The following is a 50233-nucleotide window of genomic DNA, read 5'->3' on the forward strand; positions in this document are numbered from 1 at the left end:
TTCGTGCGCAGCAGCACCCAGGAGGCGACCGCGACCAGGATGATCCAGAAGAACACCGTGATCTTCACCTCGACCCCGCCGATGCTGATCGAGGAAGCGAACACCGCGTGGGCCGAATCGAAACCGTCCAGCTTGGAAATCGACGGGGAAGACACCGACCCCCCGATCAGGCGGGTCAGGGCCAGGTTCAGGCCCGTGAGCATCAGGAACGTCGCCAGCGTCACGATGAAGGACGGCAGCTTCGTCTTGACCAGAATCCACCCGTTGATGAAACCGATGCCGAGCGAGACGACGAGGGCCAGCCCAACGCCGACCCAGGCGTTCATGGAGAAATACCAGCTGAACAACGACGCGGTCAGGGCCGAGGAGATCACGGCCACACCCGTGGAGAGGTCGAACTCGCCACCGATCATCAACAACGACACCCCCACCGCCATGATCCCGATCGTCGAGGAACCATACAGGACGGTGGCGAGCGCGTTCGGCTGGGTGAACGTCTGCGACACCGAAGCGAAGAAAATGAAGAGGACGACGGCCCCCACGAGGGCGCCGACTTCGGGCCTCCCCAAAAACTTCTGAACCGGGCTCCGACGTCCGATCCGCTCATCGCCGGGGGCCGAAGCCGGCGCCGGCGGCAGGGTTGCTGTGTTTGCCATAGGAAGAGCTCCTTGTTGCTCAGGCTGCGCGGCGGTCGCCCGCCGCGCAGCCTGAATCCTGGATCTAGCGGACGCCCTGCTGGGCGAATTTGAGGACGTCGGAAGCGTTGGACTTGTCCACGATGGCGGGACCGGTCAGGACGGGCTGGCCGCCACCGAGCTTGAAACCGCCGCGCTTGGCCTGCCAGAGGGAGTCAACGGACATGTAGCCCTGGAGCCACGGCTGCTGGTCCACGGTGAAGATCACGGAACCGTCCACGATCTTCTGGGCAAGGTCCGCGTTCAGGTCGAAGCTGGCAACCTTTGCGGAGCTGCTCGCATCCTTGACCGACTTAAGCAGGGTGAGCGTGAATGGGGCTCCGAGTCCAATGATCACATCAGCATCTTTCGTCGCTTGGAGCTTCGCCGTCGCGGTGGACTGGACCGACGTCATGTCCTGGCCGTTCACATAGAGGATTTCCGTCCCGGGAACCTTTTCCTTCACACCTGCGCACCGTGCTTCAAGGCCGACGTGGCCCTGCTCCTGGATCACACAGATCGGGTGCTTGTACCCATCCTGCGCCAGCTTCGCCCCGACAGTCCGACCAGCGACTTTCTCGTCAGATCCGAAGTAGGTGAAAGCCCCCAGGGCAGCCGAAGCATCAGAGCCGGCATTCAAGCTAACCACCGGGATACCCGCATCCTCTGCCTTCTTGAGGACGTCCTTCATGGCATCGGGCTTAGCCAACGTGACTGCGATCCCGTCGACCTTCTGATCGATGGCCTGCTGCACGAGCTGGGCCTGGCGGCCCGCATCAGCATCGCTAGTGTAAAGGAGTTCGACATTGTCCTTCGCGGACGCTTCCTCCGCACCCTTGCGCACGATGTCCCAGAACGTATCACCCACGACCGCGTGCGTAATGAGCGCCACCTTGATCCGAGGCGTCGAAGCGGCCTGCCCGCCGCCACCGGCGGCGTTGCCGCTGTCAACCGGTTTCCCGCCTTGGCTGGAACAGGCGCTGAGAGCCATCATCGGAACGACGGCCGCCACGAGTGCCGCCTTCCGCCAGGAAAACTTCTTCACGATTTATCTCCTTTGATAGGGGTTGCGGCCCTGCCACTCTGCAGGAGCTCAAAGCCCTCTACACCGATCATGGTGACTGGCCTCACATATGTCAAGACTTTGTCCTGACATTAGGATGTTTTTACGTGAGAGGGTCATATGTTCCCCTGCGAAAACGGTGATATATCGGGGTTACGGGGCCGGCGGGGCCGTGGTACTTCGCACAACCAGGACGGGATCAATCAAGGTGCGCTCGGGCTTGATGGCGGGGTCTTCAATCCTCGCGAGCAGCCTGTGCGCAGCGTCAATGCCGACAAGATCGCTACGGTTGTCGACTGAAGTGATGTCCAAGTACCTCGACTTGGCCAGTGGGGAATTGTCGTAGCCGATCACCGAAATGTCGCCGGGCACGCTCAGCCCGCGCGCCTTAAGCACAGCAAATGCGCCGACGGCCATTGTGTCGTTGGCCGCAAAGATCGCCGTCGTTTCCGGGTGGTGATCCAGCAGCCAGGTAGCTGCGGTGTAGCCATCTTCCTCCCAAGTACCGTCGGACTCCGCGATCAGGAGTTCGACGCCGGCCGCCTGGATTCGCCGGCGGAAACCGGCGCGCCGGTGGGCTGACGCGCCGTCGGACCCTGAGAGATGGCCGATGCGGGTATGACCCAGCCCGAGCAAATGCCCGGCGGCCATGCCGCCCCCGCCGTCGTCGTCGTTGGTGATGAGATCGGCACCGGCCGGCACCCCCTTGCGCCACCCGGCCACGACCGTGGGCACCCACGTCCGGTCGAGCATGGACTCACTCGGTTCCGCCGCGATGACCAGCCCGTCAACATGCATGGCAAGCAGCAACGTCATAGATGGTCGGGCGGCGGGTTTTGGGACTTGTCGCACTCACGGTCCGGAACCTTTCTACTCTGCTATCAAGGGTATGCGCGAAACATTGACAGGACATACTCACATAATTAGGCTTTGAGTCATCAGCGCAGGAATGGCCGGCAAGGCACACGCGGCGGCCGGATCGAAGGTCTCGAGGTAGCGGCAAAGGTCCTGCGCGACGCCGACGCCGCGCTTTCGGCGTCGCTGAACGTGACGGCTTAGCAACGCTCGCTCACACCAGTAAGTCGAGTGGGAGGGCCGGAGGTTCCCGTGCCTCCCACTCGATTTCACACCGGGCGGTCGATTTCCATGAGAGTCAGTGCGCCGATGACGATCATTGCCAGTCCAATCCCTCCGGAACCTACGAAGGTGAATTCTTTACCGCGGGTACCTGGCTTGAGGAGCGTGCTCAGTGAAAGCCCGAGCGCCAAGACCCCAGCGCCTGCTACGGTCATGCTCGCTGAGGCTATTCGAACCGGGTAGCTGTCTGTCCACAGCACAGGCAGCGCAATGGCAAACAGAACAATTAGCATGCCGAGCAATGCCGTAAGTGCCATGATGGGACGGCGCCGTAGCCCACTGATGGAAAAACCGTCCTGTTCGACCATGTGCGGGCATCTCCTCGAGATTCTTCATCGTTCGGATTATTTGCCTTTGGGGGCCACCTACTTGACCGCGACTCTGCCGTGAGGAGGTGAGCGAGCGTCGGTAAAAAAGGCGTCAAAGGTGAGCGAGCGTCCGTCGAAGCAACGCTCGCTCACATATCCGCCTTCAAACAATAACGCTCGCTCACATATCCGGCCTTAAACACCGAAGGGAGGCGCCGAGAAATCGCCGCCTCCCTTCCGCGTCTTCCCCTACTGGACCTTGGCGATGTACTTGCCCATCGTCTCCAGCTGGTAGCGGGACACCTCGTTGGCGTTGTCGTCCTCGGCGAAGACGCTGGACACCATGACGGTGTTGTCCTTGTCCAGGAAGCCGATTTCCTTGAGTCCGCCGAAGAACTCGTCCCAGTTGACGTCGCCGTCGCCGATCTTGAGATGCTGGTGCACGCGGACGGCGTTGCCGGGCGGGTTGGTGATGTAGCGCAGCCCGTGGGAGGCGTGGTGATCCATCGTGTCGGACACGTGGACCAGTCGCAGCTTATCCCCCGCGGCCCGCATGATCTCGAGCGGCTTGTTGCCCATGTGGAACGTGTGCGAGGCAACGTAGACCATGCCGATGTTGGGCGAGTTCACGCCACGGATGACCCGGAGGGCGGCGAGTCCATCCTCGACGAAGTCGTCCGGGTGCGGGTCGATGAGGACGTCCAGGCCTTCGCGCTCGATGATCGGAAGGAGCTCTTCCATGGAGCGGTAGAAGGCCCTTTCGGACTCCTCTGCCTTTTCCGGGCGTCCGCTGAATTCGGTGTTCATGGTCTGCACGCCAAGGTCGACCGTGATCTGGATGGCACGCTTCCAGTAGCGGACAGCCGCCTCGCGGGCGTCTTCGTCCGGTCCGGACCAACGCAGCACAGGAAGCACCGAGGCGATCTCGACGTCGGCATCCTTGCAGGCCTTCTTCAGCTGGCCCACCAGTTCGTCGTCGGCCTTGGGATGGTTGAAGAACGGGATGAAGTCGGCGTGCGGGGTCAGCTGGAGGTATTTGTAGCCGAGATCGGCGGCCAGCCGGGGGAACTCCAGCAGGCTGTGGCTGTGGTGGAACGGGGTCGGGTCAAGGGCAATCCGCATGGCCACTCCTACTTGTACAGCTCAGGCTTGGTGTTCAGCTGTACAGCGACCTTTTCGCCCGACTTCTGGGCTTCAACGCCTGCTTCGCAGCAAGCAGCGGTGGCGTAGCCATCCCAGGCGGTGGGGCCGCCGATTTCGCCGCGGCGGGCGGCGTCCACCCACGCCTGGACCTCGACGTCGTACGCGGCACCGAAGCGCTCTTCGAAACCTGCCGTGACCTTGCCGCCCCAGCGGCCGGCGCTGCGGACGTAAGGACCGCCGTCGCCACCGATGCTGACGATGCCCTCCTCGAAGGACGCCTGGGTGGCGACTTCGTAGCCGAACTTGGCGTTCACATAAATTTCGACGTCGGCCAGGACACCGGATTCGGTCTCGATCAGGACGTGCTGGGGATCATGCTGCCCGTCCGGGGCGTTGCGCGTCGCCTTGCCCAGTCGGACCTGCACGGAGGTGATTTCCTCGCCGGTGAAGAAGCGGATGGCGTCGAATTCGTGGACCACGGAGTCGTTGATGAGCATCTCGTTGGTGAAGCCCGGCGGGGTGGTCGGGTTGCGGTGCTGGTGGTGCAGCATGAGCAGCTCGCCCAGTTCACGGTCGCGGATCACGGAACCCAGGGCGGCGTACTCGGCGTCGAAGCGGCGCATGAAGCCCACCTGGATGCGTTTGTGGCCGAGGGCCGTTTCGGCCTGGACAACCTTCCACGCGCTCTCGGCATCCGGCGTCAGCGGCTTTTCGCAGAGGATCGGAAAGTTCTTCTCGAGCGCCTTGTAAAGGATTTCCTCGTGCAGGAAACCGGGGGTAGCGATCAGCACGGCGTTGACGTCGCCGTTGTTGAGCGCCTCTTCGGCGCTGGCGAGGGCGACGGCGCCGTCGATCCCTGCGATGGCGGCCTGCGCGCGGGCGAGGTCGACGTCGACGACGGCGGCCACCTCGGCGCCGTGGATGCGCGTGCTGAGCCGTTTGATGTGGTCGGCGCCCATGCGGCCCGCTCCGATGACGGCCACGCGGAGAATGTCAGTCAATGTTCTGTCCTTAGTTAGTTGACGGCAGTGCGGGAACCGCACGAGAGCAGGTAGTTGCGGGTGCGCTTGGCGATGGGCATGGGGACGTCGAAGGCCACGGGGTACATGTCCTGTTCCACAATGCCAAAGATCGGGCGGTTGAGTCCTTCGACGGCTTCGATAACTGCACGCAGGTCCGGGAGGCCGTTCGGCGGTTCGGTCATGACGCCGGCCAGGTTGGCTGCCGCCCAGGTCATGTTTTCCTCATTAACCTTCTTCAGGATGTCCGGGTTGATCTGCTTCAAGTGCAGGTACCCGATGCGGTCCGGGTAGTTCTTGATCAGTTCCAGGCTGGACGCTCCGCAGTACTCGGCGTGCCCGGTGTCCAAGCAGAGGTTCAAGTACTGGGGATCGGTCTCGGCGAGCAGGTGCTCGATATCCGCCTGGGCGCCGACGTGGGAATCTGCGTGGGAGTGGAATTGCTGCTTGAGGCCGAAGTCTTCCAGCAGCACCTTGCCCATGCGGTTGTGGCCGGCGAACAGATCATTCCACTGTTCCTGCGACAGCTCCCCGCTCTCCACGGCTTCCCCGGTGACGTCGTCGCGCCACATCGCAGGGATGACCACGATGTGTTCGCCGCCCATGGCGGCCGTGAGCTCGGCTACCTTGCGCGCGGGCTCCCAGGCTTCTTCGTACTGTGCGGCACCGCGGTGGAAGGCCGTGAAGACCGTCCCGGCCGTGACCTTGAGGTCGCGCTGCTTGAGTTCCTCGGCGAGGCGAGCGGGATCGTTGGGCAAGTAGCCGTAGGGGCCAAGTTCGATCCACTTGTAGCCGGACTCGGCCACTTCGTCCAGGAAGCGCTCCCAAGGGGTCTGCTTGGGGTCGTCCGCGAACCAGACGCCCCAGGAGTCCGGGGCTGTGCCGATGATGAGTTTGTTCTCTGTCATTGCGGGCTCCTTAGTTGGAGGGGAAGTTGTAGGAGGCGCCGGAGGCGTGGGTGGGTTCGGGCCAGCGGGAGGTGATGACCTTGCCGCGGGTGTAGAAGGAGACGCCTTCGGGTCCGTAGACGTGCTTGTCGCCGAAGAGCGAGGCTTTCCAGCCGCCGAAGGAGTGGTAGGCCACCGGGACCGGCAGGGGCACGTTGATCCCGACCATGCCCACGGTGACGGCGCGCTGGAACTTGCGGGCGTTCGCGCCGGAGGAGGTGAAGATCGCGGTGCCGTTGCCGTAGGGGTTGGCGTTGATGAGCCTGATGCCTTCGTCTAGGTCCTCGACCCGGACGACGACGAGGACGGGTCCGAAGATTTCCTCGGTGTAGGCGCTCATTCCGGTGTTCACATGGTCGATCACGGTGGGGCCGACCCAGAAGCCGTCCTCATGGCCGGGGACCACGAGGTCGCGGCCGTCCACGACCATGGCCGCGCCGGCGGCTTCGGCTTCGGTGACGATCCGCACGATGCGTTCCTTGGAGGCCGGGGTGATGACCGGCCCCATCTCGGCGTCGGGCTCGGTGCCGTTCTTGACCTTCACGGCCAGGGCGCGTTCCTCGACCTTCTTCACCAGCAGCTCCGCGGCGTCCCCGACGGCGACCGCGACGGAGATGGCCATGCAGCGTTCCCCGGCGGAACCGAACGCGGCCGCGGCCAGGTGGTCGGCGGCGTTGTCCAGGTCGGCGTCGGGCATGATGATCGCGTGGTTCTTCGCCCCGCCCAGGGCCTGGACCCTTTTGCCGTGCCTGGTCGCGGTTTCGTGGACGTACCGGGCGATCGGGGTGGAGCCTACGAAGGAGATGCCGTCCACGTCCGGGTGGGTCAGGAGCCCGTCGACGGTTTCCTTGTCCCCGTGCAGGACCTGGAACACGCCGTCGGGCAGTCCGGCTTGCTTCCACAGCTTCGCCAGCAGCATGGAGGCGGAAGGGTCCCGTTCGGAGGGCTTGAGGATGAACGCGTTGCCCGTGGCGATCGCCATCGGGGCCATCCACAACGGCACCATGACGGGGAAGTTGAACGGGGTGATGCCGGCCACGACGCCCAGCGGCTCGCGGAAGGAGAACACATCGATGCCGGTGGAGACCTGGTCCGAGTAGTCGCCCTTGAGCAGGGTCGGGATGCCGCAGGCGAACTCGATGACCTCCAGGCCGCGGCCGATCTCGCCCTTCGCGTCGGAGATGACCTTGCCGTGCTCGGCGGTGACCAGGGCCGCGAGTTCGTCCACGTGGGAAGCGACGAGCTCGCGGAACGTGAACAGCACCGCGGTGCGCTTGGCCAGGGAAAAATCGCCCCACTTCTCCGCTGCGGCCTTCGCCGCGGAAACGGTGGCGTCCAGATCGGCCCGGTTCGCGAGCCGCAGCGTTGCGGTCACCGCCCCGGTGGCCGGGTTGTAGACCGGCTGGCTGCGGTCGCCTTCGCCGGAAGTTTCAACACCGTTGATGAAATGATTGATGGTGGTCATGGTGGTCGTCGTCGACATGTGCGGACTTCCTTGTCTGTAGCTTGAAGAGAGCTTGAGGGGTCAGCCGAGCAGTTTGCGCTGGCGGTTCTTGTGGTCGGTGTAGGTCTTGTAGGCCTGTTGGGTGGATTCGAGTTCGGAGACCTGCGAGACGGGAACGTCCCACCAGGACTCGGAGCTCGGGGCGTCCAGCAAGGGGTCGGATTCGACGTGGATGACGATCGGCCCCGTCTCTTCCGGTGCCGCTTTCGCGTCGCGGATCGCTTGTTCGAGTTCGGCGATGACTTTCTCGCCCGGTTCGATCCGGATGACCTTCGCGCCGAGGGACTCTGCGTTGAGGGCAAGGTCGATGGGCAGGTGCTCGCCGGCGTCGAAGGAGTGCTGTTCCTTGTCCAGCACGCGGTACTGCGTGCCGAAGCGCTGCGAGCCCAGGGACTCGGAGAGCGAGCCGATGGAGGCGTAGCCGTGGTTCTGGATCAGGACCACGATCAGTTTGATGCGTTCGGCGACGGCGGTGACCAGTTCGGTGTGCATCATCAGGTAGGAGCCGTCCCCCACCATCACGACGACGTCGCGGTCCTTGCCGCCCGCTGCTGCCTCGGCCAATGCGGCGCGCTTGACGCCCAGGCCACCGGGGATTTCGTAGCCCATGCACGAATAGGCATATTCGACGTGGTAGCCGAAGGGATCCCGGACGCGCCACATCTTGTGCAGGTCACCGGGCAAGGAACCGGCGGCGCAGATGACGACGTCCTGCTCGTCCATGGCCCGGTTGGTGGCGCCGATGATCTCGTTCTGCGCAGGCAGCGGGGTGTGGCGGGAGTCGAAGGCCTCGTCCACGATGCCGTCCCAGCGCTTCTTCTCCGCCGCGATCTTCTGCTCCAGGTCCGCGCCTATACGGTAGCCGCCGAGCGCCTGGTTCAGCTTGACGAGGGCCTTGCGGGCGTCGGCGACGATCGGCAGCACGGTGCCGTGCTTGTACGCGTCGATCGCGGCCACGTTGATGTTCACGAACTTCACGTCGGGATTCTGGAAGGCAGTGCGCGACGCCGTCGTGAAGTCCTCGTAACGGGTACCGACGCCGATGATCAGGTCAGCCTCGGCAGCGATGGCGTTCGCCGCCGTCGTGCCCGTGGAGCCGATGGCTCCGAGCGAGAACTGGTGGTCCCACGGAAGGACGCCGACGCCGGCCTGGGTGTTGCCCACCGGGATGCCGGTCAGCTCAGCGAACTTGGCGAGTTCCTCGTTGGCGAAGGCGTAGAGGACGCCGCCGCCCGCGATGATCAATGGCCGCTTCGCGGCACGGATGGCCTCAGCGGCACGGCGGATGTCGTCGTCGTCGGCTTCGGGGCGGCGGATCCGCCACTCACGCTCGGCCAGGAACTCCTCCGGGACATCGAGCGCCTCCGCCTGGACGTCCTGCGGCAGCGAAATGGTCACCGCGCCGGTCTCGGCCGGGTCCGTCAGGACACGCAGGCCGTGGTGGAACGCGGAGAACAACTGCTCCGGCCGGGAGACCCGGTCGAAGAACTTCGAGAGCGGACGGAAGGCGTCGTTGACCGTGATGTCGTAGGCGTAGGGCAGCTCGAGCTGCTGCAGCACCGGGTCCGCCGCGCGGGTGGCGAAGGTGTCGCTCGGCAGCAAGAGGACCGGCAGCCGGTTGGTGGTGGCCAGCGCCGCGCCGGTCAGCAGGTTCGACGAGCCGGGACCGATCGAGGTGCTGATCGCGAACGTCTGGCGGCGGCGCGTATGCCGGGCATAGCCCACGGCCTGGTGGGACTGGGCCTGCTCGTTGCGGCCCTGGTAGTACGGCATGATGCTGGGATCCGCGGCCTGGTACTGCTTGAGGGCCTGGCCCACGCCGGCGACATTGCCGTGTCCGAAGATCCCGAACGTGCCCGGGATCAAGCGCTCCCGGTACTCGCTCCCTCCGACGGTATCAACCGTGTACTGCTTGGACAGGAACTCGACAACCGCTTGGGCGACCGTCATTCTGCGCGTTGCCATTACTCTTACTCCGATACTTTCGCAGGTGTCTTCAGCGGCTCTGTCGTCTTCAAAAGGGAGGCGGCGGTGGCCACGGCCCCGGCAACGTCTCCGTCGGCCGGATACAGAAGCGTCCGTCCCACAGTCAATCCCTGGACTCCCGGCAGTGCAAGCGCTGCCTGCCAGCTGGCAAAGACCTCATCCTGGCCCGCATCCGGATCCCCGCCCAACAAGACAGTGGGCAGCGTAGTGGCGGCCATGACGCGTTCCATCTCCGCCACGACCGGGAGCTTCATCCAGGTGTAGGCGCTCGTGGAACCCAGGCCCTCGGCGATGGCCACGGACTTGATGACGGCGTCCGGGGAAAGATCGTTGCGGACCTTGCCGTTCGCCTCGCGGACGGATAGGAAGGGCTCCACCATGGCGATGAGCTTGCGCGCGGCGAGGGAGTCCACGGCCTTGGCCGTCGCCTCCAGGATCGACGCCGTGTCCGGGTCCCCGAGGCAGATCCGGGTCAGCATCTTCCCGCCATCGGCACCGAGGGCGTCCAGCGCAGCTGCGGTGTGGCCCGTGAAACGGTCGTCGATTTCATTGACCAGCCCGGCGAGGCCGCCGCGGTTCATCGAGCCGAACACGAGCTTGCCCTCGAGGGCGCCGAGCAGGAGCAGATCGTCCATGATGTCCGGCGAGGCCAGGACACCGTCGACGGCGGGATTCGCCAGCGCGATCTGCAGCCGGTCCAAAAGATCCCGGCGGTCGGCCATGGCCACCGGGTCCGAACCGACGCTCAGGGCGCCGCGGGCCGGATGGTCGGCGGCCACGATAAAGTTCTGGGTCCCGTACTTCAGGCCGGGGTGGCGGCGGCGCGCAGCGGCGGCGCGGGCAACGGCGTCGGGATCTTCAAGCCGGATGGCACTGAGGTGCTCGTAACGGCGCGGGTCGTCATTGAGGCTCAACGTGTTGCTCCTTCGGAAACTACTGCGGGGGAAGCTGCTGCTTCGGTGCCGGCGCCGGCCGGGGTCAGGCGGCCGCGCTCGGCGAGCAACGAGGTGACTTCTCCCGGCGTCGGCATCGCGTCGGCGCAGGAGAGACGGGAAGCAACAATCGCGCCCGCGGCATTGGCGTAGTCCAGGATCCGGGCCAAAGGCCAGCCGGAGAGCAGTCCGTGGCAGAAGGCGCCGCCGAAGGAGTCACCTGCCCCCAGTCCGTTGACGGTCTCCACGGGAACCGGAGCCGAGACAACGCGTTCGGTGCGGGTCTTGGCCATGACGCCTTCGGGGCCGAGCTTGACGACGGCGATCTCGACGCCGGCGGCCAGAAGGCGGTCGGCCTGCTCGTCCGGGGTTCCTTCACCGACAGCGACGGCGCATTCCTTGTCATTGCCGATGGCCACCGTGACGTGCGGCAGGATCTTGGCCACCTCAGCCCGGGCCTCGTCCTCGGACGCCCAGAACATGGGGCGGTAGTCCAGATCCAGGATGGTGTATTGGCCCTCGTTCAGGCCGGTGCGCGGCCGGGCCTCGTGGGCCGCGAGGTGGGCGGAACGGCTGGGCTCCTGGCAGAGGCCGGTTACGGTGGACCAGAAGATGCCGGCGTCCTTGATGGCGTCCAGGTCGAGTTCTTCGGCCTTGATCTGCAGGTCCGGTGCCGTGGGGAAACGGCCGTAGAAGTACAAAGGGAAGTCATGCGGGGGCTGGATCGCGCAGAAGGTGGCCGGGGTCTGCAGGCCGGGCACCGGGGTGACGAATGCGTCGTCGACCTTGAACTTGCGCAGCTCGCGGTGCAGGTAGATGCCGAAGGGGTCATCGCCGGTACGGGTAATCACACCGGATCGACGGCCGTGGCGGGCGGCAGCGACGGCCACGTTGGACGGCGAGCCGCCAAGATACTTGCCGAAGGACTGCACGTCCTCCAGTCCCACACCGATGTCGTTCGGGTAGATATCAACGCTGATGCGCCCGATGGTGAGCAGTTCGTGGGTCACGGTGATCGCGGACCTTTCTGTAGTGAACTCTTCTTGCGGGACGGTGAGAGCTCCGGTGCTTTTGCCGGCCCGCAGTGAGCGGGGCCACAACCACTACTTTGCACCAGAATTCATGTCCTGTCAAAGGTTTGTACTGACATATTTACAACGAAACGTAATGGCCTAAACTACGCGGCAGTTCGGGCTTGGATCCGCGCCAGAACGCCGGAATCAGCGTGCGGGAACGGCCAGCTCGCCAGTGACATACTGGGCCCGGCCAAAGCCAAAGGACCAGTCATCGGCACTGTTTTCCACGTACCCCAGGAAAACGTCCTCGCCAGCGATCCCCATCTCACCGAGCCGGGCGGCGATGGCGGCGAACAAGGACTGCTTGGCCTCGCGACTGCGCCCACCCTGGGTGAATATCTGGATCATGACCACGCCGGAACTTCGCTCGAAACCAAGACCGGCGTCCTGCGCGACAATCTGGCCCGCGGGATGCTCGGTGATGATGTGGAAGTAGTCGCGCTCGGGGATGCCGTACTCGGCGAGGATGGCATCGTGGATTCGCTTGCTGAGGTCACCGAGCTGCTCCGGCGTACGGCCTTCGTTGACATCAATGCGGACGAGGGGCATCTGCTCTCCTTTATAGTTTGTCCTGACATACTAACAAATTCTCGATGTGCGCCACAAGACGTCGTGCCCGATGCCCCCTCCAACGCCCGCTCACATATCCGGCCCTAACCGCCAAACGCCCGCTCACAAGATGTGAGCGGGCGTTGGGCCAAAAGCCTTCAGAGGTGAGCGGGCGTTCGTGAAAAGGGCTATATAGGTGAGCGAGCGTGTGTCAAAGCCGAACGCCCGGGTATCCAGCAGTTAAACAACGACGGCGCCCGTCGCCTTCACATGGAAGGTGACGGGCGCCGTCGTGGGCCCTGCTTTGGTGTTTGGGTCCTAGAGGGCTGCGAAGACCTCGCGGAGGAGCTTTGCAGTCTCGGACGGCGTCTTGCCGACCTTCACGCCTGCAGCTTCGAGGGCTTCCTTCTTGGCCTGTGCCGTACCCGCTGAGCCGGAGACGATGGCGCCGGCGTGGCCCATGGTCTTGCCCTCGGGAGCGGTGAAGCCTGCAACGTAGCCGACAACCGGCTTGGTGACGTTGGCCTTGATGAAGTCGGCTGCGCGCTCTTCGGCGTCGCCACCGATTTCGCCGATCATGACGATTGCCTTGGTCTCCGGGTCAGCTTCGAACGCTGCCAGGGCGTCGATGTGGGTGGTGCCGATAACGGGGTCGCCACCGATGCCGATGGCGGTGGAGAAGCCGAGGTCGCGCAGTTCGTACATCATCTGGTAGGTCAAGGTACCGGACTTGGAGACCAAGCCGATGGGGCCCTTGCCCGTGATGTTTGCCGGGGTGATGCCAACCAGGGCTTCGCCCGGGGTGATGATGCCGGGGCAGTTCGGGCCGATGATGCGGGTGATCTGCTTGCCGTCAGCGTCAACCGTGACCTGGGCGAGTGCCCAGAACTCGGCGGAGTCCTGAACCGGCACGCCTTCGGTGATGACAACAACCAGGCCGATGCCTGCTTCGATGGCTTCAACCACGGCGGCCTTGGTGAATGCCGGCGGGACGAAGACGATCGAGACGTCGGCGCCGGTCTCGGCAATGGCTTCCTTGACGGTGCCGAAGACGGTGATTTCCTTGTCGCCGTGGAGCACCGTGGTGCCGGCCTTGCGGGCGTTGACGCCACCGACGATGTTGGTGCCGGCCTTGAGCATCAGGGCGGTGTGCTTGGTGCCTTCGCCGCCGGTGATGCCCTGGACGATGACCTTGGAGTCCTTGTTCAGATAAATAGACATTGTGAGGTCCCTTTACTTAGCTGCGTTGGCGAGCTCGGCGGCCTTGTCGGCGCCCTCGTCCATGGTGGCTGCCAGGGTAACCAGCGGGTGGTTGGCCTCGGCCAGGATGCGGCGGCCCTCTTCGACGTTGTTGCCGTCGAGGCGGACAACCAGCGGCTTGTTGGCGTGGACACCAAGCTCGGCCAGTGCACCGACGATGCCCTTTGCCACAGCGTCACACGCGGTGATGCCACCGAAGACGTTCACGAAAACGCTCTTTACCTGCTCGTCACCCAGGATGACGTCCAGGCCGGCGGCCATGACCTCAGCGGAGGCTCCACCGCCGATGTCAAGGAAGTTGGCGGGCTTGACGTTGCCGTGGTTTTCGCCTGCGTAGGCAACGACGTCGAGGGTGGACATCACAAGACCGGCGCCGTTGCCAATGATGCCAACCGAGCCGTCAAGCTTCACGTAGTTCAGGTCCTGCGCCTTGGCCTTGGCCTCGAGCGGGTCGGCTGCGTCCTTGTCCTCAAGTTGAGCGTGCTTGGGGTGGCGGAAGCCGGCGTTCTCGTCCAGCGAGACCTTGCCGTCAAGGGCAACGATGTCGCCAGCGCCGGTCTTGACCAACGGGTTGACCTCAACAAGGGTTGCGTCTTCCTTCTTGAAGACGTCCCAGAGCTTGAGGATGACGGAAGCAACCTTGGCGCGCAGTTCCTCGGAGAAACCGGCAGCGGCAACGATTTCGTCGGCCTTGGCCTGGTCGATTCCGACTGCGGGATCGATGGCGACCTTGGCGAGTGCCTCGGGGCGCTCAACAGCAAGCTGCTCGATCTCCATGCCACCTTCAACCGAGCACATGGCCAGGTAGTTGCGGTTGGCCCGGTCCAGCAGGACGGAGAAGTAGTATTCCTCGGCAATGTCGGCGCCCTGGGCGATCATGACCTTGTTGACGGTGTGGCCCTTGATGTCCATGCCAAGGATGTTGGTGGCGTGCTCAAGCGCTTCGTCAGCGGACTTTGCGACCTTGACACCGCCGGCCTTGCCACGGCCACCGACCTTTACCTGCGCCTTGACGACGGTCACGCCGCCGATGTTCTCGGCAGCAGCCTTTGCTTCTTCAGGAGTGTGCGCCACGATGCCGGCGAGCACGGGTACACCGTGCGCTTCGAACATATCGCGCGCCTGATATTCAAACAGGTCCACGGTTTAGTGTCCTTCTACGTCGAAGTAGTTTCTGTACAGCCGGAAACCACGGTGACCGCGAAAACCGGCTGCGGATAGGTGCGCATCGAACGGCCGCCAGCAGCCGGTCACATTGCGCAAGTTCCTCTCGAACTTTAGCCCCCCGGGGAGGCCAGCCTGTTCTACAGTACCTGTTAAGTGAGTAAGCACACACTTCTATCGACGGTAGAAAAACCGCTATATGACGCGGTTTTCCGGCGCGTCCGGCGACCGTCATGTTAAGACGACAGGCCACCGGGAGCCTTTAGGAATCCAGTTTGGTCAGCGGCGCGTAACGCAACAGCAGCCGTTTCTCACCGACGTCGAACTTCACCTTCGCCACGGTCTTGTCACCGGCGCCTTCGACGCCGATCACGGTGCCGTTGCCGAAGCTCGTGTGGTTCACTTTGTCCCCCACGACGACGGCGAGCACTTCCTTTTGCGGCTGGACACGGTTGCGTACGACGGCGGCCGGCACGTCGGCGTTGAAGCCCGCCGTAGCGCTGGCGGCAGCCCCGCGCGACGTTCCGGCACCCCAGAAGGATCCGCCGTAACGCCCGGAACCGATGGGGGCGTTGCCCCAGCCGCTGACTTGGCGGGACGTGCCTTCGCGCTTCCACTCCACAAGACCGGTGGGGATTTCCTCGAGGAATTGGCTGGCGGGGTTGTACTGGCTCTGGCCCCACATGCTGCGGACCTCCGAGCGGGTCACATAGAGGCGCTTCCGTGCACGGGTGAGGCCAACATAGGCCAGGCGACGTTCTTCTGCCAGTTCCTTTGGATCCGTTGCGGAACGCTGATGCGGGAACAGCCCGTGTTCCATGCCGGTCAGGAAGACCACCGGAAATTCCAGGCCCTTGGCGGTGTGGAGGGTCATGAGCGTGACCACGCCCATTCGCTTGGCCTCTGCCACGGCGGCGGCTGCGTCCTCGGAGGATCCCTCCGGAGCGTCCGGGATCTGGTCAGCGTCGGCTACGAGGGAGACCTGCTCCAGGAACTCACCGAGTGAGCCCTCGGGGTTGTCTCGCTCGTATTCCCGGACCACCGCGACGAGTTCGGCGAGGTTTTCCACGCGGGATTCGTCTTGCGGATCGGTGCTGGCGCGGAGCCCGGCAAGGTAACCGGTCTGTTCCAGGACGGCCTCCAAGGCTGCCGCGGCCCCGGAACCCGACGCTACTTCGGCCAAGTCATCAAGGAGCTTCACGAAGCCCAGGACCGCATTCACGGAGCGGGTGGCCATGCCGTGAGCCTGGTCCGCCTTGCGCGCTGCAGTCATGAACGACGTCCGTTCGCGTTCGGCGAGCGCCGCCACGGCGCCTTCGGCACGATCGCCGATTCCCCGCTTGGGTTCGTTGAGGACACGACGCAAATTGACGTCGTCGTCCGGGTTCACCAGGACACGAAGGTACGCGAGGGCGTCCTTGATTTCCTTGCGTTCGTAGAAGCGGGTGCCACCCACCACTTTGTACGGCAGGCCGACGCGGACCAGGACGTCTTCAATGGAGCGGGACTGGGCGTTGGTGCGGTAGAAAATGGCGACGTCGCCTGGACGCAGCCCCTCTTCGTCCTGGAGCCGGTCGATTTCCTTGGCGATGAACTGGGCTTCGTCGTGCTCGTTCTCCCCCACGTAGCCGATAATCTTCTCGCCGTCGCCCTCGGCCGTCCAGAGTTTCTTGTCCGGGCGGTTGGGGTTGCGCGAAATAACGGAGTTCGCCGCGCTCAGGATGTTCTGGGTGGAGCGGTAGTTCTGCTCCAACTTGATGGTGCGGGCTTCGGGGTAGTCCTTCTCGAATTCGACGATGTTGCGGATGTCCGCGCCACGGAAGGCGTAGATGGATTGATCGGAGTCGCCGACGACGGTCAGCTCGCTCGCCTGGGGACCCTCGCCGACGATTTCGCGGACCAATGCGTACTGGGCGTGGTTAGTGTCTTGGTATTCGTCCACGAGGACGTGGCGGAATCGGCGGCGGTAGGACTCTGCGAGCGCGGGGAAGGCACGGAACATGTAGACGGTCTGCGCGATGAGGTCGTCGAAGTCCATGGCATTGGCCTGGCGCAAGCGCTGGGTGTAGCCCTTGAAGACCTCGGCCACGGCTTGTTCGAAGGGTTCGTTGTAATTGGCGCTCGACGCGAACTCGTCGTCGTCAATGAGCTCGTTCTTGAGGGCCGAGATCTTGTGCTGGATGGCTTTGGGGGCGAACTTCTTGGGGTCGAGGTCCAGGTTCTTCGCTACGAGCGTGATGAGCCGCAGGGAGTCTGCGGAGTCGTAGATGGAGAAGTTGGATTTCAGCCCCACGTTGGCGGCTTCGCGCCGCAGGATGCGCACGCAGGAGGAGTGGAACGTGGAGATCCACATGGCCTTGGCGCGGGCACCCACCAGGGCCTCGATGCGTTCGCGCATTTCCGCGGCCGCCTTGTTGGTGAAGGTGATGGCTAAGATCTCGCCGTGGCGGGCCCGTCTGGTGGCGATCAGGTACGCAATGCGGTTTGACAGCACGCGGGTTTTGCCCGAACCCGCTCCGGCCACGATCAGCAAGGGGCTGCCGGCATGCTTGACGGCTTCCTCCTGCTGGGGGTTCAATCCTTCGAGCAATGCCTCCGCGGACGGCAAGCCCGGGTGGGGCACAGAGCCACCGGGCACAGAGCCGCCGGGCACAGGGCCGCCGGGCGTCGAGCTGCCGGGCACAGAGCCGCCGGACGCAGGGCCGCTTCCGGCGCGTGAAAGCATGGCCGGAGCGGCCTTGGTGGCAGCTCGGCTTGCAGCTTTGAAGGGGCCATCCGCGTACGGGTCAAACAACATATCCATGGTGTTTACCAGTCTAGGCGGTGGCCCTGACACCGGAGGACCCGCATGATCTTCCGCGGTGTCCGTCAAATACCGGCCCAGACGGGAAATACCGGGGCTGCGAAGTGCTCTCCCAATTATGCTTCTTAGGAGCTACAAGTTCGCTGGCTCGCCGGGCACATCCGAAGGAACGGCATGCGGAGAAAACGAGGGGTTTGGACGACGCACCGCCCCGGTGTGGTGTCGAAATACGGAACCCTCCTGGGATTGTGCATCACCATTGCCTCAAGCTTCTTCCTTGCTGGGGCCAAGCGGCTCGAGCCGTGGGAGTTCGTGGCCGCGTACCTTGTCCTTGCCGCGGTCCTCGCCTGTTTCGCCCTGATGCTCCACACGGATGCGTGGCCGCAGCGGCTGGCGGTTCTGCTAGGGCTGATCCTGCTCGCGGAACTGTTGGGCTCCGAACAACGCGACGAGTTCGATCCAGTTTTCCTCCCTTACGCCCTGGTCCTTTCGGCAAGTTCCGTCCTCGTCCTCTCGATGCGCAAAACCTGGCGCTCGATCCTGTTCACATTCATGGCGTTCCTTCTTGTCCTGGGGTACACGGTGATCTCCGCCTCGGCTGTGGGCGTCCGTCCCGCGAGCGCTTTCATACTGACGGCGACCTGGATTATCACGTTGGCGATGCGGCTTGGCGGACCGAGAGCCTTGGCCCTGTATTGGGGAGATTTCGCCGTGCGCCAGGAGTCCGTGGCAGCACACATCGTGGCTCAGAACCGGCGCAGCTCCGTGGCGTGGAACACGAGGCATTTGCACGACACCGCCCTGCGCACCCTCACCGTGATCGGCCGCCAAGGCGCCGGTCTGTCGTCGAAGGAACTGGGAGAAATGCTCGACGCCGGCACCTCCCCGGGAACGACGGCCCGGCCGCGACCCGCGCTGCCCGGATGGACCGGCGTCGACTTCGGCACTTCGACATCCCCCGAGACACCGGAACCCGGCGGCCTCGCCGACCGGCTGCGCCGGATCGCCGAGAAGCGGGCACGGGATGGCTTCAGCGTGGAGATCCACGGGATGACCGGACCGCTGACCGAACCTGTCCAGGCTGCCTTGCTGGCGGCGGTGGATGAATGCATCCTGAACGCCGACAGGCACGCCGGCGCAGGACATGTGGATGTCCTTCTATCCAGGACCTCGGACCACGTATCAGTGGTGGTCAGCGATTCCGGTTGTGGATTCGACCCTTCGAAACTCCCCGCCGACAGGCTGGGCGTCAAGGAATCCGTACTTGCCCGGATGCGAGATGCCGGTGGACAAGCGCAAGTCTTTTCCGGGCCTGGACGCGGCACGACGATCCTGCTCCAAGCGGTGGCCGCATGACGATGGCGGCTATGTCCCGGACCAGCGTGGAGGGACCCCTTTTCGTGTCCCGTGGAATTTTGGCGACGGCCTGCGTCGTGCTGTGGATCCTCAATTCCTACCTCGCTTTTGAAGCAGGCAGCAAGACGGGCGCTGCCCCATGGCACTTCCTGGCTACCGGCCTCGACTTGTTGGGACTGCTCGTCGCCGTCCAGGCCTCCGATGCCCTTACCCCACGGGGCCGGCTGGCCAATCTGCGTGCCACGTGGCTGGTCCTGGCCGTTGCTTCCGCTGGCTGCTCGGCATTGGCTACCGTGCGGGAACCGGGGCTCGCGCTGATCGGAGCGGATGCCCTGTTCCCCGCCGTCGCGGTCCTCCTGGTGTCCCACCGATGGAATCTTCGTGGATTCCTCACCCTTACGGTCGCGACCGCTGCGATCGACACAGCCGTCTATGCCGTCACTCCCGGAGCCGACCCGCGGGCGCCGTCGAACATCTTCTTCCTTTCGCTCCTGCCCGGTGTGGTCGGAACGGTGAGCGTGCTGCTGCGCAGGGACGCCATCCAGCGGAAAGGGGCGCGCGGCCTGAGCGGACGGCTCGACGCCCTGACGCGGGCCATCGACGCCAAAACGTCGGCCCGGGAGCTTGAGCTCGCGATCACCAAGACCCGGATCGAAGAATTGTTTGCCAAGGTGGCGCAGGCACCGTCCGTGCCTTTGGACCCCGCGGTGGCCCGGGAAGCGAGGGAGCTTGCGGGTCACTTGCGGCAGTTGTTGCTCGAGGAAGGGTCCGACAATTGGCTCGCAGAGGCATTGGAACTGGAGGGCCTGGCAGGCACTGTCCTTATTGCCCAGCCCACTGACGTGGTGGAAGAGCTGCCGGAGAGCTCACGCCCGGCCATCCTGGCTGCCACCATGCTGATGGCAGCGGGCGCTACGTTGCGGGGCACGCACCGCGGCGGCGCCGCTCCACGGCCAAGGGAGGCACACCGCATCCACTTCTTTGCCCAGAAGTCCGGTCAGAACGGTGCACGCCTGACGTGGCGCATTGGCGGAGTCCGCAAGAAACAGCTCTCACCCCTGTTGTGGACCGAGCTGGATTCGCTGGGCCGCGCCAACGCGAGCAATGACCGGGAAGGCTGCAGCATCGTGGTTGACACAGTGGGGTGGCGACGTTGACCTCCGTCCTGCTCATCGACCGGCACCAGCTCTTGATCGACTCGTTGTCGCAGTGGCTTCTCATGAATGCTCCGGAAATCCGTGTCCTGGCTGGTACCTCTTCCTGGTCTCACGACGGCATACCCCAAGGTGACGCGGCCGCCAAGGCCGATGTCGCCGTCGTCGGCGAACTTCACGGAAGCGAAGCTGCGAATCTTGCCGGTATCGTCTCCTCGCTGCGGGAGTCGGGGATGCAGGTGGTCCTTCTGGCGGACCAGCAGCCTGTGATGGTCATCAACTCAGCCCTCGACGCCGGCGCGCTGGCTGTTGTGCCCAAGTCCGCCGATCCTGGCCATACCGCGGCCGCGATCCGCGCTGCGGCATCCGGCCGGCGATACCTTCATCCGGAGATCACGGGCATGCTTGAGTCAACAGCCAGCACCAGGGTCGGGTTGTCAGTCAGGGAACGGCGGCTGGTGGAGCTGTACCTTGGACCCATGCCTCGAAGCATCAGGGAGGTGGCGGACCTTTTGGCGATCAGCGAGCAGACAGTCAAGTCCCACCTGTACAGGGTCCGGCAACGCTACGCGGCCGCGGGCTTCAACGTGGGAAACATCATCAGCTTCCAGGAACAACTTCGAAAAGACGGCTGGCTGGGCTAAACGACGTGCGGCTATGTGTGCGGCCGGGTCGATTTCGACGCAAGAATGCTCACCAAAGCCACCAAGAGCGGAACGCACAACGCGGACATGAACCCGGCCACAATCATCTGGCGGTGGATGTCCGGCTGCCCCTCCAAAATGAGGACAAACCAGAACTGCGCCCAGCAGCCAAGGACCATCACCACGGCAAGGCGTCCTATTCCGGACTTCCTTCGCGCGGCCACGGCGAAGCCCAAGAGAAGCGTCAACAGGTGGAGGCCAGGCAACGCAACCGGAGCCGCTTTCGTCGCCGTGTACAGGCCCAGGACCACAGGCAGCCGGCGTTCCTTGGCGGCGGGACCTTGGCCCGAATCCGCCATGTACGATCCCGCGTCACTGAGTTCGGGCGTGAGCAGGGCGCTGATCCCCCGCTCCCCCATGCCGATCAGGCGTTCCGGATGGGTGGCAAAGAACGCGGCGATCCTGCCGCGGTTGATCTGTTCCCCAAACTGCGGGTAATGCGGGTTGTACACCGCCGAATTGATGGAGTCCATGGTGCTTCCCGAGGCCGTCACGAAACTCCGGTCCAGCCCCAGCCACGTCAAATCCGTGACGGGATCCGGGCTGCTGGGCAGGATCGACGCGAAGACGGTGTTGTAGAGATTCACTTCCGTAGCGCGCTTCGGCTCTACCGCGATGAATGCCACGGCAACCCCCGCAATGGCGGCCACGGCTGCCGCGGGCATCACGAACGCCTGGCGCCGACGAAGCGCGGAGCTCGCCCGCCGTCGGGCGCCCGAAGGCAACCACAGGAGCGCCAGGGCAACCACCGGCAACCAGGACAACATCTGCGGCATGGCTGTGACCGTGAACGCGGCTGCGAGGACCACCAGCAACAGCGATGCCCAGCGCGGCCTTCCGCCGTTCCAGTAGCGAAGCAACGCCACCGCCAAGGCAAGAACGCCCAGGAAGGCAGCGGGCTCGCTGTAGGGCGACACGAAGAAGTCCGCAAAAACCCCGTCCGCCGTGACCAGCGTGACGAGCGCGGCGATCAGTACCCGGAACGGTGTCCGGCCCGGCAACGCCGCCACGAGTCCGGCGATGAGGGCGCCGAAGACAACACAGCAAACCATCCCCACCGCACGGGTATCCAGGCCAGATCCCCAAGCAAGGACCGGCGTGAGCCATTTGCCCAGCCACAAGAGCAGTAATTGTGAGGAATAGACGGGCTCTCCGGATCCAGTGAAGCCGCAGGCCTCACCGTAGTACTGGTGCGGCACCCAGCTCGGATGGACGAAATTCGTGAAGTCCGTATCGCCCCACGGTCTGAGGTTCCGGATGCCCAGCGAACAAAGCAGTTGGTGACCGGCCCCTTGCTCGGCCATGCCCACGGTTTGGGGCACGAACAAGCGGAAGATCATGACGAGCGAGGCAAGAGTGCCGGACAACACGGCAATGCCGCGCAGGCGGGGTGGCCGCGGCGCGCCCGGCCCCACCTCGCCCGGCCCGAACGTCCTTGCCAGGTAGGCGGCCGCCGAGCGCAGCGGGCCCGCGGTCCCGCTTTTCCGGCGGAGGGGTTCCGGGGCGAATCCCGTGGACCGCTCGGATTCCGGGACATCCGGCCGTGCGTCAATCACGCTTCTGCCCTCGCGCCGGCGCGAGCGTACCTGTGAAGGTGCCTGGACTGGACTGCACATTGGACGGCAAGACATTGGACGGCAAGACATTGGACTGCAAGGGGGCGACGGCGCACCGCACCGTGTGCGCGCCGTTCACCGTCCGGATGATCGGACGCTGCGTGATCCCGGCCGGGAGGGCGTCAACGCCGAGGAACTGCAAGGCATAGGGCAGGCAGCGCGCGGTTCGCGCCGCGGGAGTGGCCACGCTGCTCTCCAGGTTGAACCACGCGCTGATGTCCTCCGCGGTGTGGGGCTCGGTACAGGGAACGTCGACGCCGGCGTCGCTGAACCGGCCGTCCGCGAGTTCCTGTCGGTAGCAGAGCCGCAAGGCAGCCGCATCAGGGCCCGCCAGCACGTCCTTGAAATCCAAAGTGGTGGTCCGGGGAGTGCCGTCGTCCGCGGCCAGGAGCACATCGCAACGTAGGGCCCGGGCGCCGCGTTCCCAGTCGGCCCGGCTTGGAGCGTACCCGGCGATAGCCAGCCCGGTTGTACCGTCCCGCTCTCCGGCGCCGAGATACCTCCGGAGCGAGGTGACATCGCACAAGCGCGCGGTGAGGGCTTTGAGCTCCTGTTGTCCCGGCCTTGTTCCCTGCCCAGACAAAGGAGCAGGAACCTGCGTGACCTTGTAGGTCTGGGCTGTGTGCGGCTCAGCGCAGGCAACCGGCGGGCCCGGTTCGCTGACGGCGCCGAATTGTTCCGGGGAGACAATCAAATGGCACTCGCCCACTGTCGGGTTGCCGGTGGGCGCTCCGGGAAGGGTTTGGTTGCATCCACTCAGGACCCCTGCGATGATCAACGCCGCAGCCCCCGACCCAGCGCGTTTCGCCAAGCTATGCGGCACGCCGCCCCCGGTCGGTCTTGCCCGCACGGACCAGGACAATGATGGCCGCCACAAAACCGGTGATCACTACAAAAGAACCGAGGAAATGGTGCATGAGGCTGAAACCCTGCTCGCCCCATGCCTGCTGCGCGCCCGCAATCATGAAGAACCTCAAGCCGTTGCTGACAATGACAATCAGCAAAGCCAAAGCGGCGGCGCGGGCCAACCGTGGCACAGCGATGCGGCCCATGAGGAACAAAACCCCGGACAAGGCCAGGATGGGGGCGATCAGTACCGCGCTGGAGCACAATCCGGTCACCATCAGGCCGAAGGGTTGCCCACCGCCGATGTTGTGGAAGATGACGTCACGGACGCTGTAGGCCGAGCCTCCGAGCATCCGGTCGAACACCCAGGCCATGGCCCAGGCCTCGGAACTGCGGATGCTTTCCTGGTGCAGCATGGCCAGGGTAGCCGCCGCCAAACATGCCAGGCCGGGGAGAACCCCGCCCTGGCTCGAGCGGAGCCTTGCGGCGCGAGGACCTTGCGGCCCTGCGGAGTATTCGACCCTCGTGGGCATTAGGATTCCTTCGCTAACAGCTGGGCGTCGTTCTCGTTGTTGCGCCGGGTTTTCGCCCAGCCGTGGCGTCCTGTGACCAAGCGGTATGTTGCCCTCAACACGGACACGTAGTTCTGGTACATGTAGAGCCAGTAGCCGACTCCCCATAGGACTCCTACCAAGCGGCTCTTGTCCGGGGCTGCCTGCTTGCGGTAGACGGGACCCCACAAGGCGAATGGGGCGATGCCCGTGACGAAGATGAGCGGGACGATGAACCAGGACGCTGCCAGCCAGGCCTGGAATCCGCCCATTGTCAGGGAGCCCTGGGCCACCATCGTGATGAACAGCGTGGGCCACAAGACGAGGCCGAGGATCTGGATGAACGGTTGGACCAGGAAATAGCTGCATTCGATGGCCCCGATGTTGCTGAAGTACGGAGACTCGAATATTCGGCCCAGATAGCTGCTGCATTGCATTCCGCCGTGGCACCAGCGGGTCCTCTGGGTCAGCAGTCGGCGAAGCCCCGGAAGTGCCTCCTGCGAAACGTGGGCGTCATGCATGTATACGGTCTTGTAGCCGCTCAGCATCACGTGGATCGCAAGCTCGTAATCCTCCAGGAGGGCTCCATGCCATGGTTGCCCGGAGGTCCTGGCAATCGCGTCGAGGGCGGAGAGCCGGGTGAACTGCCCGTTGCCGCCCAAGCCAACAGTCAGGGTGTGGCGGCGGAGCGACTGCATGGCGGCGATGGTGGTGCGGAACTCCATGTCCTGCATGAGGATGAGGTACCGGGCGAAGCCCTGCCTCACGCGTCCGAATCCAGTAGCGGTCTTCAATGCCGGGTCATCCACGTTGGACATCCACACAGCGGTCTGCGCGGCTCCCACCTCAGGATCCCCGAAGGCAAGTGGTCCGGCGGCCTGCCGGAACGCGTTTTCGGACATAAGCCCATCGGCGTCGAGCACCATGACGATCACTGTTTCGCGATCGGCGCCGGAAGGCAGCCAATCGTCCAAGGCCCGGTACGCCGCGTTCAGCGCGTCGCCCTTTCCTGAACGGGCGTCCGGGAGAAACCGGCGCACAAGGTGAACCAAGGGGTCGGTCATGGATGCGCTCTGCACGATGTGGGCCGTGGCGTCTTCGCTGGCATCGTCCACAACCCAGACATGAGCTTCGGGAAATTGTCCCCGCAGCTTCGCCAGGGTATTCCCGATTACTGTTTCCTCGTCGCGGCACGGTATGAACACGTGCCACATGAAGCCCCCAGGTGTTCCCTCCGGATCGGGTGTCCTGCGCAGGAACGGAACCAGGATCACGCTGATGTACGCCAGGAACACCACCAACAGCACGAATGCCAGAGCTTGCGCGGACTCGAGTACTGACATGTCTCCCCGATAGTGCTTTGAGGCTGTTTACGGCCGTTTCAAGAAAAGTTGAAGCAGGGCGGCCCCCTGAGGTAGGGCCGCCCCGCGGGATGACGCAGTCAGAAATCCTTGCGGCCTGCAGCCCGCTTCGCGGTCTTGAGCCTGCTGTTGCGCAGGACCACGAACCCGGCGATCAACAACGCAATGGCCAGAAGGATGACCCAGCCAAGGGCCGGTGCTCCGGTAACAGCGAGCGTTCCGCCGCCCGCCACCGCTCCCCCTGTCGTCGCACTATTTCCGTACATGCTGACTGTTCCTTCCGTCGTTCTTCTCTAGCGGGCAGGCGCCATCAGACGGCCACAATCGCGGTCCGACGGCGTGCGCGGAAGAACAACCAGCCAACAAGCGCAAGCAATCCCACTGCGCCCCCGATAGCCAAGCTGTCCTTGTTGACCAGCGGGATTGCCGCGGCAAGCAGGTTCGGACCGACGGAGGCGTTGGCCAGATTGACGGTGGCGATGCTGCCGCCGGCTATGCCCACTTGGAGCGCACGCTCGGTGAAGATGCCGCCGTTTGTCTGCTGTACGTTGACCTTGGCCGAGACCAGCGCGGTGAGGGCGTTGGACAACGGGGTCACGATGGTCGAGGACATTCCCGACACGACGCCGTTCAGGGCTGTGGTCAGGACGGCCAGCGCGGGGGTCGCAGTGATCTGCGCAATCGGTCCGAGCGCGTTGACTGCGGCGGTCGCGCTCGCCAGCGTGGAGTTGACCACGCTGGTGATCTTGGCGGCAACAGCCTGCGGCAGGAACGAAACGAGGTCCGTGCCAGGGGGCAAGGCGTTCAGGCTCGGCACACCGGCAACGGCCAGGAGATCTGCCTCCGTGAGGGAGATCGTCCCAGCTGCAACAGGATTCGCCACAGTGACGCCCAAGGGACCCAGGACAAGGTTGGCGGTGTTGATGGCGGCGCCAACAGTGCCGGCAACTCCGCCAATGACCGTTCCGCCAAGATCAGCCGATACGCCCGCAAGGGAATAGGCGCCGGCGGGAGCTGCCCCCTGGTCCTGTTTGGCGGCGGCGGCCAGCGTGGTGATCTTCAGATCCAGGTTCACGAGATCGGCGCCACCAAGGATGTTGGCGGTGCCCGCCTTGATCTCAGCCGCCGGGATGCCGGGGCTTCCCGACGTCGGCAGGCCGCCGGGCAGGGTGACGAGGCCCGGCGCTCCGGAGACCGTACCGGAGAACGCCGCGGAGGATCCGTCATTGACGGCCTTGCCATACTGGCTGACGGCGCCCAGTTGGATGATTCCGTTGTTGCCCAGCAACGGAATGTTTCCCGCACCGACGTTCACAACGCCGAAGGCGGCGGAAAGATCGAGCGGAGTGCTGTTTTCGATGACCGCCGGGCCGGATGGCGGTGTGCCGATCTGTTGGGCTGTTGCCGCGCCGTTGGATGCCACACCCGCAAAGTTCGGCATCGCAAGGACACTGCCGTCAATGATCTGTCCGCTGCCCGAGGAAATAACGTCAACGGGTCCGGCCGTGGCTGCTGGTGCCGTAACCAGGCCGAAACCCAGCGCTACGACGGCGCTGACACCCACCGCTGCGGACCATGTCCTGTGTCTCGTTTTCAAGTATTGCCCCCTCGTGAGAGTTGCAATCACGCCGGGCGCGCTGCAACTGAAACCTTGGAGGACACACGTCCCCCCGTGGAGAAAGTAAACAAGGCCCGCGGCGAGCGCTTCCCGAGGGTACCCGAATGGGTTAAGCGACGAAGTCCGGGCGTCGCTGACCCAGTCCCAACATGGAGTCGATGGCCGCCACGGCACGGGCGGCCGCGCCGCCGTCGCCGTAAGGGTTCACTGCCGTGGCCATCGCCGAATACAGCGCGTCGTCCCGCATCAAAGCGTCGACGGCGTCCACGATGGTTTGCTCTTCCGTCCCGACGAGCCGGGCCGTGCCTGCCGCCACGGCTTCGGGGCGTTCGGTGTTCTCACGCATTACCAGGACGGGCTTCCCGAGGGCCGGCGCCTCCTCCTGGACCCCGCCCGAGTCCGTGAGGACCACGTGGCACAGGCTCAGGAGTTTGGTGAATTGCAGGTAGCCGAGGGGTTCCGTGACGGTGATGTTCGGGACGCGATCGATTTCAGGCAGGACCGCTGCCCGCACGGCTGGATTCCGGTGCAGGGGAAGGACTATTTCCACGTCCGGGCACCGGGCCGCGATGCGCGCGAGCGCCCTGCCCACGCCCGCCATGGCCTGGCCCAGGTTTTCGCGGCGGTGGAGAGTCACCAACAGGATTCTGCGGCCTGAATCCGTGATGGCCCGGAGTGCGGGTTCGGCAAACTCAACGTCCCGTTTGACACTCCCCAGCAGCGCGTCGATGACGGTGTTTCCGGTGACCGCGATGTGCTCCGCCGGAATGCCCTCGGACAGCAAATTGTCCCTGCCTATGGACGTTGGCGCGAGATGCAGCGTGGTGATTTGCCCGAGCAAGCGGCGGTTCGCTTCCTCTGGAAATGGTGAGTTCAGGTTACCGCTGCGCAGGCCGGCCTCAAGGTGGACCACGGGAATTCCCTGGTAGAACGCTGCCAGCCCAGCGGCCATGGCGGTGGTGGTGTCACCCTGGACCACTACCGCGTCCGGCCTGACCTCGCGGAGGACTTCCGTGACTCCACGCAGTGCCTTTTCCGTGATCCCGGCAAGGGTCTGGCGGGGCTTTGTTCAGGTCATGCTCCAGGTGGACGCCGAAGAGCTCGTTGACCTGGTCCAGCATTTCCCGGTGCTGCCCGGTCACCGCTACCGGCGCCTTGTAACGGCCGGTTGCACGCAATGCATGGACCAGCGGCGCCATCTTGATGGCCTCCGGACGGGTGCCGTAAACGAGCAGGACGGTGCGGTTATCCAAATGTTCCCCCTGGGCTTGAGCTGCCGTCCGGAGATTAGCAACTGCCCAGCCTCCTGCGGGGGGTACTCCCCAATAGGGTCAATCCCCTCCGGTGGACATGCCCCCTCTTTGCTTGAACCACTGGACATAACAGCACTATGTCCACCCCTCAAACCAGGGACAGCGCATGCTCACCCGAACCGCAGCACTATGTCCACCCATCAAGCCAGGGAGAGCGCATGCTCACCGGAACCGCAGCATTGAATGACCACGGCACCCCAAACTCCGCACCACCACCAAGGGACATGCCCCCTCTCTCCTTGAACCACTGGACATAACAGCACTATGTCCACCCCTCAAACCAAGGAGGGCGTATGCTCAGCGGAACCGCAGCACTATGTCCACCCATCAAGCCAGGGAGAGCGCATGCTCACCGGAACCGCAGCGTTGAATAACCACGGCACCCCGAACTCCGCACCACCTCCAAGGGACATGCCCTCTCTCCCCTTGAACCACTGGACATAACAGCGCTATGTCCACCCCTGGCACCAAGGAGAGAGCATGCTCAGGCGAACTGCGGAACCGAGGTGAGTGCCGCGCGCAACTCGCGGACCGCCGTCGGGCCTCCCGCAAGGAACCAGTCCAGGCCGTTGACGCGTACGACGTCGGTGTCTCCGCCGGCCGCGCGGACGATCGCTTTGCCGGGGAGCCAGTCCCACTCCGGGCAGCTGTGTTGGAACCAGCAGCCCAGTTCGCCGTCGGCCACCCGGCCGAGATCGCAGGAGCCTGAACCGAACATCCGCAGGGACGCTGCGGAGACCGCTGCCGCGTGCCAGGGCATGGCAGCGCGGGGATCGGCAAGCCAAGTGGGGTGGATGTAGGTCGCGGCACCGAGTTGGCCGAGTGCTGCCCCCGACGGTCCCGGGATCCGTTCGTCGTTGAGGGTCGCGGGGCGGCCTTCGCCGCCGGTCCAGAGCTTGTCCAGCTCCGGCTGATAGATCGCCCCGAGAACGACGTCGGCATCCGAAGCGGCCCCGGGTGATGCCGTGCCCTCGTGCTTCAAGGCGATCGCAGAGCACCAATACGTGGAGCCATGCAGGAAATTGTAGGTACCGTCCACGGGGTCGATCACCCAGGTACGGCCACTGCTTCCTGCCACCGAGCTTCCTTCTTCACCCAGGATTCCGTCGTCCGGGCGGCAACGGCGCAGTTGCTCGAGGACGTAGGCTTCAGCCGCATGGTCAGCGGCGGTCACCACGTCCGAAACCGAGGTCTTCCGTTCTCCCTGCAAGCCGCCCATCCGCATCAGGAGGGCAAGCTGCCCGGCTTCGCGGACCAGGGCCGCAGCGAGTTCGTAGTCGTCGAGCGAAGGATCAAGTTCTGTGGCGGAGTGCCTGCCAGTGGTCATAGGTCCAGCTTATGTGGCGGGATAATGAATGACATGGCCAAGACCCCAGCCCAACGCATCAAGAAGCATGGCGCCAATGCCGCCGTCCCCCAGCACCACTTGCCGTCGGTGATCAATCCCACCACCCAGAGGACCCCCGAGAAGGCGCAGAACAACGGCCGCCTCATAGTGATTGCCGGGGTGGTGGCCAGCCTTTTCCTGTTCTGGTACGTGCACCTGCTGACGCTGAACCAGATGACCCAGTTGTCCGGCGGCATGGCCATGCCCGATTCCCTCATCGGCGGGTTCTCCACCGACTACGTCCATCAATTGCGCGGCGCCATGACGGACGACGCCCGCGGACAGCTCAGCTACATCCACAAGACCGCCGGAACCTTGTTTCCGTTGATCTTCGGCTTCACCTGGCTTCTGCTGATCGGCACCAACGTGGCCGGAAAGGCACTGCGCTGGGCCTTGTGGGCTGCTCCCCTGCTGTTCGCGGTGGTCCGCTTGTGGAGCAACGTGGCGGTTGACGCTGCGCTGGGATCCGCAACGCCCGACGCCGGCCAGGTGGCTTTGGCTTCCACGCTCACCGTTGCGGGCTGGGTGCTGTTCCTGCTGAGCCTGTTAGCTGGCGGCGCGGCAGTGTTCCTGGGGCGGCGTTCCAAGAAGAGCGCCTAACTAGAGCGCCTAAGAGGGCCAGCGCCCCCACGCCCTATTCCGTATCGGCCCCCGGCGCGAGCATCTCCCGGGCTTGGAGGGCCCGCTGGTGGGCGCCGGCTTTGTCGAAGCGGTCCGCCGCCTCGATCAGGCTTTCCTTCGCCGCCTGCGGGCTCCCGGTATCGGCTTGGGCGCGCGCCATCAAAAGAAATATTTCTCCCGCGATCTGCGAAGGCAACTGGCCGGCGCTGCGGCTGATTTCCTCCAGCAGCTCAAGTGCCGCCGGGGCGTCTCCCGCCAGATAGTTCCAATGCGCGCGGTTGAGGCGAAGCAGGAGAATTTCCTCTTCGCTGCCCCCGACGACATCCGTGGCGAGTTCGGCACGTTCTATGCACCGCAGGGTGGCGGCATCTGCCACTTCCGCGGCCAGCCTCATCGCTGCCGATGCCTTGTTGAATTTGGCCCAGACATCAAGGTTCCGCGAAGGCGAGAAGGTCTCCGCGGCCAGCTCATGATAGTGGAGCCCCTCGTCGACCTTGTCGCAAAGGAAGGCCACATTGCCGATGACCCAGTACGCCTTGCCCGCCAACTGGTCATCCATTTCATCGGAGATTCTTTCCGAGAGGGACAGGCATTCCTCCCATGCCTCCTCAAGTTTTCCGGATTCGCCGAACGCCGCGATCAATGCCTGCCGTGCATGGACATCGATTTCCATGTCTGCGTCGTCGTCGACCAAGCCGACTGCCGACGCCGCAGCCGAGGTGGCCATCTCCAGGAGCCCCTCACCCCGCAGGGAGTTCGCCATCAGGATCAGTGCCCGGGCCCGGTGTTGGGGTGAAGCCACAGCCAACGATGCCTCGGAGAGGGATCTTGCCAGCGCGGTGCTCGCAGCGAAATCACCTGCGTCGAGAAGGTTCTCTGCTTGAAGGAAAGTCATGTTCCACCATCCGGCGGAATCGCCCTCATCAAGGGCAATATCAGCAGCCGAGCGCGCACCATCGGCAGCCTTGGCGAAGTCGTGGCTAGCCCGGTGCCCTCTCGCCTGCAGCTCCGCGGAGGCGTATGACGGCGCAACCTTCTTTTCTCCCATGGCTCCATTATGTCTCCGGGAACCGCGTCAAAGGTGCGGGCGGACGAATAGCACGATTTTGGGAGATGTGGACAAAGGATTGATGACACGGCGTGTCGTTACTCTTATAATGAGCATGCTTCACTTCGTTCACTCCAGTCGCATCAGTCACACACCACCAGGAGCTTTCGCATGAAAAGAACTCTCGCCGCCCTCCTCGCGGCAGCAGCAATCTTGCTCGCAGGAATTACCGGCTCGGCAGCAGTGTCCGCCAGCAGCCAGAGCCCCTCGCAGGATTCGTCCATAGCCATTGGCTGGTGGCCGAACTTTGCTCAGGATTCGGCCCAGGCCATTGGCTGGTGGCCCAACGCCACCACCCAGGGTTCACCTGAGGCCATTGGCTGGTGGCCCAACGCCACCACCCAGGGTTCACCTCAGGCCATCGGCTGGTGGCCCAACGCCACCACCAACTCCACACCCTCCAACTAGCTACTTCTGAAAGGCACCGGACCTGAGGTCCGGTGCCTTTCCGTTGCCTGCCCTTCCCTTACCGGACGAGGCACGCTCAGGTGGCGCGCAGCAGTTCCACGAATTTTTCCGCTGCCATGGGCCGGCCAAAGTAATACCCCTGGCCACTGGCGCAGCCCAGTCGGGCGAGCTCAGCCGCCTGCTCCGCTGTTTCGATGCCCTCGGCAACGGCCTGCATTCCGCATGCATGAATGAGCTGGAGAACAGCCGCCACAAAATCCCGTTCCTTGTCGTCCGCGCCCAGGCCTTGGATGAGCGAGCGGTCGATCTTGACCACGTTGACGGGAAGGTTGCGCAGGTAGCTGATGGACGAATATCCAGTGCCGAAATCGTCGATTTCCAAGCGGATACCCAGACGCCTGAGGCCGGTCAGAGAGTATTTGTCGATGTCGCTGCCGTTCACCGCCATTGACTCCGTCAGCTCGATGACCAGCTTGGAAGCCTCTACTCCGGTTTCGGCGAGCACTTCGCGCACATGCTCGATCAATTCCAGGCTTTGCAGTTCCGTTGTCGAAATATTGACGCGCATGCTGAAGTCTTCGTCCACGCCTGGGCCGTCCTGCCACTCACGCAATTGCTGCATCGCCCGCCGAAGAACCCAATAGCCGAGATCGATGATGATTCCGGTTTCCTCGGCCAGGGGGATGAATGCATCCGGCATCAACAATCCCCTGTCAGGGTGGTTCCACCGCACCAGCGCTTCAGCGCCTTCAATCCGGCCCGAGGCCAACTCGACAACAGGCTGGAAGTGGAGGACCAGCTGATCTGTCCGGATGGCTTCACGCAGCTCGGAGATCATGAGTCCTTGGAGTCGGCGCGCGTACAACAGGGCGGGCTCGAAAACCCTGACGCTGCTCCCCGGCTCGGCCTTGGCCGCATACATGGCCGTATCGGCTTCCATCACGAGGTCGTCCACGGACTGTCCTGGCTCGGCAACCCGGAGCCCGATGCTGGTTCCGCAGATGATCCGGACTTCGCCGATGTCGATGCTCTCACCGACGGCCCGGAGGATCCGCTTGGCAACGCCCCGCGCGTGAGCCGCATTGGATTTGGGCAGCATGACGGCAAATTCGTCCCCGCCGAGCCTGGCCACCATGTCAGTGTCGCGGACCGCGGCGAGCAGGCGCCTGGCAGTGACCTTCAAGACGGTGTCCCCTGCGCCGTGCCCCAACGTGTCGTTGATCCCCTTGAATGAGTTCAAGTCCAACACGAGCAATGCGGGTGGGAGCTCGCCCCGTTCGGATTCGACGAGTTCATGATTCAGCGCCCTTTCGAGCGCCGTGCGGTTTGCCAACTGGGTCAGCGGATCAGTGAGCGCCATCCGTTCGAGTTCGATCTGGGCCTCACGCAGCATGGCAGTTCGGCTCTCGACCCGTTCCTCGAGCTCCTGGTAGATGGCTTGCAGATCGTCCGCCATGAGGTTGATCCCGGTAATGACAGCAGCCACTTCGTCCCGCGGGCCGGAAACCGGGATCCTCGTGCTGAGGTCGCCGTCCGCAATCCGGACCACCCCTTCAACAAGGGCAAGGAGCCGAGGGTCCTGAGGCTCACGATTCACGGTGGTGCTCTCTCAACCAATCACGGGCTTCCGCCTCGGAAGTGAAGAACCGCCCCGGAAGGGAGCCCGGCTTCGCGCGCAGGAGAAAATGCGCGATCACCCGGTCCACAGGGCTCTCCCCCAAGAGGGCACACGCTGAAACGACCACGGAATTCGAGTACGTCAGGCGCGCGTCATCGGTGACGGACAGTACTCCGGTCACCCTGAGCAGGAGCGGAAGCCTTCGTCCGTCCGCGAACATGCGAACGGCCGCCGCGGCCGCCCGCGCTTCCGGCGAGCGCACTACCGTGTTCGGCGGCAGGGTGACTTCGACAATCCCGTCCTCAGCCAAGTCAACGGTGATCTGATCGGCAGGGGCCGGCACGTCTTCGGATGAAGCCTCCAAGGCGTCATCGGGAAGCCGGGAATCCCAGGCGGGCAGGGTCTGGGCGCTCATCGCGGCGTGGCCTGCCGCCGTCGGGCGATCGGCCCGTAGGGGTTCATAAGGGCGCCACCCGAGAGCTCGGAAGCTGCCCTTATCGGGAATATATCGCCTGCGTGTCCCGGACGACGCAGAACAAGCTGATGAGTCATGGGTCCTATGTTCTGCCGTGTCGATCAATCTAGTCTGCGCCAAGACTGCGTGGAACCCTCAGCCCGGCGCCATTCCGGTGAGTGCACTCATGATAGTGCAAAGATTGCCCGCCCGCTGACATGAAGCTACCCTCGAAAACTCAGCGTTTTGCAAGCCGCGCCGCCGTTCGCCGTACTTCCCGGACCCTTTGCGCCACCACTAGCCCGGCGGCGGAAAATCCGATCGTGACCGGATAGGCCATCACGCGTTCCAAGGTTCCAGGCTCGGGGACTTCCATCCTCGTCAGGCCACCGGCCACGAGGGCGCCCAGCGTCAACGTCCCGCACGCCATGATGAACCAGCTCATGGACGTATGAGGCAGCCAGAGAAGCCCGAGGAGCAACAGCGCGAATGCTCCACCGATGAAGAACATGAGGGCGCCCACAAGGTGGAAGGGAGATCCTAGGTCTTCCGGCACAAAGCCAACAACCACAGTTCCCAGCCCGGAGATACCCGCCAGGACCCGGACCGCGACGGCGGCGGGCCACGCCTTGCGGTAGGCAGCACCCTGCAGGATGCGCACGCCGGGACGGGCAGCTATGCAGAGCAGCGCCGAACTGAGCAGCAGCGCCCCGAAAAGCATGCCGAGGCCCTGCACCACAAAGGAGGCATTCATGAGCAGATGCAAGGGCGAACAGACGTAGCGGTGCTCGTAGATCCCGCACCTGAGCGCGCCCAGATCGCTGATGAAACCGATCCGGCGATCGTAGGGCTCGGGACCGCGCCAGGCTTCGATCACCGCCGATTCGGCCACGAAATACTGCACCACGCTCAGCTGGGCCCAGCCGCCGATGTTCGAGCGGATGGTGCCCAGGTCCGGGAGGTGGTCGCCGAAGGCGGCCGGCGCCGTCATCTGCTCTCTCATGCGGGCCAGCCTAGCGCCAGCATACCCACGTGCCGTGCCGCCCCTGTCGCCATGCCTGCGTTGCTGCGTCGGTGTTCGAGGGCTGCCCCGGCAGCTTGTATGCTTGTATGCGTGCCCGGCCAGCGGCTCCCAGGAGCTTCCAGCACGCGCACAGGCCCTCGTAGCTCAGTGGATAGAGCACGGCTCTCCTAAAGCCGGTGTCGTTGGTTCGATTCCAATCGAGGGCACTTGAAAGACCAGCTGCGCGAATCGTCTCCGACGCAAGACCTGCGGGCCTACCTGCTGGGCAGCTGGACCGTGGAACGGTCCCTGTGGGACCGGGCGGGGGGCACCCGCGGTACGTTCACCGGCGTCGTGCGCTATTCAGGAACCCCCGACGGCGGACTCCTCCTTCGCGAGGACGGCACCATGACCTGGCCCACGCACACGGGCCCTGCCTTCCGCGAATACCTCCTGCGCCCCTCGGATTCTCCTGCCGCCATGGATGTCTACTTCCCGGACGGGAAACCGTTCCACCGCATGAGCTTCTCCGATCACGCCAACAAGGACAGCCATTGGTGCGATCCCGATGACTACAAAGTCAATTACCTCTGGGGCGGAGAGGATGCTTTCAGCTACGCCTGGGACGTCCGCGGACCGGCCAAGGATTTGCTGCTCGAATCCCGGCTAAGGAGAGAGCAATGACCAACAATCCAGCCAAGGACCTGATAGTCGTCAGCGCGGTCTGCGTCTACGACGACGCCGGACGGCTGCTGACCGTGCGCAAGCGTGGCACGGACAAGTTCATGCACCCCGGCGGCAAGCCCGAACCAGGCGAAACCGCGGCGGAGACGGCATCCCGCGAGCTGGCCGAGGAAGTCGGAATCGACGTCGACCCGGCCGATCTGGAGCCCTTCGGGAGCTGGCTAGCCATCGCCGCCAACGAGGCCGCCACGGACATCGAGGCTACCGTCTTCACCGCACCGGGCACGTGGGAAGCGCATCCTTCGGCCGAGATCGCAGAGATCCGCTGGTTGGATCTCTCGGCTGAGTTTCCGGACGATTTGGCTCCGCTCCTGACGGACCATGTCCTGCCCCTGCTCACGAAAAAGTAGGGCCTCCCCTAACCGAAACAAAGCGGTTGGTAAACACCGCCTGAACTCCCTGTTTTCCCATGAAAATCGGTCGAGAACTGGCTATAGTGATCGCACAGTTTGTTTTAACTTGATACAGGCTGCATTGTCAGATCCAGCTGGGGGATCGCATGCAATCTCTTGAACAGCGCCGACACGCCTGGGGAGACGTCGGCGCGGAAGTCCGCGGAGTACAGCCGCAGTTCCGTGACACTCCTTCGGAGGTCAGGGCCTTCTCGACGGCGGGATTGGCCGGCTGGGCGGCGCAATTGGGTTCTCCCGCGCGCGAGGCTCCGCGTTCCCGCAGAATGGCCAGGACCGGCGGTATAGCTGCGATCGCAGCGTTGTTGCTCTACCTGACGTGGCGGATCGCATTTACCATGCCGCTTGGCGGCGGGGATCTTGTCATTGCGTGGACGCTGGTGACGTTCGAGGCCCTTCCGCTGACGGGGCTGGTCCTGAAGTCCATCACGCTGTGGAACATCGACTGTTATGCGCCGGAGCCGGTTGCCGAACCACCCAATGGCATGAGGGTCGCCGTGTTGATCCCCACGTACAACGAACCCGTTGAGGTCCTTGCCCCCACCATCGCCGCGGCCTGCGCCCTTCAGCCGAGCCACGAAACGTGGGTGCTGGATGACGGAAGCCGCCCGTGGGTTGCGCAGATGTGCGCATCCTTCGGTGCAAGGGTCGTCACCCGCACCGAGCATGACCACGCCAAGGCGGGCAACATGAACCACGCATTGGAGCTCATGGCCGCAGAGGAAGCGGCCGGCAAGTACGCAATAGACATCATTGCCGTACTGGACTGCGACCACGTACCGCTGCCGACGTTCCTGACAGCCACGCTGGGATGGTTCGCCGACGAAAAGATTGCCCTCATCCAGGGCCCTCAAGCGTTCTACAACTCCGGAGCCTTCGACGACGACGGCATCTCAGGCGAACAGGGCTTGTTCTTCAACGTCCTGATGCCTTCGCGCAACGTTCCCGGCGCAGGGCCCTTCTGGTGCGGCTCAACCTCGCTGCTGCGCATGAAGGCGCTCCGCGAGGTAGGCGGGGTGGCCACCGAGACGATCACCGAGGACTTGCACACGACCCTCAAGCTCATCCGGCGAGGATGGAAGACCGTCTACCACCACCAGACCCTGGCTGTGGGCCTGGCCCCGGCGACCGCGGATCAGTACCTGCTGCAGCGCCGGCGCTGGGGCATGGGCGCGATGCAGATCCTGACGTACGAGCGACTCTGGGCTGCCAAGAGCTGGATGACCTGGCGAAACTTCCACGAGTACATCAACGGAACCTTATGGTGGCTGGAGGGCATTGCAACTTTGATTGCCTTCATCATTCCCACGGCCGTCATGGTCTCCGGCGCCCAGACCTCCACCGCCGGGCCGGTGGAGTTCAGCCTCGCCTTCGCAGCCATGTTCTGGGTCCGTTTCTGGGGCGCAAAGAGACTCATGCGCCACCAGATCCACTGGCCGACGGCGTTCGCCCTGCGGATTTTCCGGGTTCCCGTCGGGATGGCTTGCCTTTGGTGGCTCGTTTCCCGGAAGTCCCTGGAGTTTCAAGTCACCCCGAAAGGCGCCGCGGAACTTCGACTCCGCGGTAGGGCCCCGCGGATCCTCATTGTGCTGATCGTCATTGTGGCCGCGATTATTCTCTATGCGACCGCCGGAGTCTTCGGCTGGGTGCCTTGGCGGACAAGCCCGGGTTCAACGATTGCCGCCGGCGTCTGGCTGATTCTGGCCGGGGCGGTCCTGGTGCTGGGAACACTCCGGATCAGAGCCGCCGAATTCGCCACATCACGCAGGAGCGCCCACAGGGTCACAGTCAAGCTTCCTGTCACGATCGAGGGTGTCGCAGGAGAATTGCTTGACATCTCCACGGGAGGCGCCGCCGTCCAAGTGGAGGCCGACGCGCTGCCCGAGACCGGTCGGGTTCACCTCGCGCTGCCTGGGGCCGCGCCGATTGCCCTGGACGTCGTTCGGGTCTGGTCCACGTCGGGGGACGGCCGCACGGCGTCCCTGCGGGTTCGCGACGGCGACTGGAGCGCGTATCGAGGCCTCGCACTCTGGCTGTTCCATACTCCCGATGATGTCCTGCCCGGTTTTCCCCCTGGCGTCCCTGCCGTCGCAACCCGGGAGTCGGCATGAGCGGCCACAGCCTGCGCAAGCCCACCCTGGCCTGGACAGTTGCCGTCACCGCCGCGGCAGTGGCTGTCCTGGCGATCGTCCTCGGGGCAAACCAAGGGACGTCCGCGGCGCAGTCAGCCGGGGACCTCGCCATCCTCGCAGCCGCGCTGCTCGCCACAGTCAGTTGTGCCCGGGCAGCACGGAGACAAGACGAAAGCTCCCGTGCGTGGCGGGTCATGGCTTTTGCCACCTTGCTCTGGAGCATCGGCCAAGCAATCTGGACCTTCTTTGGGTTGACGCTCGACCATGACTATCCCTACCCTTCCCTGGCCGACGCCGCTTTCGTCGGCTATTCGATCCCGGCCGCGATTGCCCTCTACTTGTTCCCGCGTCCCCGGGTTTCCCGGGTTGCCTTCGTGCGTGCACTCCTGGATTCGGCAGTTATCGCGTCCGCCGTGCTGTTCATGAGCTGGGCCACCGTCCTCGGTTCCATGTACAGGGCGGAAGGCCAGGAAACCCTCGCCCATCTCACCGGTCTGGCCTATCCCGTTGCCGACATCGTGATGGTCTCCATCGTCCTCATGCTCACGTTGCGGAGGGCACCGGGAGAACGCCTCAGGTGGGTCTGCCTGGGGGGCGGGCTCCTCATCCTGGCGATCACGGACAGTACCTACGTGAAGCTGACTTCCGACAACATCACGGGGCTCACCGGGACGCCCCTGGCGGCTGGCTGGATCGCGGCCTTCCTCCTGATCGCCCTCGCCCCGCTGGTCCCCTACGCCCCGCGTCCCCGGACGGACCGGCGCCTCTACACCCTGGCGTTGGAGCTCCTCCCCTACGTCCCCGTCTTCGGTGCCGTCATGGTGGCCCCCATACGCGTCGGGCGTCCCAGCGACCCCTTCCTCCAGACCGTAGGACTTACCGTGTTGGCCCTGGCCGTCACCCGCCAGATCCTCATGATCCTGGAGAACATCAACCTCACGCGGGATCTCGAATCCAAAGTCGCCGAGCGCGCGGCGGAACTCGAAGGCTTGGGCGCGATCGTCAACTCTTCGGCGGATGCCATCGTGGGCAAGACCCTGGACGGCGTCGTCACCAGCTGGAATCCCGGAGCTGAACGGATCTACGGATACAGGGCCGCGGAGGCAATCGGCAGGAATGTTTCCTTCATCATTCCCGACGAGCTTCAGGACGAGGAAAAAGAACTCCTGGCAGCCATCAGGGCCGGCGGGGAAACTCACAGCTACGAAACAGAACGGGTCCGCATCGACGGCTCCATTGTTCCGGTCTCGCTCACAATGTCCCCGATCCGCGGAAAGGGCGGCATCCGCGGAGTCGCCACGATCGCCCAGGACATCACGGAACGCAGGGCCGCCCAGGCCGAGTTGGTGACCGCCCGGGAAGCCGCCGAGGAAGCCAGCCGATTGAAGTCGGAGTTCCTCGCCACCATGAGCCATGAGATCCGCACACCGATGAACGGCGTGATCGGGCTGACCGGGTTGTTGCTGGACACCCCCTTGGAAGAGACCCAGCGCCAATATGCCGAGGGCGTCAAGGGCGCGGGCGAAGCCCTGCTGAGCCTTATCAATGACATTCTGGACTTCTCGAAACTCGAAGCCGGCAAGGTCGATCTGGACCCCGCGCCCTTCAATCCGCGCACGCTGGTGGAGGAACTCGCAGTCCTCCTCGCCGAGACTGCACAGGCAAAAGGCCTGGAGCTGATCGCGTACTGCCGGCCGGAAGTTCCGGCGATGCTGGTGGGCGACGCCGGCCGCATCCGGCAGATCCTGCTCAATCTGGCCTCAAACGCCGTGAAGTTCACTCCCTCAGGGGAAGTCGTCATTAGCGTGAAGCTCGTGGAACAGGAATCCGCGGACGTGCGGGTACGCTTCGAAGTCCGTGATACCGGTATCGGGATCGAGGCGGCGGACCATCTCAGGCTCTTCGAGTCGTTCTCGCAGGCTGATGCCTCAACCACCCGGCGGTACGGCGGGACCGGCCTTGGACTGGCGATCTCGCGGCGGCTTACCGAGGCGATGGGCGGCGAGATCGGGGTGGACAGCTCTCCGGGCAACGGCAGCACTTTCTGGGCCACCCTGCCCTTGGCAGTGAGCGGGCCTGCCGCAGCTCCGCCGTCGATCTCGCCCGAACAACTGACGGGACTCCGGGTCCTCGTGGTGGACGACAACTCGACCAACCGGCTGGTGCTCGAGGCGCAATTGGCGGGCTGGCGGATGAAACCGGAGGCTGTCGGCGACGCCCAGCAGGGCTTGGACCGTTGCCGCGAAGAAGCCGCCGCCGGACGTCCCTTCGACATTGCGGTGCTGGACATGTGCATGCCCGGCATGAACGGCTTGGAACTGGCACACAAACTGAGCACCGACGTCGCGCTCGCATCAACGCGGATCATCATGCTGACGTCCACCATGAATGTGGACAAAGCCGGACTCGTGGCCGCCGGGGTCCAGGAGTGGTTGACGAAGCCCGTGCGCAGCTCCGAATTCTACGACCGCCTCATGCGTCTCGTCGCGAAACGTCCGATCGCGGCTCCCGCGGTTTCTCCCGCAGCCCCAGTGACCACCAGCCAACCTTCGCGGGGCCTGATTTTGGTCGTCGAGGACAACGAGGTCAACCAGCTCGTGGCCCGCAGCATGGTTGCGAAGCTCGGCTACGAGGCCGACGTCGTAGCTGACGGCAGCGAAGCAGTCGCCGCTACCGCGGCCACAGAGTATGCCGCGGTCCTGATGGACTGCCACATGCCCGTCATGGACGGCTTCGAGGCCACCAAGGCCATCCGTGCCCGGAACGATGGCCGCAGAAGGCTCCCCGTCATTGCCATGACCGCAGGCGCCCTGGATGAGGACCGTGAGCGTTGCCTTGCGGCCGGCATGGACGACTACCTGACCAAACCGGTGGACGTGGAAAAATTGGACCAGGTCCTCTCGCGATGGATCCCCGGAACACCGGCGGAAAGTGCCGGACCCGCACTCGACCCCGCGAGGCTGGACACGCTGCGTGACCTCGGCCCGGCAGACGGGCTGGGGTTGCTGCCTGCCGCGGCCCAAGCCTTCAGGCAAGACATCCAACCGAGCCTGCACGCACTCCGCCGGGCTTTGGACAACGGAAGCGTTGACGCTTTCAGGCAAGTGGCCCACAAATTGAAGGGCGCCGCGGCCAACATCGGGGCCGCCCGTGCCGCCCGGATGTGCGAAGAACTGGAACGCAGCTCATCAAGCGGCACGCCTGTCGATCCCGCACTCCTGGTGGCCCTTGAAGCCGAACTCGACCTCGTCGACAAAGCGTTGGACCAAGCCCTGTCGGTGGCCTCGTGAAGGTCTTGGTGGCGGACGACGACTTCGGTTCGCGTCTGGTGGCGAAGGCGGCAGTGGAGCAGTCCGGCCACGAATGCATCGTGGCCGCGGACGGCAGCTCCGCCTGGGAGATGTACAGGCAACACCGGCCGCAAGTGGTGGTGACTGACCTGATGATGCCCGGGCTCAACGGGCTGGAACTCTGCCGCGCCATCCGCTCCGCGGAAGAGGACTCCTACACGTACCTTGTCCTGGTCACTTCGAAGGATTCACGTGAGGACGTCGTCGCGGGCATGCAGGCCGGTGCCGATGACTACGTGGCCAAGCCCCTTGACCCGTTCGCCTTGCATACCCGGCTGTTGGTGGCGCAACGGGTGACTTCGCTGCACACGGATCTTGCACGCTACCGTGCCGCGCTCGCGGAGCAAGCCCGCACCGATCCCCTGACGAAGCTCCATAACCGGCTGAAGCTCTCCGAGGACCTGGAACAGCTGCACCAGACAAGCACCCGCTACGGAACGGACTACAGCCTGGCGATCTGCGACGTGGACAATTTCAAGAGATACAACGATCTTTACGGCCACCAAGCCGGTGACCTCGCCTTGCAGTCGGTTGCGGCCTCGCTTGCCGGCGAAGGACGCGAAAGCGACGGAATCTACCGCTTCGGCGGGGAGGAGTTCCTCTTCCTGCTGCCGGGCCAGACGGTATCCGGCGCAGAAACAAGGCTCGCGCGCGCTCTCGAGGCCGTGCGGGACCTGGGCATTGCGCATTCTGGCAATCCCTCGGGCACCCTGACCTTGAGCGCCGGTCTCTCAGCCTTTGTGCCCGACCACCGGGTCAGCAGCGAACGGCTCCTCAAAGAAGCCGACATGGCGTTGTACACCGCCAAGTCCGCCGGCCGGAACCGCGTGGAAGTCGCGCCTGAAGTTCGTCAACACACCCGGAGCTGAGACTCCCGCCCCCAAGCGTCACGTGGCGCAGGTTTTTGGCCGTGACCGACTCCCGAAACCCCGGGTTTCCGGGGCTGACTCCGGCGCCGGGCGCCAAAAAGTTGCTCAGCGTGACACCGTCGCCCCCGGGTCCTACAGCTCCGGAACAGCTTCCTGGGCCACAGCCGTCGCCTCCGCGAACTGCGTGTTGTACAGCTCCGCGTAGCGCCCGTCCGCGGCGAGGAGCTCGGCGTGGGTTCCGCGCTCAACGATGTAACCGTCCTCGACCACCAGGATCGCGTCGGCGGCGCGGATAGTAGACAGGCGGTGGGCAATCACGACGGCGGTGCGCCCCTCGAGCGCTTCGCCCAAGGCTGCCTGCACTGCGGCTTCGTTCGTGGAGTCCAGTGCCGCGGTGGCTTCGTCGAGGATGACGACCCTCGGCTGCTTGATGAGGAGCCGGGCTATGGTGAGCCGTTGACGCTCGCCGCCCGAGAGCCGGTAGCCGCGCTCCCCCACCACGGTCTCCAGGCCGTCGGGCAGGGACCGCACCATGTCTTCGAGCCTGGCCCGCCGCAGTACATTCCACATTTCCTCGTCGCTCGCGCCCGGCCGGGCAAGCCGGAGGTTGGAGGCAATGCTTTCGTGGAACAAGTGGCCATCCTGCGTGACCATTCCCAACGTGTCCCGGAGGGAATCGAACGTGGCGTCCCGAACGTCCATCCCGGTCCCCGGCCCAAAGCCGCCCAAGCGGACGGCGCCGGAATCGACGTCGTACAAGCGGGACAACAGTTGTGCCACGGTGGACTTGCCGGCACCTGAGGAACCAACCAACGCCACGGTCTGCCCGGGCTCTACCCGGAAACTGATTCCATGCAGGACTTCCTCGCCGCCGCGCGTATCGAGCGTGGCCACGTCCTCCAGCGACGCGAGGGACACCTTGTCAGCGGAAGGGTAGGCGAAGCGGACGTCGTCGAACTCCACCGCAACGGGTCCCGGAGGCACGGCCGCAGCGCCCGGCTTTTCCTGGATGAGCGGCTCAAGGTCCAGGATCTCGAAGACCCGCTCGAAGCTGACCAGGGCGCTCATCACTTCCACCCGCGCGCTGGAGAGCGCCGTGAGCGGCGCGTAAAGGCGGGTGAGGAGCAGGGCCAGCACCACGACGTCGCCCGCTGCGAGCTGGCCGCCAAGCGCGAGCCAACCGCCCAGGCCGTAGACCAGCGCGAGGGCAAGGGCCGAAACCAGGGTCAGCGCAGTGATAAAGGTGAACTGCAGCATCGCCGTGCGGACGCCGATGTCACGCACCCGGCCGGCCCGGAGGGCGAACTCGGCGGATTCCTCGTTCGGGCGGCCGAACAGTTTCACGAGGGTCGCGCCGGGCGCGGAGAAGCGCTCGGTCATTTGCGTTCCCATCGCGGCGTTGTGCTCGGCGGCTTCCCGCCGGAGGTCTGCCAGCTTGGAGCCCATCCGCCGGGCGGGAATGAGGAAGATCGGCAACAAGACCATGGCGAGCACGGTGACCAGCCAGGAGGTGTGGAGCATGACGATGAGGGTCAAGGCCAAGGACACGACGTTGCTGACAACTCCGGAGAGCGTGCCTGCGAACGCCGACTGGGCGCCGATGACGTCGTTGTTGAGCCGGCTGACGAGGGCTCCTGTGCGGGTCCGCGTGAAGAACGCGATGGGCATGCGCTGCACATGGTCGAAAACCCGCGTCCGCAGGTCCACGATCACGCCTTCGCCGATCACCGAGGACAACCAGCGCGTGAGCAGGCCGAGCCCGGCGTCGGCGACAGCCACCGCGGCGATAAGCCCCGCGAGGCCGATCACGACGTCCGCGCTTGTGCGGGCGATGATCGCGTCGACCACCCGGCCTGCCAGCACCGGAGTGGCGACAGCAAGGAATGCGCCGGCGATGGAGGCCAGCACGAAGGCAATCAGCTTGTTGCGGTGCGGTTTCGCGAAAGCGAGCACGCGCTTGATGGTTTCCCGTGAGAACGGCTGCGAGCCGCTCTTGGCGCGGGTGATGTTGTAGAGCGAGCGCCAGGCGACGCCATCCATGCTCATGGCTTTTTGTTTCCTAATCCGGTGGTGTGGTGCAGTTCGGTCACGGTGCCGTTGTCAAGGTGCCAGCGGGAATCGAGCCGGACGTTTTCGAGCAGGCGGCGGTCGTGCGTGACGAGCAGGAGCGCGCCGTCGTAGCTTTCGAGGGCTTCCTCCAGCTGCTCGATGGCCGGCAAGTCCAGGTGGTTGGTGGGTTCATCCAGCACCAACAGGTTGACCCCGCGGGCCTGAAGCAGCGCGAGCGCCGCGCGGGTGCGTTCGCCCGGGGACAGAGAGTCCACGGTCCGGGAGGTGTGGTCCGCCTTGAGGCCGAATTTGGCCAGGAGGGTGCGGACGTCCGCGGAGTTCCATTCGACCAGGACGGCTTCGACGCCGTCTGCCAGGGTGAGGTGCCCCGCCAGCAGTCCGCGGGCTTGGTCGATCTCGCCGATCGCCACGGACGCACCCATGGAGGCGTCTCCGGCGTCGGGCTGTTGAAGCCCGAGCAGCAGCCGCAGGAGGGTGGACTTTCCTGCGCCGTTCGGCCCCGTGATGCCAATCCGTTCGCCGGCGTTGAGCTGGAGGTTCACCGGTCCCAGCGTGAAGTCGCCCTGGTGTGCCACGACGTCCCGCAAGGTTGCGACGACGGAGCTGGAGCGAGGCGCCTGGCCGATGCTGAACTGCAGCTGCCATTCCTTGCGCGGCTCTTCCACCTCGTCGAGCCGGGCGATGCGGGACTCCATCTGACGGACTTTCTGGGCCTGCTTTTCCGAGGACTCAACGCTCGCTGCCCTGCGGATTTTATCGTTGTCCGGGCTCTTCTTCATGGCGTTGCGGACGCCCTGCGAGCTCCATTCGCGCTGCGTGCGGGCCCGGGACACGAGATCCGCCTTGGTGTTGGCGAATTCCTCGTAGCGTTCGCGGGCGTGCCGCTTTGCCACGGCCCGCTCTTCGAGGAAGGAATCGTAACCGCCCTCGTAGACCGCCACGCTGTTCTGTGCCAGGTCCAGTTCCAGCACCTTGGTAATGCAGCGTGCCAGGAACTCGCGGTCATGCGAGACCAACACGGCGCCGCCGCGAAGGCCCTGGACGAATGATTCAAGGCGGGCGAGTCCGTCGAGGTCCAGGTCGTTGGTGGGTTCGTCGAGGAGCACGACGTCGAATCGGCTCAGCAGGAGCGCCGCCAAGGCAACGCGCGCGGCCTGTCCGCCGGACAAGCCCGTCATGAGCGCATCCGGACCGGATTCCAGGCCAAGTTCGGCCAACACCGCGGGGATCCGGTCCTCCAGATCCGCGGCACCCGATGCCATCCAGCGGTCAAAAGCCAAGGAATACGCGTCGTCGGCATCCGCGGTCCCGGCTGCGAGCCCTTCCGCGCCCGCCTCCATCTCGGCCGTGGCCTGGGCGCAGCCGGTGCGGCGGGCAATGTAGGCGGCTACGGTTTCACCGGGGGTACGTTCGTGTTCCTGGGGCAGCCAGCCCACAAAGGCGTCGCTGGGAGCGAGGCTGACCGTGCCCTCTTGGGGGCGGTCAGCTCCTGCGAGGATGCGCAGCAGGGTGGATTTCCCGGCGCCGTTGGCGCCGACGACACCCACGACATCCCCTGGCGCGACGGTGAGGGAGAGCTTCGAGAACAAGGTGCGGTGACCGTGGCCGCCGCAGAGCTCTTTGGCGACAAGCGTTGCAGTCATTGGTCTATCCTCTCACTGCTCCGCTCTTGTGCGGAAAGGCCGGCGAAAAGACCGAGGCATGGAAGAACCCGCTGGTCCGTACTTGGGGGGTGTGCGGACCAACGGGTTCGAGAATCAAGCATAATTCAATGTGGCCGCATCGTAAAATCAACTTCGCAGGAACCGTCTTCCGACAAACCTGCCGCGACAAACCGTCTATCAGAAAGTGGTTCATGTCCCTCCCTTCCAAGGCGTTCCAACGCTGGCTGCACGGGATCGCCCCGAACACCAGCACGGCCGATGTCTGCCGCTTTTCGGGAGTGAAGCGCACCACGCTGGCCCAGCAATTGGTCCGCGGCAAGGTGGCCGAGAGCTCACTCGTGAGCATCAGCCGGGCCTTCGACATGAATCCCTTCGATGCATTGGGCCAATTCGAGGCCTACGCGGCGCTTCGCGGGACCCCGGTTCCCCCCACTGACGCGGAACTCGTGAGCCAGGTCTCTACCATGGATCTGCTGCGCGCAGTCGTCGATCGTTCGGACCCCCGGGACGACGTCCCGCCGTTGGTCCTGGCGGAGACCCCGCACCCGAGTTCGGTCAGGAACTGGGTGGACGCGATCGACGACGGCGAGTTGCGCCACCGGGTGAGCGGCGCCACGGGGATCGCCCCGCAGAACTTCTCCGCGCACCTGACAGCCAACCGTTTGCCCCCGGAACTGGCCTTGGCGACGTCCCGGGCGGCCGGCGTCGGACCGGCCGGAGGCCTCGTGGCCAGCGGCCTCGTCACCGAAGCCGAGGCGGGATGGGCCCCCGGGGCGCGGCGGGAGGCACTGGACAGGATGACAGAGGGCGAACTGGCCCTGTTGGCCGGGGAGCGGCTGCAGGCCCTCGGCAAGGCCCTGCGCCGCCATGAGCACGAACTCGACCACAGCAACAGAATCTGGGAGAACCTGGGATGACCACCGTGTTGGCGTGGGCCACGCTCTCCATTTGCCTCGTTTTGACGGCCGTTCGCATTCCCAGCGCCGTCCGGGGCGAGAACCGGATGATGTTCGTTCTGTTCGCGCTGATCACCCTCGACATCCTGCTCAGCATCGAGGGTCCTTACTTGGTGATCGACTCCTGGCTGGGCAGCTTCAACCTTTGTAACCTGCTGCTTCGGTTCATGCTCTACGGAACATTCCTTCTCATGGGCATCAAGGTGGCGAGGGCCTTTGCTTCACCTGGCGGGGAACGTGCCATCCGGGGGCCCATCGGCTTGGCCGTTCTGGGAGCCACCGCGGTCCTCACGGCTTTCTTTTTCTTCTCGATGGACACCGCGGGCTCCACTGTCGGCCTGAGCGACCTGGTCCCGGGGCCAGCCCTGGATATTTATGCGGCCTTGGGCAGGTTCTACCCGGGCTACGTTGCCGTATGCCTTGTCCCGGGCATGTGGCGGTCCGTTCGAGGCTCGGGCCCCGCGTTGCTCCGGGCCGCCTCCGCGACATTGCTCCTGGGGCTCGGTTTGCTGATCGTGTCGCAGAGTTTTCCGCTCATCCCGCTATCGAATACGTGGCTGCGGCCGCTCATCAACTACTCCGCCGCTTTGGCGACTGCGCTTGGCTTGGGAGGTATCTGGCTGTCCAAAATCGTTGCCAGCCGGACTTCCCGCACGGTAACGTAAAAACATACCGCGTAACCTCTTTCATAAATCCATTATATCGTGCCATAATTATGAATGTGTGAAGGCGACGCAGCCTGACCTTTGAATCAATGAACGGGTTTCGGAGGTTCGTGGCGCGTGCGGGAGCACTTTTGGGGGGATGAGTGGTGGCGGGCTGTTGGGGACCGCCCCCACTCAGCCTTTTAAGCGTCCTTCCGCGTAGGCCGGCAGCAACCGGGCACCGTCCCGTGACTAAGATGGCTTTCATGAAGAGCCTGCCCACTCGCCGCATCGCCCTGTCCGCAACACTTGCCGCCGTCGCGCTGGCACTGTCCGCTTGCGGCGGCGGTTCCACGCCGTCGTCGACGTCGGGTGGAGACACCTCGCTGTCCGCCATCAAGTCCAAGGGCGAGATCGTCATCGCTACTGAGGGCACGTACCGGCCGTTCAGCTTCCACGACAACGGGGCCGGCCCCCTCACGGGCTTCGACGTCGAAATCGCCCAGGCCGTGGCCGCGAAGCTCGGCGTGAAGGCGACCTTCCAGGAAACCCAGTTCGATGGCATCTTCGCGGGCCTCGATTCCAAGCGCTTCGACGCCATCGCCAACCAGATCTCGATCAACCCCGAGCGCACTGCCAAGTACGACTTCTCGGCCCCGTACACGATCTCCAATGGCGTCGTCGTGACAAAGTCGGACAACAACTCCATCCACAGCTTCGCCGATCTCAAAGGCAAGACCACCGCCCAGTCGCTGACGAGCAACTTCTACAAGATGGCGGTTGACGCCGGCGCCAACGTGCAGTCAGTCGAAGGCTGGGCGCAAGCCGCCACGCTGGTTCGCCAGGGCCGCGTCGATGCAACTGTCAACGACAAGCTGACTTACCTCGACTATGCCAAGAGCACCCCGGACTCCGGCTTGAAGATCGCCGCCGAGACCACCGACAAGACGCAGAGCGCCATAGTCTTCCGCAAGGGATCCACCGAGCTCAAAGCCGCAGTGGACAAAGCGCTCACGGACCTAAGTGCCGACGGGACCCTCGCCAAGATCTCCCAGAAGTACTTCAGCGCAGACGTTACCAAGTAGCCGGCAGCCAAACAGATGACCTTCAACTGGGACCTCGTCTGGAGTTCCTTCGGGCCGATCATCGGCGGCGCCGTCACTGGAACCATCCCCCTGACCCTGGCCTCATTCGCCATCGGCCTGGCGTTGGCGCTGCTCGTTGCCCTCTTGCGCCTGAGCCCCAACCCCTTGCTCTCCGGCGTCGCACGCTTCTACGTCTCCGTGATCCGGGGAACTCCCCTCCTGGTGCAGCTGTTCGTGATCTTCTATGGCCTCCCGAGCATCGGCGTGAAGCTGGAGCCGTGGCCGAGCGCAATCATCGCGTTTTCGCTCAACGTGGGCGGCTACGCGGCCGAGGTCATCCGCGCCGCGATTCTGTCGGTGCCCAAGGGCCAGTGGGAGGCCGGGCACACCATCGGAATGTCCCGCCCGCAGACGCTCGTGCGGATCATCCTCCCGCAAGCGGCCAGGGTCTCAGTGCCCCCATTGTCCAACACCTTCATTTCCCTCGTGAAGGACACCTCGCTGGCTTCACTCATCCTGGTCACCGAGCTTTTCCGCAACGCCCAGCAGATCGCCGCGTTCAGCCAGGAATTCATGATCCTGTACCTCGAATCCGCCTTGGTCTACTGGGTCATTTGCCTCGTCCTCTCCACGGGCCAGTCCGCCCTGGAGCGTAGATTGGACCGTTATGTCGCCCACTGAGCCCAGCAACGCCCCCCAAGGGAACTCCGGGCTGGTGTTGTCCGCACGGGACCTCGCCAAAGCCTTCGGCAGCAACGTGGTGCTGCGCGGCATCGACATCGATGTCCGCCGCGGACAGGTGGTCGCCTTGATAGGGCCCTCCGGTTCGGGAAAGACGACGGTCCTGCGCTCGCTCAACGGCCTCGAGGTGCCCGACGCCGGCACGGTCACCTTCGGGGACGCCGACCCCGGTACAGTCCGCGGATCCGGCGCAGGACTGACCCTCGATTTCGCCGGCACGGTGGGCAAGCGCGAGATTGCCGCCCTCCGGGACCGCAGTGCCATGGTGTTCCAGCACTACAACCTGTTCCCGCACATGACGGTGCTCAAGAACATCATCGAGGGACCGCTGCAGGTCCAGAAGCGCCCCCGGGCGGAAGTAGTGGCGGAGGCCGAGCGGCTCCTCGCCCGGGTGGGCCTCGCGGACAAACGCGATGCCTACCCTTTCGAACTGTCAGGCGGCCAGCAACAACGCGTGGGAATCGTGCGCGCCTTGGCCCTCAAACCCCAACTGCTGCTCTTCGACGAGCCCACCTCTGCCCTGGACCCGGAACTCGTGGGTGAAGTGCTGGGTGTCATCAAGGAACTCGCCGACGAAGGCTGGACCATGGTGATCGTGACGCACGAGCTTGCCTTCGCCCGCCAGGTTGCCGACGAAGTCATCTTCATGGACGGCGGCGTGGTGGTGGAACGGGGGCCGGCCGCGGAGGTCTTGCGGGAGCCCCGGGAGGAACGCACCAAGCAATTCGTCAAGCGCCTCCAGCACGACGTCTGAGGCCCAACTGACTCGCATTTGTTGTCGTTTTGGGCCCGGCAAAGTCAACTGGTCGTAGCAACGCAGGGGTTTAGGCTGCCTGCAGCAGCTGGTTGAGCCGGTTGGCTGGGGTTTGTAGGTTGAGGGTGGGC

Annotated in this window: 43 protein-coding genes, 1 tRNA gene and 2 pseudogenes; 17 read left to right on the forward strand and 29 right to left on the reverse strand. The window is 64.5% G+C overall.

Going from position 1 to position 50233, the window contains the following annotated elements; all coding sequences use genetic code 11:
- The 3 genes and pseudogenes from AB0323_RS21390 to AB0323_RS21400 form a co-directional block, all read right to left on the reverse strand.
- A pseudogene (locus tag AB0323_RS21390) lies at positions 1 to 656 on the reverse strand (ABC transporter permease); the annotation flags it as partial.
- Between the two features lie 64 nt (positions 657 to 720).
- Positions 721 to 1719 carry a substrate-binding domain-containing protein gene (locus tag AB0323_RS21395; RefSeq protein WP_366179129.1) on the reverse strand — a complete coding sequence of 333 codons (999 nt, stop codon included), beginning with the start codon at positions 1717 to 1719 and terminating at the stop codon, positions 721 to 723.
- Between the two features lie 171 nt (positions 1720 to 1890).
- Positions 1891 to 2553, reverse strand: a complete 663-nt coding sequence (locus tag AB0323_RS21400) for a substrate-binding domain-containing protein (protein WP_366179130.1) — start codon at positions 2551 to 2553, stop codon at positions 1891 to 1893.
- A 114-nt stretch (positions 2554 to 2667) separates the two neighbouring features.
- Here AB0323_RS21400 and AB0323_RS21405 point away from each other — a divergent pair, with 114 nt between their 5' ends.
- Positions 2668 to 2796, forward strand: coding sequence for a hypothetical protein (locus tag AB0323_RS21405; protein ID WP_366179131.1), 129 nt, complete (start codon positions 2668 to 2670; stop codon positions 2794 to 2796).
- Positions 2797 to 2861: 65 nt separating this feature from the next.
- Here AB0323_RS21405 and AB0323_RS21410 read toward each other — a convergent pair whose 3' ends face one another.
- From AB0323_RS21410 to pcrA, 12 genes are all read right to left on the reverse strand, one after another.
- The gene (locus tag AB0323_RS21410) at positions 2862 to 3182 is read right to left on the reverse strand and encodes a hypothetical protein (protein WP_366179132.1); all 321 of its coding nucleotides are present in this window, start codon (positions 3180 to 3182) and stop codon (positions 2862 to 2864) included.
- A 249-nt stretch (positions 3183 to 3431) separates the two neighbouring features.
- On the reverse strand, positions 3432 to 4304 hold the full coding sequence (locus tag AB0323_RS21415; RefSeq protein WP_366179133.1) for a sugar phosphate isomerase/epimerase family protein: 873 nt from the start codon (positions 4302 to 4304) through the stop codon (positions 3432 to 3434).
- Between the two features lie 8 nt (positions 4305 to 4312).
- Entirely contained in the window at positions 4313 to 5326 is a 1014-nt protein-coding gene (locus tag AB0323_RS21420; RefSeq protein WP_366179134.1) for a Gfo/Idh/MocA family oxidoreductase, read from the reverse strand.
- Between the two features lie 14 nt (positions 5327 to 5340).
- On the reverse strand, positions 5341 to 6252 hold the full coding sequence (locus tag AB0323_RS21425; protein WP_366179135.1) for a sugar phosphate isomerase/epimerase: 912 nt from the start codon (positions 6250 to 6252) through the stop codon (positions 5341 to 5343).
- Between the two features lie 10 nt (positions 6253 to 6262).
- Positions 6263 to 7774 (reverse strand): CoA-acylating methylmalonate-semialdehyde dehydrogenase, encoded by a 1512-nt coding sequence (locus AB0323_RS21430; RefSeq protein ID WP_366179136.1) that lies wholly within the window; start codon positions 7772 to 7774, stop codon positions 6263 to 6265.
- A 42-nt stretch (positions 7775 to 7816) separates the two neighbouring features.
- On the reverse strand, positions 7817 to 9745 hold the full coding sequence (iolD, locus tag AB0323_RS21435; protein WP_366179168.1) for a 3D-(3,5/4)-trihydroxycyclohexane-1,2-dione acylhydrolase (decyclizing): 1929 nt from the start codon (positions 9743 to 9745) through the stop codon (positions 7817 to 7819).
- 20 nt (positions 9746 to 9765) lie between these two features.
- Positions 9766 to 10695, reverse strand: coding sequence for a deoxyribose-phosphate aldolase (locus tag AB0323_RS21440; protein ID WP_366179137.1), 930 nt, complete (start codon positions 10693 to 10695; stop codon positions 9766 to 9768).
- Positions 10692 to 11723 (reverse strand): 5-dehydro-2-deoxygluconokinase, encoded by a 1032-nt coding sequence (gene iolC, locus AB0323_RS21445; RefSeq protein WP_366179138.1) that lies wholly within the window; start codon positions 11721 to 11723, stop codon positions 10692 to 10694. Before iolC ends, AB0323_RS21440 begins: the two co-directional genes overlap by 4 nt.
- 210 nt (positions 11724 to 11933) lie before the next feature.
- Positions 11934 to 12338: a tautomerase family protein gene (locus AB0323_RS21450; RefSeq protein WP_366179139.1), complete on the reverse strand. Its 405-nt coding sequence runs from the start codon at positions 12336 to 12338 to the stop codon at positions 11934 to 11936.
- 318 nt (positions 12339 to 12656) lie between these two features.
- Positions 12657 to 13559 carry a succinate--CoA ligase subunit alpha gene (gene sucD / locus AB0323_RS21455; RefSeq protein ID WP_366179140.1) on the reverse strand — a complete coding sequence of 301 codons (903 nt, stop codon included), beginning with the start codon at positions 13557 to 13559 and terminating at the stop codon, positions 12657 to 12659.
- A gap of 12 nt (positions 13560 to 13571) precedes the next feature.
- Positions 13572 to 14741: an ADP-forming succinate--CoA ligase subunit beta gene (sucC, locus tag AB0323_RS21460; protein ID WP_364539201.1), complete on the reverse strand. Its 1170-nt coding sequence runs from the start codon at positions 14739 to 14741 to the stop codon at positions 13572 to 13574.
- A 283-nt stretch (positions 14742 to 15024) separates the two neighbouring features.
- Complete coding sequence (pcrA, locus tag AB0323_RS21465) at positions 15025 to 17565, reverse strand: DNA helicase PcrA (protein ID WP_366179141.1); 2541 nt, start codon at positions 17563 to 17565, stop codon at positions 15025 to 15027.
- A 174-nt stretch (positions 17566 to 17739) separates the two neighbouring features.
- Here pcrA and AB0323_RS21470 point away from each other — a divergent pair, with 174 nt between their 5' ends.
- The 3 genes from AB0323_RS21470 to AB0323_RS21480 are packed head-to-tail and all read left to right on the forward strand — an operon-like array spanning position 17740 to position 20719.
- Positions 17740 to 18921: an ATP-binding protein gene (locus AB0323_RS21470; protein ID WP_366179142.1), complete on the forward strand. Its 1182-nt coding sequence runs from the start codon at positions 17740 to 17742 to the stop codon at positions 18919 to 18921.
- Positions 18922 to 18965: 44 nt separating this feature from the next.
- Positions 18966 to 20078, forward strand: coding sequence for a hypothetical protein (locus tag AB0323_RS21475; RefSeq protein ID WP_366179143.1), 1113 nt, complete (start codon positions 18966 to 18968; stop codon positions 20076 to 20078).
- Positions 20066 to 20719: a hypothetical protein gene (locus tag AB0323_RS21480; protein WP_366179144.1), complete on the forward strand. Its 654-nt coding sequence runs from the start codon at positions 20066 to 20068 to the stop codon at positions 20717 to 20719. Before AB0323_RS21475 ends, AB0323_RS21480 begins: the two co-directional genes overlap by 13 nt.
- Positions 20720 to 20730: 11 nt before the next feature.
- On the opposite strand, the gene AB0323_RS21485 is transcribed toward AB0323_RS21480, so the two are convergent.
- From AB0323_RS21485 to AB0323_RS21520, 8 genes and pseudogenes are all read right to left on the reverse strand, one after another.
- Positions 20731 to 22335 (reverse strand): hypothetical protein, encoded by a 1605-nt coding sequence (locus AB0323_RS21485; RefSeq protein ID WP_366179145.1) that lies wholly within the window; start codon positions 22333 to 22335, stop codon positions 20731 to 20733.
- Positions 22328 to 23173 (reverse strand): septum formation family protein, encoded by an 846-nt coding sequence (locus tag AB0323_RS21490; RefSeq protein ID WP_366179146.1) that lies wholly within the window; start codon positions 23171 to 23173, stop codon positions 22328 to 22330. Before AB0323_RS21490 ends, AB0323_RS21485 begins: the two co-directional genes overlap by 8 nt.
- A gap of 34 nt (positions 23174 to 23207) precedes the next feature.
- The gene (gene xrtS, locus AB0323_RS21495; protein WP_366179147.1) at positions 23208 to 23774 is read right to left on the reverse strand and encodes an exosortase S; all 567 of its coding nucleotides are present in this window, start codon (positions 23772 to 23774) and stop codon (positions 23208 to 23210) included.
- Entirely contained in the window at positions 23774 to 25135 is a 1362-nt protein-coding gene (locus AB0323_RS21500) for a glycosyltransferase family 2 protein (protein WP_366179148.1), read from the reverse strand. The genes xrtS and AB0323_RS21500 overlap by 1 nt, the downstream gene beginning before the upstream one ends.
- 98 nt (positions 25136 to 25233) lie before the next feature.
- Positions 25234 to 25419 carry a hypothetical protein gene (locus AB0323_RS21505; RefSeq protein WP_366179149.1) on the reverse strand — a complete coding sequence of 62 codons (186 nt, stop codon included), beginning with the start codon at positions 25417 to 25419 and terminating at the stop codon, positions 25234 to 25236.
- 44 nt (positions 25420 to 25463) lie between these two features.
- The gene (locus tag AB0323_RS21510; RefSeq protein ID WP_366179150.1) at positions 25464 to 26750 is read right to left on the reverse strand and encodes a choice-of-anchor G family protein; all 1287 of its coding nucleotides are present in this window, start codon (positions 26748 to 26750) and stop codon (positions 25464 to 25466) included.
- Positions 26751 to 26880: 130 nt separating this feature from the next.
- Positions 26881 to 27970, reverse strand: a pseudogene (gene wecB / locus AB0323_RS21515) (UDP-N-acetylglucosamine 2-epimerase (non-hydrolyzing)).
- Positions 27971 to 28568: 598 nt separating this feature from the next.
- Positions 28569 to 29411 (reverse strand): inositol monophosphatase, encoded by an 843-nt coding sequence (locus AB0323_RS21520; RefSeq protein WP_366179151.1) that lies wholly within the window; start codon positions 29409 to 29411, stop codon positions 28569 to 28571.
- 33 nt (positions 29412 to 29444) lie between these two features.
- Between AB0323_RS21520 and AB0323_RS21525 the strand changes: the two genes are divergently transcribed.
- Positions 29445 to 30071, forward strand: a complete 627-nt coding sequence (locus AB0323_RS21525; protein WP_366179152.1) for a hypothetical protein — start codon at positions 29445 to 29447, stop codon at positions 30069 to 30071.
- Positions 30072 to 30105: 34 nt separating this feature from the next.
- Here the strand turns inward: AB0323_RS21525 and AB0323_RS21530 are convergent, their stop codons facing one another.
- Positions 30106 to 31140 (reverse strand): hypothetical protein, encoded by a 1035-nt coding sequence (locus AB0323_RS21530; protein WP_366179153.1) that lies wholly within the window; start codon positions 31138 to 31140, stop codon positions 30106 to 30108.
- A 171-nt stretch (positions 31141 to 31311) separates the two neighbouring features.
- On the opposite strand from AB0323_RS21530, the gene AB0323_RS21535 reads away from it, so the two are divergent.
- Entirely contained in the window at positions 31312 to 31608 is a 297-nt protein-coding gene (locus tag AB0323_RS21535) for a hypothetical protein (RefSeq protein WP_364539238.1), read from the forward strand.
- A gap of 76 nt (positions 31609 to 31684) precedes the next feature.
- Here AB0323_RS21535 and AB0323_RS21540 read toward each other — a convergent pair whose 3' ends face one another.
- The 3 genes from AB0323_RS21540 to AB0323_RS21550 form a co-directional block, all read right to left on the reverse strand.
- Complete coding sequence (locus AB0323_RS21540; protein WP_366179154.1) at positions 31685 to 33205, reverse strand: EAL domain-containing protein; 1521 nt, start codon at positions 33203 to 33205, stop codon at positions 31685 to 31687.
- On the reverse strand, positions 33195 to 33641 hold the full coding sequence (locus AB0323_RS21545; RefSeq protein WP_366179155.1) for an STAS/SEC14 domain-containing protein: 447 nt from the start codon (positions 33639 to 33641) through the stop codon (positions 33195 to 33197). The genes AB0323_RS21540 and AB0323_RS21545 overlap by 11 nt, the downstream gene beginning before the upstream one ends.
- A gap of 277 nt (positions 33642 to 33918) precedes the next feature.
- Positions 33919 to 34683, reverse strand: coding sequence for a hypothetical protein (locus tag AB0323_RS21550; RefSeq protein ID WP_366179156.1), 765 nt, complete (start codon positions 34681 to 34683; stop codon positions 33919 to 33921).
- Positions 34684 to 34837: 154 nt separating this feature from the next.
- On the opposite strand from AB0323_RS21550, the gene AB0323_RS21555 reads away from it, so the two are divergent.
- The 6 genes from AB0323_RS21555 to AB0323_RS21580 all read left to right on the forward strand — a co-directional run bounded on the left by AB0323_RS21555 (position 34838) and on the right by AB0323_RS21580 (position 42188).
- A tRNA-Arg gene (locus tag AB0323_RS21555) sits at positions 34838 to 34910 on the forward strand.
- A gap of 1 nt (position 34911) precedes the next feature.
- Positions 34912 to 35367 carry a DUF6314 family protein gene (locus AB0323_RS21560; RefSeq protein WP_366179157.1) on the forward strand — a complete coding sequence of 152 codons (456 nt, stop codon included), beginning with the start codon at positions 34912 to 34914 and terminating at the stop codon, positions 35365 to 35367.
- On the forward strand, positions 35364 to 35777 hold the full coding sequence (locus AB0323_RS21565; protein WP_366179158.1) for an NUDIX domain-containing protein: 414 nt from the start codon (positions 35364 to 35366) through the stop codon (positions 35775 to 35777). The genes AB0323_RS21560 and AB0323_RS21565 overlap by 4 nt, the downstream gene beginning before the upstream one ends.
- Before the next feature lie 149 nt (positions 35778 to 35926).
- Positions 35927 to 37948: a glycosyltransferase gene (locus AB0323_RS21570; protein ID WP_366179159.1), complete on the forward strand. Its 2022-nt coding sequence runs from the start codon at positions 35927 to 35929 to the stop codon at positions 37946 to 37948.
- Positions 37945 to 41259 (forward strand): response regulator, encoded by a 3315-nt coding sequence (locus tag AB0323_RS21575; protein ID WP_366179160.1) that lies wholly within the window; start codon positions 37945 to 37947, stop codon positions 41257 to 41259. Before AB0323_RS21570 ends, AB0323_RS21575 begins: the two co-directional genes overlap by 4 nt.
- Entirely contained in the window at positions 41256 to 42188 is a 933-nt protein-coding gene (locus AB0323_RS21580; RefSeq protein ID WP_364539262.1) for a diguanylate cyclase, read from the forward strand. Before AB0323_RS21575 ends, AB0323_RS21580 begins: the two co-directional genes overlap by 4 nt.
- A 132-nt stretch (positions 42189 to 42320) precedes the next feature.
- Here the strand turns inward: AB0323_RS21580 and AB0323_RS21585 are convergent, their stop codons facing one another.
- Positions 42321 to 44234 (reverse strand): ABC transporter ATP-binding protein, encoded by a 1914-nt coding sequence (locus AB0323_RS21585; RefSeq protein ID WP_366179161.1) that lies wholly within the window; start codon positions 44232 to 44234, stop codon positions 42321 to 42323.
- A complete protein-coding gene (locus AB0323_RS21590) occupies positions 44231 to 45901 on the reverse strand; it encodes an ABC-F family ATP-binding cassette domain-containing protein (RefSeq protein WP_366179162.1) in 1671 nt (556 codons plus the stop codon). Before AB0323_RS21590 ends, AB0323_RS21585 begins: the two co-directional genes overlap by 4 nt.
- Before the next feature lie 212 nt (positions 45902 to 46113).
- Between AB0323_RS21590 and AB0323_RS21595 the strand changes: the two genes are divergently transcribed.
- The 5 genes from AB0323_RS21595 (at position 46114) to AB0323_RS21615 (ending at position 50102) form a co-directional block, all read left to right on the forward strand.
- Positions 46114 to 46839: a hypothetical protein gene (locus AB0323_RS21595; RefSeq protein ID WP_366179163.1), complete on the forward strand. Its 726-nt coding sequence runs from the start codon at positions 46114 to 46116 to the stop codon at positions 46837 to 46839.
- Positions 46836 to 47543: a hypothetical protein gene (locus tag AB0323_RS21600; protein WP_366179164.1), complete on the forward strand. Its 708-nt coding sequence runs from the start codon at positions 46836 to 46838 to the stop codon at positions 47541 to 47543. Before AB0323_RS21595 ends, AB0323_RS21600 begins: the two co-directional genes overlap by 4 nt.
- A 245-nt stretch (positions 47544 to 47788) precedes the next feature.
- Positions 47789 to 48607 (forward strand): amino acid ABC transporter substrate-binding protein, encoded by an 819-nt coding sequence (locus AB0323_RS21605; protein WP_366179165.1) that lies wholly within the window; start codon positions 47789 to 47791, stop codon positions 48605 to 48607.
- Between the two features lie 15 nt (positions 48608 to 48622).
- Entirely contained in the window at positions 48623 to 49288 is a 666-nt protein-coding gene (locus AB0323_RS21610) for an amino acid ABC transporter permease (protein WP_366179166.1), read from the forward strand.
- A complete protein-coding gene (locus AB0323_RS21615; protein WP_366179167.1) occupies positions 49275 to 50102 on the forward strand; it encodes an amino acid ABC transporter ATP-binding protein in 828 nt (275 codons plus the stop codon). Before AB0323_RS21610 ends, AB0323_RS21615 begins: the two co-directional genes overlap by 14 nt.
- The last annotated feature ends 131 nt before the right edge of the window (positions 50103 to 50233 follow it).

Origin of the sequence: Arthrobacter sp. NPDC080031 (assembly GCF_040702485.1) — a bacterium.
In the GTDB taxonomy this organism is placed as follows: domain Bacteria; phylum Actinomycetota; class Actinomycetes; order Actinomycetales; family Micrococcaceae; genus Arthrobacter.

What these genes read in the sequence shown, in the direction of transcription:
- AB0323_RS21400 (WP_366179130.1), bottom strand. Translation starts at nt 2,553, where the DNA reads ATGACGTTGCTGCTTGCCATGCATGTTGACGGGCTGGTCATCGCGGCG.
- AB0323_RS21410 (WP_366179132.1), bottom strand. Translation starts at nt 3,182, where the DNA reads ATGGTCGAACAGGACGGTTTTTCCATCAGTGGGCTACGGCGCCGTCCC.
- AB0323_RS21415 (WP_366179133.1), bottom strand. Translation starts at nt 4,304, where the DNA reads ATGCGGATTGCCCTTGACCCGACCCCGTTCCACCACAGCCACAGCCTG.
- AB0323_RS21425 (WP_366179135.1), bottom strand. Translation starts at nt 6,252, where the DNA reads ATGACAGAGAACAAACTCATCATCGGCACAGCCCCGGACTCCTGGGGC.
- AB0323_RS21430 (WP_366179136.1), bottom strand. Translation starts at nt 7,774, where the DNA reads ATGTCGACGACGACCACCATGACCACCATCAATCATTTCATCAACGGT.
- iolD (WP_366179168.1), bottom strand. Translation starts at nt 9,745, where the DNA reads ATGACGGTCGCCCAAGCGGTTGTCGAGTTCCTGTCCAAGCAGTACACG.
- AB0323_RS21450 (WP_366179139.1), bottom strand. Translation starts at nt 12,338, where the DNA reads ATGCCCCTCGTCCGCATTGATGTCAACGAAGGCCGTACGCCGGAGCAG.
- sucD (WP_366179140.1), bottom strand. Translation starts at nt 13,559, where the DNA reads ATGTCTATTTATCTGAACAAGGACTCCAAGGTCATCGTCCAGGGCATC.
- pcrA (WP_366179141.1), bottom strand. Translation starts at nt 17,565, where the DNA reads ATGGATATGTTGTTTGACCCGTACGCGGATGGCCCCTTCAAAGCTGCA.
- AB0323_RS21470 (WP_366179142.1), top strand. Translation starts at nt 17,740, where the DNA reads ATGCGGAGAAAACGAGGGGTTTGGACGACGCACCGCCCCGGTGTGGTG.
- xrtS (WP_366179147.1), bottom strand. Translation starts at nt 23,774, where the DNA reads ATGCCCACGAGGGTCGAATACTCCGCAGGGCCGCAAGGTCCTCGCGCC.
- AB0323_RS21500 (WP_366179148.1), bottom strand. Translation starts at nt 25,135, where the DNA reads ATGTCAGTACTCGAGTCCGCGCAAGCTCTGGCATTCGTGCTGTTGGTG.
- AB0323_RS21505 (WP_366179149.1), bottom strand. Translation starts at nt 25,419, where the DNA reads ATGTACGGAAATAGTGCGACGACAGGGGGAGCGGTGGCGGGCGGCGGA.
- AB0323_RS21520 (WP_366179151.1), bottom strand. Translation starts at nt 29,411, where the DNA reads ATGACCACTGGCAGGCACTCCGCCACAGAACTTGATCCTTCGCTCGAC.
- AB0323_RS21525 (WP_366179152.1), top strand. Translation starts at nt 29,445, where the DNA reads ATGGCCAAGACCCCAGCCCAACGCATCAAGAAGCATGGCGCCAATGCC.
- AB0323_RS21530 (WP_366179153.1), bottom strand. Translation starts at nt 31,140, where the DNA reads ATGGGAGAAAAGAAGGTTGCGCCGTCATACGCCTCCGCGGAGCTGCAG.
- AB0323_RS21535 (WP_364539238.1), top strand. Translation starts at nt 31,312, where the DNA reads ATGAAAAGAACTCTCGCCGCCCTCCTCGCGGCAGCAGCAATCTTGCTC.
- AB0323_RS21545 (WP_366179155.1), bottom strand. Translation starts at nt 33,641, where the DNA reads ATGAGCGCCCAGACCCTGCCCGCCTGGGATTCCCGGCTTCCCGATGAC.
- AB0323_RS21550 (WP_366179156.1), bottom strand. Translation starts at nt 34,683, where the DNA reads ATGAGAGAGCAGATGACGGCGCCGGCCGCCTTCGGCGACCACCTCCCG.
- AB0323_RS21565 (WP_366179158.1), top strand. Translation starts at nt 35,364, where the DNA reads ATGACCAACAATCCAGCCAAGGACCTGATAGTCGTCAGCGCGGTCTGC.
- AB0323_RS21570 (WP_366179159.1), top strand. Translation starts at nt 35,927, where the DNA reads ATGCAATCTCTTGAACAGCGCCGACACGCCTGGGGAGACGTCGGCGCG.
- AB0323_RS21575 (WP_366179160.1), top strand. Translation starts at nt 37,945, where the DNA reads ATGAGCGGCCACAGCCTGCGCAAGCCCACCCTGGCCTGGACAGTTGCC.
- AB0323_RS21585 (WP_366179161.1), bottom strand. Translation starts at nt 44,234, where the DNA reads ATGAGCATGGATGGCGTCGCCTGGCGCTCGCTCTACAACATCACCCGC.
- AB0323_RS21590 (WP_366179162.1), bottom strand. Translation starts at nt 45,901, where the DNA reads ATGACTGCAACGCTTGTCGCCAAAGAGCTCTGCGGCGGCCACGGTCAC.
- AB0323_RS21595 (WP_366179163.1), top strand. Translation starts at nt 46,114, where the DNA reads ATGTCCCTCCCTTCCAAGGCGTTCCAACGCTGGCTGCACGGGATCGCC.
- AB0323_RS21600 (WP_366179164.1), top strand. Translation starts at nt 46,836, where the DNA reads ATGACCACCGTGTTGGCGTGGGCCACGCTCTCCATTTGCCTCGTTTTG.
- AB0323_RS21605 (WP_366179165.1), top strand. Translation starts at nt 47,789, where the DNA reads ATGAAGAGCCTGCCCACTCGCCGCATCGCCCTGTCCGCAACACTTGCC.
- AB0323_RS21610 (WP_366179166.1), top strand. Translation starts at nt 48,623, where the DNA reads ATGACCTTCAACTGGGACCTCGTCTGGAGTTCCTTCGGGCCGATCATC.
- AB0323_RS21615 (WP_366179167.1), top strand. Translation starts at nt 49,275, where the DNA reads ATGTCGCCCACTGAGCCCAGCAACGCCCCCCAAGGGAACTCCGGGCTG.